The organism is Microvirga puerhi (assembly GCF_020089865.1).
Lineage (GTDB): Bacteria > Pseudomonadota > Alphaproteobacteria > Rhizobiales > Beijerinckiaceae > Microvirga > Microvirga puerhi.
In genome coordinates this window covers 1-55422 of the sequence record NZ_JAIRBM010000017.1, presented here as the reverse complement: position 1 = coordinate 55422, position 55422 = coordinate 1, and the positions used below count along the sequence as shown (strand labels likewise).

The 55422-nt window shown below is 62.8% G+C and carries 58 protein-coding genes (1 of these 58 only partly in view); 30 read left to right on the top strand and 28 right to left on the bottom strand.

Annotation, left to right across the window (positions count from 1 at the left end; genetic code table 11):
* Together ade and K9B37_RS18965 are read right to left on the bottom strand one after the other, a co-directional pair.
* Positions 1-1211, bottom strand: partial view of an adenine deaminase gene (gene ade, locus K9B37_RS18970; protein WP_224315096.1) — the 5' portion only. 502 nt of this gene lie to the left of the window's left edge; only the first 1211 of its 1713 coding nucleotides appear in the window; it begins with the start codon at positions 1209-1211; the stop codon falls past the left edge of the window.
* Between the two features lie 15 nt (positions 1212-1226).
* Complete coding sequence (locus K9B37_RS18965; protein ID WP_224315095.1) at positions 1227-1625, bottom strand: YcbK family protein; 399 nt, start codon at positions 1623-1625, stop codon at positions 1227-1229.
* Positions 1626-2126: 501 nt separating this feature from the next.
* On the opposite strand from K9B37_RS18965, the gene K9B37_RS18960 reads away from it, so the two are divergent.
* Positions 2127-2564 (top strand): DUF4112 domain-containing protein, encoded by a 438-nt coding sequence (locus K9B37_RS18960; RefSeq protein WP_224315094.1) that lies wholly within the window; start codon positions 2127-2129, stop codon positions 2562-2564.
* Between the two features lie 2 nt (positions 2565-2566).
* Positions 2567-2965: a hypothetical protein gene (locus K9B37_RS18955; protein WP_224315093.1), complete on the top strand. Its 399-nt coding sequence runs from the start codon at positions 2567-2569 to the stop codon at positions 2963-2965.
* A gap of 21 nt (positions 2966-2986) precedes the next feature.
* Here K9B37_RS18955 and K9B37_RS18950 read toward each other — a convergent pair whose 3' ends face one another.
* The 6 genes from K9B37_RS18950 to K9B37_RS18925 all read right to left on the bottom strand — a co-directional run bounded on the left by K9B37_RS18950 (position 2987) and on the right by K9B37_RS18925 (position 8059).
* Positions 2987-3808: an ABC transporter ATP-binding protein gene (locus K9B37_RS18950; RefSeq protein WP_255616670.1), complete on the bottom strand. Its 822-nt coding sequence runs from the start codon at positions 3806-3808 to the stop codon at positions 2987-2989.
* A complete protein-coding gene (locus tag K9B37_RS18945; RefSeq protein ID WP_224315092.1) occupies positions 3801-4526 on the bottom strand; it encodes an ABC transporter permease in 726 nt (241 codons plus the stop codon). The genes K9B37_RS18950 and K9B37_RS18945 overlap by 8 nt, the downstream gene beginning before the upstream one ends.
* Complete coding sequence (locus K9B37_RS18940; RefSeq protein WP_369414361.1) at positions 4526-5248, bottom strand: ABC transporter permease; 723 nt, start codon at positions 5246-5248, stop codon at positions 4526-4528. The genes K9B37_RS18945 and K9B37_RS18940 overlap by 1 nt, the downstream gene beginning before the upstream one ends.
* A gap of 70 nt (positions 5249-5318) precedes the next feature.
* Entirely contained in the window at positions 5319-6164 is an 846-nt protein-coding gene (locus K9B37_RS18935) for a transporter substrate-binding domain-containing protein (protein WP_224315091.1), read from the bottom strand.
* 227 nt (positions 6165-6391) lie between these two features.
* Positions 6392-7237 carry a lysine/arginine/ornithine ABC transporter substrate-binding protein gene (locus K9B37_RS18930; RefSeq protein ID WP_224315090.1) on the bottom strand — a complete coding sequence of 282 codons (846 nt, stop codon included), beginning with the start codon at positions 7235-7237 and terminating at the stop codon, positions 6392-6394.
* Between the two features lie 123 nt (positions 7238-7360).
* Positions 7361-8059: a fumarylacetoacetate hydrolase family protein gene (locus K9B37_RS18925; RefSeq protein WP_224315089.1), complete on the bottom strand. Its 699-nt coding sequence runs from the start codon at positions 8057-8059 to the stop codon at positions 7361-7363.
* 132 nt (positions 8060-8191) lie between these two features.
* On the opposite strand from K9B37_RS18925, the gene K9B37_RS18920 reads away from it, so the two are divergent.
* Together K9B37_RS18920 and K9B37_RS18915 are read left to right on the top strand one after the other, a co-directional pair.
* Positions 8192-9658 (top strand): FAD-binding oxidoreductase, encoded by a 1467-nt coding sequence (locus K9B37_RS18920; protein WP_224315088.1) that lies wholly within the window; start codon positions 8192-8194, stop codon positions 9656-9658.
* Positions 9655-10581: a sugar kinase gene (locus K9B37_RS18915; protein WP_224315087.1), complete on the top strand. Its 927-nt coding sequence runs from the start codon at positions 9655-9657 to the stop codon at positions 10579-10581. The genes K9B37_RS18920 and K9B37_RS18915 overlap by 4 nt, the downstream gene beginning before the upstream one ends.
* 54 nt (positions 10582-10635) lie before the next feature.
* Here the strand turns inward: K9B37_RS18915 and K9B37_RS18910 are convergent, their stop codons facing one another.
* On the bottom strand, positions 10636-11448 hold the full coding sequence (locus K9B37_RS18910) for a DUF4142 domain-containing protein (protein WP_224315086.1): 813 nt from the start codon (positions 11446-11448) through the stop codon (positions 10636-10638).
* A 231-nt stretch (positions 11449-11679) separates the two neighbouring features.
* On the opposite strand from K9B37_RS18910, the gene K9B37_RS18905 reads away from it, so the two are divergent.
* Positions 11680-12807: an acyltransferase family protein gene (locus K9B37_RS18905; protein WP_224315085.1), complete on the top strand. Its 1128-nt coding sequence runs from the start codon at positions 11680-11682 to the stop codon at positions 12805-12807.
* Positions 12808-12815: 8 nt separating this feature from the next.
* Here the strand turns inward: K9B37_RS18905 and K9B37_RS18900 are convergent, their stop codons facing one another.
* Together K9B37_RS18900 and mbfA are read right to left on the bottom strand one after the other, a co-directional pair.
* Positions 12816-13745, bottom strand: a complete 930-nt coding sequence (locus tag K9B37_RS18900) for a metallophosphoesterase family protein (protein WP_224315084.1) — start codon at positions 13743-13745, stop codon at positions 12816-12818.
* Positions 13746-13858: 113 nt separating this feature from the next.
* A complete protein-coding gene (gene mbfA / locus K9B37_RS18895; protein WP_224315083.1) occupies positions 13859-14830 on the bottom strand; it encodes an iron exporter MbfA in 972 nt (323 codons plus the stop codon).
* 347 nt (positions 14831-15177) lie between these two features.
* Here mbfA and K9B37_RS18890 point away from each other — a divergent pair, with 347 nt between their 5' ends.
* Positions 15178-15660 carry an NUDIX domain-containing protein gene (locus K9B37_RS18890; RefSeq protein ID WP_224315139.1) on the top strand — a complete coding sequence of 161 codons (483 nt, stop codon included), beginning with the start codon at positions 15178-15180 and terminating at the stop codon, positions 15658-15660.
* A 165-nt stretch (positions 15661-15825) separates the two neighbouring features.
* Positions 15826-16329, top strand: coding sequence for a GNAT family N-acetyltransferase (locus K9B37_RS18885; protein WP_224315082.1), 504 nt, complete (start codon positions 15826-15828; stop codon positions 16327-16329).
* 4 nt (positions 16330-16333) lie between these two features.
* Here the strand turns inward: K9B37_RS18885 and K9B37_RS18880 are convergent, their stop codons facing one another.
* Genes K9B37_RS18880 through K9B37_RS18865 form a run of 4 tightly spaced genes read right to left on the bottom strand, consistent with a single transcriptional unit; the run spans position 16334 to position 23198 of the window.
* Positions 16334-18406, bottom strand: a complete 2073-nt coding sequence (locus K9B37_RS18880; RefSeq protein ID WP_224315081.1) for a hypothetical protein — start codon at positions 18404-18406, stop codon at positions 16334-16336.
* A 28-nt stretch (positions 18407-18434) separates the two neighbouring features.
* Complete coding sequence (locus K9B37_RS18875; RefSeq protein ID WP_224315080.1) at positions 18435-21242, bottom strand: DUF4159 domain-containing protein; 2808 nt, start codon at positions 21240-21242, stop codon at positions 18435-18437.
* 2 nt (positions 21243-21244) lie between these two features.
* A complete protein-coding gene (locus K9B37_RS18870) occupies positions 21245-22171 on the bottom strand; it encodes a DUF58 domain-containing protein (protein WP_224315079.1) in 927 nt (308 codons plus the stop codon).
* Between the two features lie 10 nt (positions 22172-22181).
* Positions 22182-23198, bottom strand: a complete 1017-nt coding sequence (locus K9B37_RS18865) for an AAA family ATPase (protein WP_224315078.1) — start codon at positions 23196-23198, stop codon at positions 22182-22184.
* Positions 23199-23418: 220 nt separating this feature from the next.
* Between K9B37_RS18865 and K9B37_RS18860 the strand changes: the two genes are divergently transcribed.
* The 4 genes from K9B37_RS18860 to K9B37_RS18845 are packed head-to-tail and all read left to right on the top strand — an operon-like array spanning position 23419 to position 26146.
* Positions 23419-24009 carry a DUF1285 domain-containing protein gene (locus K9B37_RS18860; RefSeq protein ID WP_224315077.1) on the top strand — a complete coding sequence of 197 codons (591 nt, stop codon included), beginning with the start codon at positions 23419-23421 and terminating at the stop codon, positions 24007-24009.
* Positions 24010-24015: 6 nt separating this feature from the next.
* The gene (locus K9B37_RS18855) at positions 24016-24654 is read left to right on the top strand and encodes a CoA pyrophosphatase (RefSeq protein ID WP_224315076.1); all 639 of its coding nucleotides are present in this window, start codon (positions 24016-24018) and stop codon (positions 24652-24654) included.
* Positions 24651-24908, top strand: a complete 258-nt coding sequence (locus K9B37_RS18850) for a DUF6111 family protein (protein ID WP_224315075.1) — start codon at positions 24651-24653, stop codon at positions 24906-24908. Before K9B37_RS18855 ends, K9B37_RS18850 begins: the two co-directional genes overlap by 4 nt.
* On the top strand, positions 24905-26146 hold the full coding sequence (locus K9B37_RS18845) for a CCA tRNA nucleotidyltransferase (protein WP_224315074.1): 1242 nt from the start codon (positions 24905-24907) through the stop codon (positions 26144-26146). The genes K9B37_RS18850 and K9B37_RS18845 overlap by 4 nt, the downstream gene beginning before the upstream one ends.
* Positions 26147-26149: 3 nt before the next feature.
* Here K9B37_RS18845 and hemF read toward each other — a convergent pair whose 3' ends face one another.
* Positions 26150-27040 (bottom strand): oxygen-dependent coproporphyrinogen oxidase, encoded by an 891-nt coding sequence (gene hemF / locus K9B37_RS18840; protein WP_224315073.1) that lies wholly within the window; start codon positions 27038-27040, stop codon positions 26150-26152.
* Between the two features lie 142 nt (positions 27041-27182).
* Positions 27183-27677: a tRNA (cytidine(34)-2'-O)-methyltransferase gene (locus tag K9B37_RS18835; RefSeq protein WP_224315072.1), complete on the bottom strand. Its 495-nt coding sequence runs from the start codon at positions 27675-27677 to the stop codon at positions 27183-27185.
* Between the two features lie 95 nt (positions 27678-27772).
* Between K9B37_RS18835 and K9B37_RS18830 the strand changes: the two genes are divergently transcribed.
* The 7 genes from K9B37_RS18830 to K9B37_RS18800 all read left to right on the top strand — a co-directional run bounded on the left by K9B37_RS18830 (position 27773) and on the right by K9B37_RS18800 (position 34896).
* Entirely contained in the window at positions 27773-29620 is a 1848-nt protein-coding gene (locus tag K9B37_RS18830) for an ABC transporter ATP-binding protein (RefSeq protein WP_224315071.1), read from the top strand.
* Between the two features lie 227 nt (positions 29621-29847).
* Complete coding sequence (gene petA, locus K9B37_RS18825; RefSeq protein WP_224315070.1) at positions 29848-30396, top strand: ubiquinol-cytochrome c reductase iron-sulfur subunit; 549 nt, start codon at positions 29848-29850, stop codon at positions 30394-30396.
* Between the two features lie 33 nt (positions 30397-30429).
* Positions 30430-31707: a cytochrome b gene (locus tag K9B37_RS18820; protein ID WP_224315069.1), complete on the top strand. Its 1278-nt coding sequence runs from the start codon at positions 30430-30432 to the stop codon at positions 31705-31707.
* A gap of 23 nt (positions 31708-31730) precedes the next feature.
* On the top strand, positions 31731-32597 hold the full coding sequence (locus tag K9B37_RS18815; RefSeq protein ID WP_224315068.1) for a cytochrome c1: 867 nt from the start codon (positions 31731-31733) through the stop codon (positions 32595-32597).
* A gap of 159 nt (positions 32598-32756) precedes the next feature.
* Positions 32757-33632 (top strand): S-methyl-5'-thioadenosine phosphorylase, encoded by an 876-nt coding sequence (locus K9B37_RS18810; RefSeq protein ID WP_224315067.1) that lies wholly within the window; start codon positions 32757-32759, stop codon positions 33630-33632.
* A gap of 2 nt (positions 33633-33634) precedes the next feature.
* Complete coding sequence (locus K9B37_RS18805; RefSeq protein WP_224315066.1) at positions 33635-34306, top strand: GNAT family N-acetyltransferase; 672 nt, start codon at positions 33635-33637, stop codon at positions 34304-34306.
* Between the two features lie 44 nt (positions 34307-34350).
* Positions 34351-34896 (top strand): adenine phosphoribosyltransferase, encoded by a 546-nt coding sequence (locus K9B37_RS18800; protein WP_224315065.1) that lies wholly within the window; start codon positions 34351-34353, stop codon positions 34894-34896.
* Positions 34897-35057: 161 nt separating this feature from the next.
* On the opposite strand, the gene K9B37_RS18795 is transcribed toward K9B37_RS18800, so the two are convergent.
* Both K9B37_RS18795 and nfi read right to left on the bottom strand, forming a co-directional pair.
* The gene (locus K9B37_RS18795; RefSeq protein WP_224315064.1) at positions 35058-36071 is read right to left on the bottom strand and encodes a MaoC family dehydratase; all 1014 of its coding nucleotides are present in this window, start codon (positions 36069-36071) and stop codon (positions 35058-35060) included.
* 56 nt (positions 36072-36127) lie between these two features.
* A complete protein-coding gene (gene nfi / locus K9B37_RS18790; protein ID WP_224315063.1) occupies positions 36128-36796 on the bottom strand; it encodes a deoxyribonuclease V in 669 nt (222 codons plus the stop codon).
* 215 nt (positions 36797-37011) lie between these two features.
* Here nfi and K9B37_RS18785 point away from each other — a divergent pair, with 215 nt between their 5' ends.
* From K9B37_RS18785 to K9B37_RS18775, 3 genes are read left to right on the top strand one after another with little or no spacing between them, the layout of a single operon-like run.
* Complete coding sequence (locus tag K9B37_RS18785; protein WP_224315062.1) at positions 37012-38091, top strand: PspA/IM30 family protein; 1080 nt, start codon at positions 37012-37014, stop codon at positions 38089-38091.
* A gap of 12 nt (positions 38092-38103) precedes the next feature.
* On the top strand, positions 38104-38760 hold the full coding sequence (locus tag K9B37_RS18780; RefSeq protein WP_224315061.1) for an OB-fold-containig protein: 657 nt from the start codon (positions 38104-38106) through the stop codon (positions 38758-38760).
* Between the two features lie 23 nt (positions 38761-38783).
* Entirely contained in the window at positions 38784-40496 is a 1713-nt protein-coding gene (locus K9B37_RS18775) for a flotillin family protein (protein WP_224315060.1), read from the top strand.
* Between the two features lie 37 nt (positions 40497-40533).
* On the opposite strand, the gene K9B37_RS18770 is transcribed toward K9B37_RS18775, so the two are convergent.
* The 9 genes from K9B37_RS18770 to K9B37_RS18735 form a co-directional block, all read right to left on the bottom strand.
* On the bottom strand, positions 40534-40713 hold the full coding sequence (locus K9B37_RS18770; protein WP_224315059.1) for a hypothetical protein: 180 nt from the start codon (positions 40711-40713) through the stop codon (positions 40534-40536).
* Between the two features lie 71 nt (positions 40714-40784).
* Positions 40785-41882 carry a redox-regulated ATPase YchF gene (ychF, locus tag K9B37_RS18765; protein WP_224315058.1) on the bottom strand — a complete coding sequence of 366 codons (1098 nt, stop codon included), beginning with the start codon at positions 41880-41882 and terminating at the stop codon, positions 40785-40787.
* Between the two features lie 56 nt (positions 41883-41938).
* The gene (gene pth, locus K9B37_RS18760; RefSeq protein WP_224315057.1) at positions 41939-42571 is read right to left on the bottom strand and encodes an aminoacyl-tRNA hydrolase; all 633 of its coding nucleotides are present in this window, start codon (positions 42569-42571) and stop codon (positions 41939-41941) included.
* An 86-nt stretch (positions 42572-42657) separates the two neighbouring features.
* Entirely contained in the window at positions 42658-43278 is a 621-nt protein-coding gene (locus K9B37_RS18755; protein ID WP_224315056.1) for a 50S ribosomal protein L25/general stress protein Ctc, read from the bottom strand.
* Between the two features lie 157 nt (positions 43279-43435).
* Entirely contained in the window at positions 43436-43960 is a 525-nt protein-coding gene (locus K9B37_RS18750; protein ID WP_224315055.1) for a flavin reductase family protein, read from the bottom strand.
* Between the two features lie 3 nt (positions 43961-43963).
* Positions 43964-44086 (bottom strand): hypothetical protein, encoded by a 123-nt coding sequence (locus K9B37_RS24695; RefSeq protein ID WP_255616668.1) that lies wholly within the window; start codon positions 44084-44086, stop codon positions 43964-43966.
* A gap of 134 nt (positions 44087-44220) precedes the next feature.
* Positions 44221-45153, bottom strand: coding sequence for a ribose-phosphate pyrophosphokinase (locus K9B37_RS18745; RefSeq protein ID WP_224315054.1), 933 nt, complete (start codon positions 45151-45153; stop codon positions 44221-44223).
* A 155-nt stretch (positions 45154-45308) separates the two neighbouring features.
* Positions 45309-45824: a hypothetical protein gene (locus K9B37_RS18740; RefSeq protein WP_224315053.1), complete on the bottom strand. Its 516-nt coding sequence runs from the start codon at positions 45822-45824 to the stop codon at positions 45309-45311.
* Between the two features lie 62 nt (positions 45825-45886).
* Entirely contained in the window at positions 45887-47047 is a 1161-nt protein-coding gene (locus tag K9B37_RS18735; protein ID WP_224315052.1) for a benzoate/H(+) symporter BenE family transporter, read from the bottom strand.
* A gap of 111 nt (positions 47048-47158) precedes the next feature.
* Between K9B37_RS18735 and uvrC the strand changes: the two genes are divergently transcribed.
* The 9 genes from uvrC to K9B37_RS18690 all read left to right on the top strand — a co-directional run bounded on the left by uvrC (position 47159) and on the right by K9B37_RS18690 (position 55358).
* Positions 47159-49246 carry an excinuclease ABC subunit UvrC gene (gene uvrC, locus K9B37_RS18730; RefSeq protein WP_224315051.1) on the top strand — a complete coding sequence of 696 codons (2088 nt, stop codon included), beginning with the start codon at positions 47159-47161 and terminating at the stop codon, positions 49244-49246.
* A gap of 117 nt (positions 49247-49363) precedes the next feature.
* Positions 49364-49978, top strand: a complete 615-nt coding sequence (gene pgsA, locus K9B37_RS18725; RefSeq protein WP_439651755.1) for a CDP-diacylglycerol--glycerol-3-phosphate 3-phosphatidyltransferase — start codon at positions 49364-49366, stop codon at positions 49976-49978.
* Positions 49979-49983: 5 nt separating this feature from the next.
* Positions 49984-50235 (top strand): molybdopterin converting factor subunit 1, encoded by a 252-nt coding sequence (gene moaD / locus K9B37_RS18720; RefSeq protein WP_224315050.1) that lies wholly within the window; start codon positions 49984-49986, stop codon positions 50233-50235.
* Positions 50236-50252: 17 nt separating this feature from the next.
* The gene (locus K9B37_RS18715) at positions 50253-50708 is read left to right on the top strand and encodes a molybdenum cofactor biosynthesis protein MoaE (protein ID WP_224315049.1); all 456 of its coding nucleotides are present in this window, start codon (positions 50253-50255) and stop codon (positions 50706-50708) included.
* Positions 50709-51589: 881 nt separating this feature from the next.
* The gene (locus tag K9B37_RS18710; protein ID WP_224315048.1) at positions 51590-52579 is read left to right on the top strand and encodes an extensin-like domain-containing protein; all 990 of its coding nucleotides are present in this window, start codon (positions 51590-51592) and stop codon (positions 52577-52579) included.
* An 80-nt stretch (positions 52580-52659) separates the two neighbouring features.
* A complete protein-coding gene (locus K9B37_RS18705; RefSeq protein WP_224315047.1) occupies positions 52660-53091 on the top strand; it encodes a hypothetical protein in 432 nt (143 codons plus the stop codon).
* Entirely contained in the window at positions 53088-53756 is a 669-nt protein-coding gene (locus tag K9B37_RS18700) for a ribonuclease T2 family protein (protein WP_224315046.1), read from the top strand. The genes K9B37_RS18705 and K9B37_RS18700 overlap by 4 nt, the downstream gene beginning before the upstream one ends.
* An 83-nt stretch (positions 53757-53839) precedes the next feature.
* A complete protein-coding gene (locus K9B37_RS18695; protein ID WP_224315045.1) occupies positions 53840-54688 on the top strand; it encodes a 23S rRNA (adenine(2030)-N(6))-methyltransferase RlmJ in 849 nt (282 codons plus the stop codon).
* 64 nt (positions 54689-54752) lie between these two features.
* Positions 54753-55358, top strand: coding sequence for a glutathione S-transferase (locus K9B37_RS18690; protein WP_224315044.1), 606 nt, complete (start codon positions 54753-54755; stop codon positions 55356-55358).
* The last annotated feature ends 64 nt before the right edge of the window (positions 55359-55422 follow it).

Sequence of the window (55422 nt, the reverse complement as noted above, 5' to 3'; positions counted from 1 at the left end):
TTCTCCGTGATGATCTTTCCGGGAATAACACCGATCACCGAGGTTTCAGTGGCCGTCGCGGGCACTCGAAAATCATGCGCTGAGATCGTGTCGATCTTGACGCTCCCCCGTCCAATGGGTGCCACCGTTTCCCGTTTAGCGAAGAGAGCCTCGTTCACCAGCCGGCCCGCACTGAAAACATCCGATACGGCACAGGTCTCAAGATCGTCGAGGAGGACGATGTCGGCGCGCTTGCCGGGAGTGATCATGCCACGATCGCGAAGACCGAACGCTTGCGCCGCAGTCAGCGATGCCGCGCGGTAGGCGGCGAGAGGCTCGCACCCCAATTGGATCAGAGTTCTGATCATATAGTCGAGATGCCCCTCTTCCGCGATGTCCAGAGGATTACGATCGTCGGTGCAGAGGGCGAGGAACGGCGAAGTCTGCAACGAAAGCAGTGGTGCCAATGCATGAAGGTCTTTGGAAACAGAGCCTTCGCGGATGAGAATGGTCATGCCTTTCCGAATCTTCTCCAACGCTTCCGCTGCAGTCGTGGTCTCGTGATCGGTGCGGATCCCGGCGGAAAGATAGCCATTGAGGTCGAGGCCGCGGACAAGAGGAGCGTGTCCGTCGATGTGTCCGTCGGAGAAAGCTTCGAGCTTGGCAAGGCATTCAGGGTCGACTGACAGAACACCTGGGAAATTCATGAACTCGGCAAGGCCGATCACCTTCGGGTGATGACGGTAGCGAATGAGATCAGAGGCTTCTATGTGCGCTCCAGATGTTTCAAGGTGCGTTGCCGGAACACAGCTCGACAACTGGACGCGCAGATCCAGGATCGTCCGCTCGGCGCAGGTCAAGAAGTAGTCGAATGCTGCCGTTCCTAGCACATTTGCCATTTCATGGGGGTCGCAGATCGCGGTCGTGACGCCGTGAGGCAGGACGCAACGGTCGAACTCGAAAGGCGTGACGAGCGACGACTCGACATGAAGGTGCGTGTCGATGAAGCCCGGAACGGCGATGCGCCCGCGACCATCGATGGTGCGGGCGCCGCGATAGTGACCGTAGGTGCCGACGATAGTATCCCCGCAGACGGCGATGTCGGTCTGTGTAAGTGCTCCCGTCACGAGATCGAGCAGACGGACATCGGCGATGACGAGATCTGCGGCGGCCTTTCCACGTCCTTGTGCGATCCGCGTTGCAATGAGCTGCGCGTCAGACTTCCTCGTCATGCCGTTCCTTGGTCCTTACCAGCTGCGGCGTTCTCCATTGTCAATATGGATGATGCCGTTTCGATAGATCTTAAGACCCCCGACTTCGGGACGCGAGCGCAAATATGCCATGACGCCGCGTATGCGACTATGAACACGAAAGTCGATGGCGCGACAGGCCAGGTGAAGGGAGTGGTCAGCGCCTCCCGCACGCCGGTTCCGTCCTGCAGACCGATGTGTCGACTCGACGCTGACGGATCCGAATTTCGCCGACACGTCCGCAACGACATCCTTCAGAGCGGCCGGAAGGCATCCGGTCGGAGCCTCGGATCTCAGCACGATGGAGCCGAGACCGACGAAGCTGTTGAAGCGGGCGCTTGGGGTGAGAGAGCCGTTCGCCTGGGGGAGGCTCCCCGTTGCAGCCGGCGCCTTCATTTTTTCTGCAGAAGGCAAGCTCGCGTATTGCATTGTCGGCAGGGTCGTTCCTTCACTCTCCGCATGTGCGGCAGACTGAAGTGCTCCGCCGATCACGAGTCCAAGCGCGACGCAGAATCCCCGTCGTCTCGAATGTGGTCCTCGACATTCGGTGCCCATAGGATACTCCCCATGCAAGCCCCCGTTGTGTGCAGGCAATAAGCGAGCGTCAGCCGCATCGCTGCGTCTGCTTGTGATTTTGAGCACGTAACGGCCAGTTGCCGCTGCCAGCTTGGCAAGCTAAGGTTGAAATAGAGGCTGGCAACCCAGCGGACTTGAGTAAATGCCTAACTAAAACCAATGCCCCTGAATCACGTCCTATTATACCGCGATCGAGATCCTGAATCAGCCTTTGTAGCTAGGCCTTAGAGCATCGCCGAGGCCTCCATCTTGCAGGCCGGGACATGCATGCACACATTCTGCGAGGATGCTGCCTAAGGATGGCAGCGAGGAAAGGGAAGGATGTACGCTGCTCGCAGCGCTTTTTTCGAAGCCGTCAAGGTTGCCGGTCCGAGCCGCGAGGACACGATTGCACGCGTCACCATGGTGGCGAAGCTCCTGGACAACGCATTCCTCATTCCGGGACTCAACCGCCGCGTGGGCCTGGATGCCGTTATCGGTCTCGCCCCGGGCATCGGCGACGTGATCTCGGCGGCTTTGGCGGGATACATTGTTTGGGAGGCACGCCGGCTTGGCCTGCCGCGCAGGAAGATCGCCCGTATGATCGGCAATATCGCATTTGACACCGCATTGGGTGCAATTCCTGTCGCGGGGGATCTATTCGACGTCTTCTTCAAGGCCAATCAGCGCAACGTGCGCATCATCCACGATTATCTCGGCCTTGCCAGACGCGGACCGCGCCACATTGATGGCACAGCCGCCCGGATTGATGAGCGCTGACGATGAAGCGGTTCGTCTGGCTGATCGCTCTTATTCTGGTGAGCTTCTGGTCGCTCCTCGCCTGGGGGGCATATGGGCTCATCGATCTTTTCGGCAGTACGGCGGCGCGTCATGCGGATGTGGTCAGCAGCCATCCCGGAACCGTGGAATGGCTGTCTTGGAGCCTCGGAGCTCTGCGCAATCTGGGGCTTGCCGCCATCGTCTTCGTCTGGGCCGTCGTCGCCGTCTTCATCCTGGCCGTTCCAACCACGGTAAGCTTCATTCTCGGCAAAGCCTTCCGACCCGTCGAACCCATGGGTTGGGGCGGAGAAGAATACCCACGGCCGGGCTATCGGGACGTGACACCTCATGAAACGGCCACGGCTCCGGAGGAGGAGCCGCGTCGAATTGAGCGGCACTGACGGCTACGTGAAACTAATGCTCTAGCGATGGCTGGAGATGAACTGCTTGAAGCGCTCCGATTTCGGGGCGCCAAAGACATCGGCGGGAGTTCCTGACTCTTCGACCATGCCCTGGTGCAGGAACATGACGCGGTTGGAGACATCGCGTGCAAAGCCCATCTCATGCGTCACCACGAGCATTGTCCGGCCCTCTTCCGCCAGTGAACGCATCACCCGCAGCACTTCGCCCACCAGTTCGGGATCGAGCGCCGATGTCGGCTCGTCGAAGAGCATGACCTGAGGACGCATGGCAAGCGCGCGGGCGATCGCGGCGCGCTGCTGCTGGCCGCCTGAAAGATGCGACGGATATTGCCCGCGCTTGTCGACGATGCCGACCTTCTCGAGGAGCGCTTCGGCTTCCGCGACGCACTCGCTCCTGGGCCTTTTCTGCACGTGGACCGGAGCCTCGATGACGTTCTCCAGAATGGTCATGTGAGACCAGAGATTGAAGCTCTGAAACACCATGGCGACGCGGGAGCGGATGCGGTCGACTTGTGACTGATCGGCCGGCTCCATGCCCCGTCGCGTCTGTTTCAGGCGGATCGCTTCGCCCCCGATCTTGATTTCGCCGGAATCAGGAACTTCGAGCATGTTAATGCAGCGCAGCATTGTCGACTTGCCGGAGCCCGAGGCTCCGAGAATGGAGATGACATCGCCTTCCTTGGCTTCCAGCGATACGCCCTTCAGAACCTCGAGCGATCCGAAGCTCTTGCGCAGGTTTTGAACTGAAACGGCAGGCGTACTGGAGGACACGGACGAGACTCCATTAGGCAGCGATACGGACGAAAGAGCTGCATTAGACATGAGCGGCCTCCAGTTTCGGCTCGATGGAGGGAGGACGGCGCAGGTGCGGAGAGAGCCACCATTCGATGGCCATGATGATGCGCGTAATGACGAAGTTGAGGATCAGATAGATCGCTCCCGCGACGACGAAGATTTCGACGGCTCGGAACGTCTGCGAGATGAGTTTGGCGGCAAGGCCCGTGACTTCCATCATGGTGATGATCGATGCCAGAGACGTCGCCTTCACCATGAGGATGATTTCGCTGCCATAGGCTGGAAGAGCCTGCCGGACGGCGATGGGAAAGACGATTCGACGAAACAGCAGAAAGCCCGACATCCCGCAGGCGCGAGCAGCCTCGACCTGCTGGTGCGGCACGGCTTGAAGTCCGCCACGGAAAATCTCGCTGGCATAGGCTGCCGTATTGAGGGTGAGCGCGAGGATGGCGCACCAATAGGGTTCGCGGAAGAAGCTCCACAGGCCCCATTCCTGGAGCGTGGGGCGGAACTGTCCAAGGCCGTAATAGATCAGGAAGATCTGGACCAGGAGCGGCGTACCGCGAAACACGAACACATAAGCTCGGGCGATGATATCGAGAATGCGGATGCGGGAGATCCGCATCAGCGCCAGCAGCATCGCGAGGACGGCACCGAACGCCACGGACGTGAAGGCGAGGTTGAGGGTGAGCGGAACGCCAGTGATAAGTTGCAGGAATGTGTCCCGCATGAAGGAGAAATCCATCAGGAAGCCCTCCGCATGCCGCGCATCGAGTGCGTTTCAGCGCGTTGGAACAGATAGGTTGAGACCCACGTGATCACGAGATAGAGCAGGGCCGCCGTGATGTAGAAATCGAAGGGACGGCGAGTAGAGCCTGCGGCGATGTGCGATTGGCGCAGCAGTTCGACCAGTCCCGTCACGGAGATGAGTGCGGACTCCTTGAGTACCAGCTGCCACGTGTTGCCGAGGCCAGGAATCGCATATCGCAGCACCTGCGGGGCGACGATGCGGCGGAACATCAGCCAGCGATGCATGCCGACCGAGCGCGCTGCCTCGAGCTCGCCTCGGCTGACGACCTGATAGGCGCCGCGGAACACTTCTGCCTGATAGGCGCCCGATACGATGCCGATGGCCAGCGCACCGGTCACGAAGGCGGGCACGCCGATGAAGCCTTCCGCGCCGAACAAGCCTCCGATGGCGCTCAGCGCGGCGCTGCCGCCGAAATAGAACAGATAGATGACGAGAAGGTCCGGGATGCCGCGCAGAACGGTGGTATATCCGTCCGCAAGCGTACGGGCTGCCATGTTGCGCGAGAGTTTGGCCCAAGCCACGAAAGTGCCGACCACAGAACCGACGAGAAAGCCGCAGAGTGCTACGGCCAGTGTCATTCCCGTCGCGGTCAGAAGTGCCCATCCCCAACCATTCGGACCAAATCCGATAAGCTCGAAATAGCTCAGTTGCTGCACGCTGGATCGTTCCTGCTGTGCGTCACCCCGAGCGGGGTGACGCTATGAGAGATGTAGGGTGACGATGCGCTTAAGACTGCGGCGACATGTCGACCTTGAACCACTTCTCGGTCAGCTTCTTCACCGTCCCATCGGCAATGGCGGACTGGATCGCTGCATCGAAGCTGTTCTTCAGTTCCGTGTCGCCTTTGCGCAGGCCGACGGCCACGCCGCGGCCGAGAACGCCGCCGGAGACGCCGGCGCCGGCCATGGTCATGTCCTTGAACTCGGGCTGGTCGAGCGTCGCCTTCATAGAGGATTGCGCGGCGAAGATCGCATCCACCCGTCCTGCTGCCAGATCGAGGTCATGCTGCTCGGTGGTCTTGTACTCACGGATGGTGATGACGTCCTTGAGATATTTTTCCAGGAACTGGGAATTTACTGTCGAGCCTTGAACGCCGACCGTCTTTCCTTTCAGAACTGGCTTCCACGCATCGATCACCTTCTGCGCGCCATCGGGGTCCTTGTCGAGATTCAGGCGGCCGCCCGTTCCGTCGAGCTTGGCGATCGGGGAATCCTTCATCGTGGCGAAGCCGTGGAGCCCGGAAGCATAAGGCCGCGAGAAGTCGATGACCTCCAGGCGCTTATCGGTGATGTTCATGCCGGCCATGATGCCATCGTACTTCTTGGCATTGAGCGCCGGAATGATGCCGTCCCAATCCTGCGCCACGATCTCGCACTTCACCTTCATGCGCGCGCACAGGTCGTTGGCGAGGTCGATCTCGAACCCTTCCAGCTTGCCGCCGGCACCGGTGAAGTTCCACGGCGCATAGGCGCCCTCGGTGGCGATCTTCACGGTCTTCTCCTGCGCCATCGCACCGCCCATCGCTAGCGCGGATGCCAGGAGACCAAGGCCGAATACCTTGAACAGTTTCATCGTCGTTCCCTTATCTTTTGTGTTGCTCGAAACTTGATCCGGCGAAGTCGGAACTACCGTTCCGGCAGTCGTCGCTGGCTAAAAGCTAACAGTCAAAAGCCAAGTCAGCGCAAGTCCCAATCCTGCTGAATCGGCGGCCGGGACTGGCGATTTCGGTCGCAGTCGCAGCCTTCTCAAGCAAAAAGCGCGGCTTCATGGCCGCGCTTTCAAATCGTTGCAGAGCCAAATCAGCTCCGGGGAGTCGTGTCGATCTTGAACCACTTCACCGAGAGCTTCTGCACGGTGCCGTCCTTGATGGCAGCCTGGATCGCGTCGTTGAAGCTCTTCTTCAGCTCCGTGTCGCCCTGGCGCAGGCCGACGCCGACGCCGGCACCGAGCAGGCCGCCCGTAATGGACGGTCCGACCAGGGAGTAGTCCTTGAATTCAGGCTTCTCCAGCGTGCCGATAATGGCAGTGGCATCGGCGAGGACTGCGTCGATGCGGCCCGCCGCCAGATCGAGGTCATGGGCCTCGGTGGACTTGTATTCGCGGATCTCGGCCGTGCCCTTCAGGTACTTGTCGGCAAAGTTCGAGTGGATGGTCGAACCCTGCACGCCGATGGTCTTGCCTTTCAGGACAGGCTTGAGGGCCTCGATCGCCTTCTCGGCATCCGCCTGCTGCGTGCCGAGGTTATAGGCCGAACCGGTCCCCGGCATCTTGGCGAGCGGCGAATCCTTCGGCACCAGGAAACCGTTCGGTGAGTTCGCATAAGGACCCGCGAAATCGATCACCTTCTTGCGCTCGTCGGTGATGCTCATGCCGGCCATGATGGCATCGTACTTCTTGGCATTGAGCGCCGGAATGATGCCGTCCCAATCCTGCGCCACGATCTCGCACTTCACCTTCATGCGCGCGCACAGGTCGTTGGCGAGGTCGATCTCGAACCCTTCCAGCTTGCCGCCGGCACCGGTGAAGTTCCACGGCGCATAGGCGCCCTCGGTGGCGATCTTCACGGTCTTCTCCTGCGCCATCGCACCGCCCATCGCTAGCGCAGAGCCGAGAAGAACCAGGCTGACTGTCTTCAAGAACTTCATTTGTGTTCCCTTAGGATTATTGGCTCGCGTGCCAGACGAGCCTTGCTTCTCGCGACCGCGGGGGCCGCGCTGTCACGGAGTAACGGCCAAACGCGTCAAAAAGGCAAGCCGTCTTCCGTCGCACTAGATGACCCGCAGGCGGATCTCCCCGAGGCCCTCGATAGCAGCCGCCATGGTCTGACCTTTCGTCACCGCTCCGACCCCCTCGGGGGTGCCGGAAAAGATGACATCGCCGGGCGCCAGCTCGAAATAGGAGGACAGGTAGGCGATCTGCTCGGAGACGGACCAGATCATGTCGGCAAGATCTGCTTTCTGCTTCACCGTGCCATCGATAGTGAGCGAGATCGCTCCGGACTGCGGATGGCCGATCCGAGACGCTGGAACCAGAGGTCCCACAGGACCGGACAGGTCCGCTCCCTTTCCAAGCTCCCAAGGACGCCTCAACTGCTTGGCCTCGTCCTGGAGATCTCGGCGGGTCATGTCGAGCCCGACGGCATAGCCGTAGACATGGTTCAGGGCATCTTGAACGGGGATGTTGCGCCCGCCCTTCGCAAGGCCCGCGACCAACTCGACCTCGAAATGATAGTTCTCGGTCTTCGGCGGATAAGGATGGTCGACCGTCGCTCCGTCGGGGACGGGCTGTAGGGCGTCGGCGGGTTTCATGAAGAAGAACGGAGGCTCGCGGGTCGGATCACCACCCATTTCGCGGGCATGGGCCGCATAATTGCGGCCGACGCAATAGACCCGGCGCACGGGAAACAGATCGTTCGATCCGGCGATGGGAAGGGCCGGGACGGGCGGGATAGGGATTACATAGGCCATCGAAAGTCCGCGAAGCACGAAAAAAAGGGCGTCGTCCCGGCCTTCCTGTGGGACGTGCCGGTTGCTTCCTTCCTACACCTTGCGGTCGGCATCACAAGACGCAATGACTATGCGCAACCGCGAGGAGGAGGGATGGACATTCACGCTGGCGCGAACAGAGCCTTCATCGAGGGCTTAAAGGATCGGCTCGGTCCAGCCTTCGTCCTGACCGAGGCCGCAGACCTGGATGCCTTCCTTACCGAGACGCGAGGGCTGTATCGCGGGCAGGCGCTGGCCGTGGTTCGCCCGAAGGACCGGGACGAAGTCGCCTTCGTCATGAGAGAATGTGCGGAACACGGCATCCCGGTCGTGCCGCAGGGAGGAAATACGGGCCTCGTGGGCGGCGGCGTGCCGGCGGGGGGCATCGTTCTGTCTCTCACGCGCCTCGACCAGGTTCGCGACCTCGATCCGGTGAATGCGACGATCACGGTGGAGGCGGGCTGTATCCTGAAGGCCGTTCAGGACGCTGCCGACCAAGCGGGATATCTCTTTCCCCTGTCCCTCGCCTCGGAAGGGTCCTGCCGAATCGGCGGCAATCTCGCGACCAATGCCGGAGGCACGGCGGTGCTGCGCTATGGCAACATGCGCGAATTGACCCTCGGCCTCGAAGTGGTTCTCGCCGACGGGCGGGTCTGGAACGGGCTGAAGGGTTTGCGCAAGGACAACACGGGCTACGACCTGAAGGATCTGTTCATCGGCTCGGAAGGGACGCTCGGCATCATCACGGCCGCCGTTCTGAAGCTCTTTCCGAAACTGCAGGTCCGGGTGACGGCGTTTGTCGGCTGCGCGTCGGCGGAGCGGGCCCTGACCCTGTTCCATCAACTGCGCGAGGCTGCAGGCGACCAGCTCACGGCCTTCGAGTATCTCCCTGACTTCGGGCTTGAAATCGTTCTCAAGCACCGTCCGAGTTCTGTCCGTCCCTTGAGTGGGCGTCACCATTCCTATGCGTTGATCGAGCTGTCCTCGCCGCAGCGGGACGCGGATCTCCAGGGGAGGCTCGAAACCATTCTAGGCCAGGCTCTGGAGCAGGATCTTATCGAGGATGCGACTCTCGGGACCAGCGAGGCTCAGAGCCAGGGGCTCTGGAGTCTGCGAGAAAGCCTCTCCGAGGTGCAGCGGCTCGAAGGTGGCTCCATCAAGCACGACGTTGCAGTCCCGGTATCCCGTGTGGCCGAGTTCATTGAAACGGCGACACGCGCCTGCGAGGCCGCAATGCCGGGTATCCGGGTTTGCGCCTTCGGCCATTTCGGAGACGGCAACGTCCATTTCAATCTGTCCCAGCCTGTCGACATGGACAAGAATGCCTTCCTGGCGCAGTGGGAGCGATTCAACCGCATCGTTCACGACATCGTCCACCGCATGGATGGATCGATTGCGGCGGAGCACGGCGTCGGGTTGATCAAGCGCGGCGAACTGTTGCTGTACAAGGATCCGGTGGCGCTCGATTTGATGCACGCACTCAAGAAGACCCTCGACCCTCACAATCTTCTCAACCCGGGGAAAGTGCTGGAGACCGGCGATCCCCTCACGGCCATTTCAAGTCTGACGGTACACTCATGAAAACGATCGATCTTCTGGCCATCGGCGAACCTCTGATGGAATTCGCCGAGGTCCAGCGTGGCGGCGAACGGCTTTATCTGCCCGGTTTCGGGGGGGATGTTTCGAACGCCGCCGTGGCAGCAGCCCGGCAGGGCGCCAAGGCTGCGATCTTCACAGCCCTGGGCGGTGATGCCTTCGGCAAGGACTTCCTGGCTTTGTGGGATCGGGAAGGCATCGACCGCTCATCGGTCATTCTGAGGCAGGATGGCCGGACCGGCGTCTACTTCATCAGCTACGGCGAGGATGGGCACGTCTTCTCCTACGCCCGAGTTGGGTCCGCCGCCAGCCTTGTTCATGCGGGTGAGCTGCCGCTCAAGCAGATCGCTTCGGCGCGGATCCTGCATGCTTCGGGTATCAGTCAGGCTATCTCGACCGATTGCGCCGACGCAGTTTTCGCGGCGATCCGCCATGCCAAGGCGAACGGAACGATCGTCAGTTACGATACGAATCTGCGCCTGCGCCTGTGGCCGCTCGACCGCGCCCGGGCAGTGATCCATGGTGCCGTGGCCCTGTCCGACATCGCCCTGCCGGGTCTCGACGACGCGCAGCAGCTGACAGGCCTCGACCGGCCCGAGGATATTTGCGCCTTCTATCTCGGTCTCGGCTGTCAGGTGGTCGCTCTCACGATGGGCAAGTCCGGCACCATGGTGGCCACGAGCGACCGGCGCGACGTCATCCCGGCCCGACCCGTCAATGCGATCGACGCGACGGGAGCGGGTGATACGTTCGACGGGGCGTTTCTCGCAGAATGGCTGGTGCATGGTGACGCCTTCAAGGCCGCCGCCTATGCCAATGCGGCGGCGGCGCTTTCGACCCTCGGGCAGGGGGCCGTGGGGCCGATGCCGGTGCGGGGCGATGTGGAGACATTTCTGCGTGCCGCATGAAAACGGCGGGTCCAGGGGACCCGCCATTCAATAGGGTAGGGACTCTCTGGGGGATCAGCGCCCGCCGGGCAGGCGGCGTGCATCCGCCAGATGGTTTTCCAGGTGCGGGATGACCGACTGGGCGAAGGTCACAAGCGCCGGGTCGGTGCCCGTCTGGGCATATTGCTCATACACGGCCAGCGTTTCCTGATGAGCTGCCCGCTGATAGCGGCCGTAGAGGCGGTCGAATTGCGGGCCGCTTGTCGAAGCGAGCTGGTTCAGCATCTGGGTCTTTTCGGCATCGAGCTGAACCGGCAGCCGGATCGGCGCTGCTGCCCTGATGGAGCCTGTCGACTGCACATCGGCCGTCCGGCCCGCGACCCCTCCGGTCGCTGCGCCGACGCCCGCGCCTACTGCTGCACCCACCGGGCCGCCGACCAAGGCACCGACACCGGCGCCCGCCAAGCCGCCGCCAACCGCCCCGGCACCCGTGCTGGGGCCAGCGCTCGGGGCACCAGCAACCGCGCCGGTCGTCGCCCCGACACCGGCCCCGACTGCGGCTCCGACCGGACCTCCGACCAGAGCGCCGATACCTGCACCGGCCAGGGTGCCGCCGACAGTGCCGCCCAGCCATTCACCGTTAGCGGCATAAACCGGCTGGCCGCCGTTCAAGGCGGCACTGGTCTGCCCATGGTCAGTGATCATGTTCTGCGCAAAGACGCGCACCCGCGGGTTGCGGGAGCGCTCGAGAGCCATACGGCTGGCGGCAATCTCGAAGGCATCGGATTGCTCGGCCATCATACGGAATGTCTGGCCTGTCATGGGCTGGGCGAGCGCTGGGGCAGATGCAGTCGTCAGCAACGCTGCGAGGACAATATATTTCTTCATAGGATGAGCTCCCAAATTGGAAAGGCAGAACACCCTCGCAAAGCCGCGTGGCTTGCAAAGAAGTGCTGGTGGCTGCTGCAGTCGAACAACGATGTAATGTCTTGCCGGTTCCGGTTTTTCAGGTGGCTGGCCTGGCAATACGCTTTAAACGTGATGAATATTCAAAACTAAGCTTGGCCTATACCTTGCAGGCTTATCGGTAAGGATTGCCGTCATGAGAAGAGGGATGCAGTGACGGCGGCAATGGGCTATGAGCGCACGTTCACGCCCGAGATTGTCTTGTCGAAACTCCTTCATGTCCAAGTCCTGAGAGCGCTTGCCGCCCTGTCCGTTGCCTTCCTCCACGCACAGCACGATGCTGTGGCGCTGGCGGCACGGACCGGCCGGATCTTCATGCCTCTCGACAATCTGCCCTGGATGGCCGGCGTCGACGTTTTCTTCGTGATCTCGGGCTTCATCATGGTTTACGCATCCCGCTCGCTTTTCGGCGGGGCCGGAGGCAAGGGTGCCTTCCTGGCGCGCCGGATCGCGCGCATCGCGCCGCTCTATTGGACCGTCACGACCGTCTACCTCCTGATCGCCCTTGTGGCCCCGGGCCTCCTGAACAGCGATCCGCTCGCGCTCTGGCAGGTGATCGCCTCCTATCTGTTCATCCCCTTCGAACGTCCGGACGGCACCGTCCAGCCGCTTTATTCCCTTGGATGGACACTCAATTACGAGATGTTCTTCTACTTGCTCTTTGCGGCGGTGCTCACCTTGCCGCTTCGGAGGGCTGTCGGCCTTCTGACGCTTGCCCTCGTGCTGATCGTTCTCGCCGGACGCCTGATCGCGCTGCCGCAGCCGCTCGCATTCTGGACTGATCCGATCATTCTCGAATTCGCCTTCGGCCTGAGCCTCGGTTGGCTCTATGTGGAAGGCGTCACGCTGAGCCGACAGACCCGCTGGGTTCTCGTGGCCATCGCCCTCGCGGCTCTCGCGCTGAACCTCATCGGATTGCGGAGCAACCTCAACGAGATGCGGCCCCTGGCCTGGGGCATTCCGGCTGCGCTTCTCGTCGCAGCGGCTGCTTTGAGCAAAACGCACCGGCCGCCCAGCGCCCTGACCCGCTTCGGCGTGCTGACGGGGGACGCCTCTTATGCCATTTACCTCGTCCACCCCTTCGTGATCAGGGGAATAGGTGTGGTCATCGCGCGCAGCGGAATCGACACGATTCTCGGCCCCTGGGGTTTCATTCTCCTGTCGCTGGCTGCGACTTTGGCTGTCAGTCTCCTGGTTCATCGCTTCTTCGAACGGCCCGTGACCGCCTTCATCAGAGCAAGGCTCGACAAGGACGGCGTCCGATCCACCGGGGTGAACTGAAGCCCTTTTTAGGGGCGGTATTCTGCAGCGCCGCCTGCTCCCAGTCGGATCTGGCCGAGAGCCAGCATTCCCATGCCGCCGATCGTGCCCTCAGGCGTCAGGCCACGCAGCTCGGCCGTCAAGAGGAAACCCGTTTCGTCCTGATCGATGGTGAAGAGATGATAGCCGGCCCGATGGGTCAGCGTCCCGCTCCTGGCGGAGGCCGAAGGGGCGCCGATCACCGGCACGGGGCCGCGCGGGCTAGGGAGATGGGCCAGCGATCCGACGTGATTGTGGCCATGAAGAACGAGTTCGGCGCCTGTCCGTCCGATCATGGCCTCGAAGGCTCCGGCATCCGTCAGATTGCGGCCGGGCTGCGCTCCTCCGCGATGGGGGGGGTGGTGAATCAGCACGATCCGGAAGCACGAGCGGTCTTCGCCGAGTTCCTGAAGGATGCACTCTGCCGCCTGCATCTGGCGCGAGCCGACACGTCCGCTGGCCACGAAGGGGAGGGTGGGAATGGCGGAGGAGAGACCAATCAGGGCAATCTGCCCATGGCGGCGGAGATAGGGAAAGACGCCTTCGCGACCATCGACCCCGCGTGTCCAGGGCGAGACCTCCTTCAGCAGGCCTTCGAGGGCGCCGATCACATAGGCGTCATGATTGCCCGGCACGAAGCTGACGTCGTCCGGCGGCCCCAGACTCTCGAGAAAGACGCGGGAAGTCTCCCATTCGCTCGGCAAACCGATGTTGCAGGTATCGCCCGTGCACGCGATATGGTCCGGCGCCTGGGCATGCAGGTCGGTCACGAGGGCCGCGAGCAGCTCCATGTCGTGCGCCGCCGAGCGGCTGCGATGCCAGTTGTACCAGCCTGTAAGGCGCTTGCTCAGGAGCTGCCGCAGCTGAGGACGCGGGAGTGGTCCCACATGGGGATCGGTGAGATGGGCGAGGCGAAACATGGCGGGACCTTATGGCGTCGTGCGCCATTCGCCAATGTAGATCCGGCGATCCCGTCCTCAAACGACGCGATTGCCCGATCAAGAAATTCGGGTGCCGATGATCGCGCAATTCTCTACGCGTTGCCGATGAAGATGCCGGCCAAAAGCACGAGGACACCGCCGACGATCACCTGGAAGGCCGCTCGCAGGAACGGCGTATCCATGTAGCGCGTGCGGATCCATGAGATCGCGACGAGCTCGACGGCGACCACCACCGAGGCGATCGACGTGGCGATCAAGAAGGCGTTGGGCCAGGAATCCGGCACAAGATAGGGGAGGGTATGTCCAAGGCCGCCCACGGCGGTCATGAGGCCGCAGATGAGGCCGCGCAGCACCGGGGAGCCACGGCCGGTGATCTGACCGTCGTCGGACAAGGCCTCGGTCAGGCCCATGCTGATGCCCGCGCCGACCGATGCGGCAAGCCCGACGAGGAAGGTCTCCCAGTTGTTCTGCGTGGCGAAGGCGGCGGCAAAGAGTGGCGCCAAAGTCGAGACCGAACCATCGATAAGGCCCGCAAGTCCCGGCTGCACATATTGTAGGACGATGAGGCGGCGCTGCGCCTCCCGTTCGGCGGCTTCGGCGTTCTCAGTTAGGTGAGCGGCGTGGAGTTCTTCGGCTTTGCGCTCGTGATCGCGTTCGACTTCGGCAAGCTTGGTGAAAAGTTCGCGGACGCTCACGTCGAGAGTCTGCTGGGCTGCCTTTTCGTAGAAGTTTGCCGCCTGCAACTCCATCAACTCGGCCTCGCGACGCATCTTGTCGAGATCGAGTCCGGAATTCCACCAGACGGTGCGGCGCTTCAGGAAGCCGCGCACGTCCTCGCGACGGATCGGTGGCAAATGCTCGCCGAAGCGCTCGCGGTAGAAATCGTAAAGGGAGTTGCGGTGATGGCGCTCTTCCTCCGCCATGTCGTCGAAGATCTCGGCGGAGGAGGGAAAGTCCGTGCGCAGCTTGTCGGCGAAGGTCTGATAAATCCGGGAATCTTCTTCCTCGCTCGCGATGGCGAGGGCGATCACTTCGCGTTCCGTCAGTTCCGAAAGAGTCTTCATTCCGATCCCCTGTTTAGAAATATTCTAAACAGGGTCGGGCTGCTCGCCAAGTCCTATGGATAGGGACTGGCGGAAGATTTTCGGATAGCGATTAGTACTGCGCGCCGGGCATCAGCGTCGAGCGGATCGCGTGGTCGCCAAGATCGAGAGCCGGGGTCCAGGTGAAGCGCGAGGAACGGCCGAGGCGCGACAGGATGAAGGAGAGAAGCATGGGAGCACCTTTTCGTTGGCGCTGTCTTAGACCTGCATGAGAAGCATGTCACATGCTGAAACTATGGTACAGATATGCGTCTAAAGTATAACTCCGTTCATAAAACTGTAAGCTGAGCCGTGATCTACCCATGAAGATGGCCTTCGTGTCCCAGTCGAAGCTCGCCCTGCGCCTCGCGCGGCGGCTTCTCCACACCTATTGGCGCTTCTCGCGGGGGATGACTCTCGGCGTTCGAGCGGCCGTTCTCGATAAAGAGAACCGGGTTTTTCTCATTCGGCATACATACGTTCCCGGCTGGTATCTCCCCGGCGGTGGGGTCGAGACTGGAGAGCCGATCCTTCAGGCCCTGGAGCGGGAGCTTGCGGAGGAGGCCTGCATCGTCATAACCGGCACTCCCAAACTCCACGGGGTCTTCTTCAACCGGCAGGCGTCGCCGCGCGATCACGTAGCGCTCTACGTCGTTCGGGACTTCACCGTCACCGGTCCGAAGATGCCCGATCGCGAGATCGCTGAGGCCGGGTTCTTTCCCATCGATCGGCTGCCGGAGGGAGTCACCAAGTCGACGCGGCGCCGGCTCGCCGAGATCCTCCATGGCGAGACTTTGAGTCTGCACTGGTAGAATACAGTCTACGGAACCGTTTGCGCCTCGGCCCGGACACTGCTATGGGCGAATGACGACGAGGACACGCACCCTTTCATGAACACGACTCGGATCCTGCGACGACGAAACGGCTGACTTCCCGTCACGCCCGCATTGCATCGCCGTTTTTCCGCGAGTCCGTTCATGACCGAACTCTCTCTCATCATCCGCAACGAGCAACCGATTGACTGCGAGGCCATCGAGCGCCTGCACGAGCGCGCTTTCGGCCCTGGCCGTTTCGCCCGCACAGCCTCGCGACTGCGGGAGGGAGTCCCTCATCTGCGCGAACTCTCCTTCACGGCTCTGGTCGGAACCCTTCTCGTCGGTTCTGTGCGACTGACTCCCGTGCAGGCGGGGCATGAACGCGCTTTGATGCTCGGACCACTCACCGTCGAACCGGCTTTTGAAGGGCGCGGAATCGGGGCGGCGCTGATGCAGCGCTCGCTCGATGCAGCACGTGAAAAGGGACACGACCTCGTGCTGCTCGTGGGAGACGAACCCTATTATCGGCGCTTTGGTTTCAAGCGCGTGCCGTTTGGCCATCTTCTGCTTCCTGGGCCGGTGAACCCGGATCGTTTTCTTGCCGTGGAGCTTGCGGAGGGAGCCCTGGCACGTACCAAGGGCGGCGTCAGCCCACTTTCCACCTGATCCGTCAGGTGCGGCGACGTCCTTCGACGATCCAGGCGACGAGCGTCGAGCCCACCAGGAGAACGAGACCGAGGAGCCCCAGCGCGAGCGGGAACACGGACACGCCCCGCACGATGGCGCTCTCACTCGGCCGGATGCCGATCCAATCCCCGCCCGAGAAACGGGAACCTGACCGAACCGCGAGGATGCGCGGCACCACGATGTCCTGATTGCCCTCCGAGGCAACGCGCCGGATCGAGCCGCCGGTTCCCTCTGCGATCGGCCGGAGAGCCTCCGTGTTGCTGAACACGTCCATCAGTTCGCGCGGATTGGCCGGCCCGATACTCACGAAAGCGATGAGATCGCCAGAGCGGACCGTATGAAGCCCGAGTTCGCGACTGGCGACCTGCGCCGTAAAGAGACCGGGCCGGGTTTCGGAGAGAGGAATGCTCGTTTCGGCTCCGCTTGGAGCCTTCAGCGTCACGGGGTCCGCAGTGTCATTCATCGTCTGCCGCTCGATCCTGATCTCGCGGCCCACGGCGCTCGCCCGCAGCGCTTCCTCCTCAAGCGCCGGCTCCTTCATCAACCAGTGGGCGAGACGGCGCAAAAGGTCGAGATGCGGACCACCGCCCTCGTAACCCCGCGCCCAGAGCCAGGCGTGGTCGGAGAGGAGAAGAGCGACCCGCCCCTTGTCCTCGCGCTTCAGCACCAGGAGGGGTAGGTCGTTGGCCCCCGACATCACCGTGCTTCCTGTGCTGACCTGGCTGCCGATGGTTCTCAGCCACTCGCCCCAAGCCGGGGGATTGGTTTCGGAGCCGGGGAGGTCGCGGGTGACCGGGTGGCGGGCGCCGGTGTCGGTGATGTGCGCCCGGTAGGGTTCCTCGACGATGCGCCCGTCCGGCACTCCCGGAATGATCGGCGCGAGGCGCGTCTGTGCGAGGCTGCCGAAACCGGCGAATTCCGGACCGGCCGCGACCAGCACCGCGCCGCCGTCGCGCACGTAGCGCACGATGTTCTCGAAATAGCTGGACGGCAGAACACTCTGGTTAGCGTAGCGGTCGAAGATGATGAGGTCGAATTCCTTGATCTTCTGCTGGAACAGTTCACGCGTCGGAAAGGCGATGAGCGAAAGCTCGTTGATCGGTGTGCCGTCCTGCTTCTCCGGCGGGCGCAGGATGGTGAAATGCACCAGATCCACGTTCGCATCGGATTTGAGCAGGTTGCGCCATGTCCGCTCGCCGGGATTGGGCTCTCCGGAAACGAGGAGCACACGCAGCTTCTCGCGAATGCCTTCGATCGGAACGACCGCGCGATTGTTGGCCAGGGTCAGTTCGTTCGGGAGGCCGTCGACTTCGAGCTCGATGACGTTCGCACCGCCATGCTCGATCCGCACATTGATCGAGAACGGCGCGTCGGTCCTGATGACCTGACGAGCGAATTCCTGACCATCGCGCCGGACGGTGACGGTTGCCGAGCCCGTTCCGCCTCGCTCCATGACGACGGCGCGGATCGTCTGATCCTTGCCGACGATACCGAAGCGCGGGGCTTCCAGAAGCTTGATCTGGCGATCGCGCTCATCGGGGCGCCCTGTCACGAGCACATGCAGGGGGGCCTTGAAGCCGAGGCTTTCGACGTTCGGTGGAATATCGTGCACGACCCCATCCGTCACGAAGATCACCCCGGCGAGACGATCCGGTGGGACATCCGCCAGGCCGTTGGACAGGGCCGCGAAAAGACGCGTCCCGTCATCGCCCGATCCATCCGTCGCCTCGATGTAGCGAGGCTCGACATCGTTCAGCGAGCCGAAGCGTCGTTCGAGCTCAGCCCGGACTTTGTCCGTCATGGCCTGCCGGTCGCCAAGAGTTTGAGACGTGGTGTGGTCGACCACGACAGCCACGATGTCCTTCACCTTTTCCCGCTCTTCCTGGACGAGCGACGGATTGGCGAGAGCGAGCAGAACCAGGGCAAGCGCCAGGGCTCGCAGAAGAGCGACGGGCCCGCGGGAGATGAGGGCCAGAATGCACAGGACGAGCGCGACGGCGCCGACGGCCCAGAGGACCGGCGTTGGGACGAGCGGTGTGAAGTTCAAGGAGAGCAATGCGATGTCCCTAACCTACGCCTCACGCCTATTGCCCCAACCGTTCGAGTAGGGCCGGCACGTGAACCTGATCCGCCTTGTAGTTTCCGGTGAGCGCATACATCACGATGTTGATGCCGCTCCTGAAAGAGAGCTCCCGTTGGCGTTGCTGATCGCTGCCGACGACAGGGAAGAGCGCTTCTCCGCGGGCTCCGACCGCCCAGGCGGCCGCAAGATCGTTGGAGGTGATGATGATCGGAGACACACCATCTCCCGAGCGCGCCGGGCGATTGGCGGTGTCTTCCGTGGGTGGTGGTAGCGCCTCGACCCAGGTCTGGCCCGTTGCATAGCGGCCCGGGAAGTCGTCGAGGATGTAGAAGGTCTTTGTCAGCACATGGTCGGCGGGCACGGGCTCCAGCTCGGGGATGTCGAGGCCGGTGAGCATGCGGCGCAGATACTGCCCCTCTGCGCTGACGGCACCGTCCGGACGGGTGCTGAAGGCGTCCCGGGTATCGAAGATCACTGTCCCGCCGCCCTTCATGAAAGCATCGAGCCGCCGGATGGCAGCGTCGCTCGGAAGCGGGCGCGAGGCGACGATCGGCCAGTAGAGCAGGGGATAGAATGCGAGCTCGTCCCGCGCCGGATCGATCCCGATCGGATCTCCCGGCTGAAAGGCCGTGCGCATGCTCAGCACCTGCGACAGGCCCATCAGGCCAGCCTTGCTCGTCTGGTCGATCTGCTCGTCGCCGGTGATCACGTAGGCGAGGCGCGTGACGAGAGCGGAGGCTTGGGCGTCCTGGCTCAACGGCGCGCGTTCGTTCTGGGCATAGCCGTCCGATGAGAAGCCGGCGAAGAAGATGGCCGCAAGGAGGATCGCTGCGCCCGCGCCGACCCTGCGCATACGACCGAAGAGATTGCCGAGCTGACCACTGAGCCAGAGGGAAGCAAGAGTATCAAGGAGGAGGAGGACGAGCGCGAGGCTGAACAAAGGAGCTCTCAGATCAATCGTCTTCGCTTCGGTGAGTGGAGCGATGCGGGCTTGCAAAGCCGAATAGTCGAGGGGCGCAAGACGGTCGCCGCTCACGAGCGCATTCACCGCGAGGCTGGAATCGACGGGGCCGTAGAAGCCCGGTGGATGCTCCCCGCTTGCGCGATCGGCATAGTTGCGCGCCACGGCCCGGGCGGTCGCCGGCGGTGACGAGAAAACGCCAAAGCCGTCGAGAGTCAGGCGCGGCGCCACGGTTTGGTTCTCGGCATTTCGCGCTTCTGCGGTGGTATCGCCGGGTGAACCTGCGAGGGCGGTAATCCGGCGCAACATATCCACGAAGAGGCCCGAGAGGGGCAGGTTGGACCAGGTCGTATCTGCGGTGACGTGGAAGAGGACGATGAGCCCTTCCCCGCGCTTGTCGGCGGTGACGATGGGCGTACCGTCCGCGAGCGACGCCCAAGTCTTGGCCGGCAGGTCTCCCTCGGGCTCGGCGAGGATCTGGCGGCGAATGCCGATCTCGTCGGGAATCGCCAGTCCGAAGAAGGGGCTCTCGCGGGTGAAGGGCGCAAAGGTCTTAGGCGTGTCCCAGGACAGCGTGCCGCCGAGCGTGCGGCCGCCGCGGCGAAGATGGACCGGAACGAGATCGTCATTGCCGGCGGCAAGGCGCGATCCGGCAAAGCGAAGCAGCAGACCGCCGTGTTCGACGAAGGATGAGACCTTTGCCGAGGCCTCCCTGTCGAGGCCGCCTACATCGGCCAGAACGAGGACGGAAACCTGCTCGTCGATCAACTGATCGATCGCGTCCGTCACGCCACCGTGCCCCTGGCGAATCTCGGCATAGGGAGTAAGCGCCTTCTCGATATAATACACGGGTGAGAGGAGAGGCTGCGCCTGATCGGCCGTTCCCCCGAAGACGAGGCCGACGCGCCGGCGCTTGCCGCGCTCATCAAGTAGCGTCACGGCACCCGCAGAGCTTTCGCCCAGAATCTCGATGCGCGCGATGTCGTTCCTGATCTCGGTCGGGACGTCGAACGTCGCGGTGGTTTCGGTCGCATTGGGCGCGAAGGAAAAGCGCGCATCGGCGAGAGGCAGGTTTTTCAGATCGAGCGCACGCGCGATGCCGCTGTCGCGGCCGTTGGCCTCGGTCCGGACAATCGTCGTCGTCAGCTGGCCGCCCGCATTCGCGGCTTCGGCAACCGCGAGCGCGGGGGACCGCTCCGGTTTGAGGACGATGACCGATCGATCTTTGGTCAAGGATGACAACCCATTGACGAAGTTCTGCCCGTCAACGCCGGCGACGCCATCGCTGATCCAGACGATTTCCGCATCGGGAGCGGCCTCAAGGAAACGGCGAATGGAATCGAGATGAGCCTGACGGTTCGGGAGGTGCGGCAGCGGCTTGAAGGAGCGCAGCCGTTCCAGTGCGGTACCAGGGCTCATCGGTTGCAGATCCTGCGCATCGCCGGCGGTGGCGGCAAGGGCAACGACGCGGCCGTCACGTTCCGCCGCCTCGATACGGCCGGATGCAATGCTCATCCGATCTCGCCAATCGTGCGCAGCGGCAAAGCCGTTGTCGATCAGCATGAGCAGCGGCGCACGACTATTGCTTTCCGTGAGCGGGTTCCAGATGGGACCTGCTGCCGCCAGGATGAGAAGAGTTGCAACAAGCAATCGCAGGAGAAGAAGCCACCAGGGTGTTCGTGCGGGCATCTCCTGCTCGGGACGCAGATCGGTCATTATCCTGAGAGGTGGAAAATCGACCCGCCGCGGCTGCGGTGGCGTGATGCGCAACAGAAGCCAGATCGCCGGCAGTGCGGCGAGCGCGATCAGAACGAGGGGAGCGGCGAAGGTGAGGGGCAATCCCAGCATGGTCACCGCCTTGCGCCGCTGACGCCGCGGGACGCCGCGACGAGCGTGATGAGGCGAAGGGCCGCTTCGCTGGCCGGCCGGTCCGTGCGGTGGATCGTCAGGGTCCATCCTCGGCGGCGAGCCAGATCTTCGAGGCTTGCTCGGTGCAGGGCCATGCGCTCCCGGTAGGCGCTCCCCCACGAGACGGCGTCGCCGATCCGTAGCGAAATCCCATCCTCCAAGTCATGCAGAACGGCCTGACCGGCGAATGGGAAAGTTTCCTCGACGGGATCCGCGATGAGAACCAGATGTCCGCGGCTTCCGCGACTCGAAATCGCTTCGACGGCGACGGCGATTTCGCTCGGCGGGCTCAAGAAGTCTCCGATCAGGATGGCTTCGTCCATCGTCGGAATGGGAGCCTGCGGCGGAAGGTCGTCATCGAGCGAAAAGCGATCGGCAACCATGGTCTCGGCCATGGTCTCGGCAATCCGCGTCGTCGCGCGCGGCGCCATGAGGCCAAGCATGCCGACCCTTTCGCCGCCTTCCACGAAGGCATCCGCCAGCGCGAGGCCGAGGACGATGGCGCGCTCCACCTTGGGCGCTTGAGCCAGATCCGACACATAGGCCATGGAGGCCGAGCGATCGATCCAGAACCAGATATTCTGCGCCGCTTCCCATTCGCGCTCGCGCACGTAGAGCCGATCGTCCCGGCCCGAGCGGCGCCAGTCGATACGCTGGGCGGCCTCGCCGGTGACGAAGGGCCTGAACTGCCAGAAAGTCTCGCCTATCCCGGCGCGTCGGCGTCCATGGATTCCGTGCGAGAGGTTGGCCGCGACGCGTCGCGCCTCCAGCACGAGCCGAGGCATGCGCTGAGCAAGATCAAGCGCCGATTCCGTTGCTTGCCGACCGGGAGAGCGGGCGGCTTCGGGGAGGACCCGAACGCGGGCCATGGTGCCGATCCTAGGCGGCCAGCCGCGCCGTCAGGCGGCCAATGACGCTCTTGATGGTTTCTCCGTCCGCGCGGGCCGAGAAGGTGAGAGCCATGCGATGTTTCAGCACGGGCTCGGCAAGTGCTGCGACGTCGGCGATGGAGGGAGCAACCCGGCCCTCGATGAGCGCGCGGGCACGCACCGCGAGCATGAGCGCTTGGGAGGCGCGGGGGCCGGGACCCCAAAGAAGCTTGTCGGTGACGCCCTCGAAATCCTCGCCGCCGGGCCTTGCCGCGCGGACCAGGTCGAGAATCGCATCGACCACGCTGTTGCCGACGGGCAGTCGACGCACGAGTCGCTGCGCATTCATGAGTGCTTCCGCATCCATCACCCGGACAGGCTTACGCTCTTCCGCGCCGGTGGTTTCGATCAGGATGCGTCGCTCCGCATCGCGGTCCGGATAGCCGACGTCGATTTCAAGAAGAAACCGGTCAAGCTGGGCTTCCGGAAGCGGGTAGGTTCCCTCCTGCTCGATGGGGTTCTGGGTCGCGAGGACATGGAAAGGCTGCGGAAGATCGTGCCGCTCGCCGCCGACGGAAACATGATGCTCCTGCATGGCCTGAAGGAGCGCCGATTGGGTACGGGGGCTCGCCCGGTTGATTTCGTCCGCCATCAGGAGCTGGGTGAAGACCGGTCCCTTGACGAACCGGAAAGAGCGGCGGCGGTCCGCGCCCTCGTCGAGAATCTCCGACCCGAGGATATCCGATGGCATGAGATCCGGCGTGAACTGGATGCGGCGCGCGTCGAGTCCCAGAACGATGCCGAGGGTTTCGACCAGCTTCGTCTTCGCGAGGCCCGGAACGCCGACCAGAAGACCGTGTCCGCCTGCGAGCAGGGTGATCAGCGTTTGATCGACGACGTCTTCCTGGCCGAAGATGACAGAGTGAATCGCCTCGCGGGCCCGTGCCACTGTCTCAAGGGCCGCTTCCGCATTGCGGAGAATCGCGTCGTCGAGAACGGTGGGCGGTTGAGCGATGCTGGCCGTCATGAGCTGTCCTTCCACTCGCTAGCGTCCGCCCCCATGAACACTCTGCCTTCCTTCTGCATCGATAGGCAAGCGCGTCCTGCGGGTCTTTGCGCCGCAGCGCAAAGAAACCCGGTACCAGGAGGAACTGGACGGCATACGCTGTGGCTCTATGCTCTAGGAATTAGCCATCAATCGGCATTCGTCGATCCTTAAGGTGCAAATTCTTGTTCACGCTTGTGTCATGACCGAACCTGTCTCAACGCCCGACAGTGCCTTGTCACGGCTCGCCGCCTCGCTCGAAGCAAACGACAAAAGGAAGGGACCGCCGCCGGTGGAGCGTTGGAATCCTGCTTATTGCGGCGAGATCGACATGCGAATCGCCATCGATGGCAGCTGGCACTATATGGGTACGCCCATCAATCGTCCGGCCTTGGTTCGCCTCTTTTCGACGGTCCTGCGCAAGGATCCGGAGCGTTATGTCCTCGTGACGCCCGTCGAACGGGTCGGAATCATCGTCGAGGATGTGCCTTTTCTGGCTGTCGAGATGGTTGTGGAAGGCAAGGGTGAGGCGCGGCAGATTGCCTTTCGGACCAATGTGGACGATCTCGTTCAGGTCGGAAAAGACCACCCGCTGCGCTTCGAGCAGGACCGGAGCGGCGGCGTGAAGCCTTATCTCCGTGTGCGCGGAGATCTGTGGGCCCGTGTGACGCGGACGCTCGCCCTTGATCTCGTCGCTCTTGGGGAGGAACGGGCGATCGACGGAGAGTTGCAGTTCGGAATTGCAGCCGATGGCATCTTTTTCCCAATCGCACCGGCCGTTGAGGTGAAATGAATTTCCATGAGAACGGTGCCGCTCGATGCTCCCGATTTTCTGACGCTCGCAGAGAAACATCTGCGACCCGAGCCGCCCGCCCTTGGAGATGCTCTCTCCAATCCCCGGGGCGATCATACCCTCGATGACATTCCGCTCGTTCAGCCGTTGAGTCCTAAGGAGGCGGCCGTCCTGGTCCCCGTCGTCATGAGGGAAGAGCCGACCTTGCTTTTTACGGAGCGGGCTTCGAGCCTGCGGCAGCATTCGGGGCAGATCGCCTTCCCAGGCGGCCGAGTCGATCCGACGGACGATTCCGTGCTCGCCGCCGCCTATCGTGAGGCTCAGGAGGAGATCGGCCTCGACAGCCGTTTCATCCATCCGCTCGGTTACCTCGACCCCTATCTGTCCACCACCAATTATCTCGTGATTCCCGTGGTCGCGCGGGTTTCGCCCTCCTATACCCTGGTGCTGAACCCGGACGAGGTCGCGGACACGTTCGAGGTTCCCGTCGCCTTCCTGATGAATCCCGCCCATCACGAGCTTCATTCACGGGAATGGAAGGGCCGGCTGCGCCGGTACTATGCAATGCCCTACGAGGGACGCTACATCTGGGGCGTGACGGCGGGTATTCTGCGAAATCTGTACGAGAGGCTCTACACTTCATGACGCGGGCGTTCATTCAGGAGTTTTTGTTATTTCTCCTGCCTTTTGCCGCCTTCGCCATCTATCTTATCGCCGCTCGCCGCAATCCGTTGGCCTGGTCCTCCTGGAGCGCTCACGTGCCCTGGGTGGGAATTGCCGGTCTCGTCCTGGTGATTGCGTCGCTTATTCTCGGCGGCCTGGTGGCAGAGCGCCACACGGGCGCTTTCGTACCGACGCATATGGAAAACGGCCGTGTCGTGCCGGGGCAGTTCAAGTGAATTCTTCTCTCGATCACGCGTCTCTCCAGTCGCTCGTGGAACGGCCGCGGCTCCGCGCCTTGCTCGGCGCCATGAACCACGATGGCGTAGAGACCCGGATCGTCGGTGGGGCAGTACGAAACGCCTTGCTTGGGCGCCCGGTAACGGAAGTCGACTGTGCCAGCACCGCGCTGCCGGACGTGATTGTCGATTTCGCGAAGAAGGCAGGGTTCAAGCCTGTTCCGACCGGCATTGATCATGGAACGATCACAGTGGTCGTGGAAGGCGAGCCCTTCGAAGTCACGACTTTGCGCGAGGACGTGGAGACCGACGGTCGCTATGCAGTCGTTCGTTTCGGACACGACTTCGAGGCGGATGCGCTCCGTCGCGACTTCACCATCAATGCTCTCTCGCTCAGCGCCGATGGCCGCCTCTATGATTATACCGACGGCTTGGCCGACCTCGCCGCCCGGCGCGTTCGATTTATCGGCGACGCGCATGTCCGGATCCGTGAGGATTATTTGCGGATCCTGCGATTCTTCCGCTTCTATGCCGAATATGCCGAGAACGGACCTGATCCCGAAGGCCTCACGGCGGCGGGGCAGGAGCGGGCAGGGCTCGCCATCCTGTCGCGGGAGCGGATTCGCCATGAAATGCTGAGATTGCTCGCGGCCCGGCGTGCTGTGGATACGGTCAGGATCCTTGCCGAGCACGGCTTCCTGACTTGGATTCTGGATGGCGTTGCTGAATTCGGCCGCTTCGGACGGATCGCCGCAGATGGTGCGCGCCGTAAGATCGAGCGCTTCGCCGCGCTCGCCGTGATGGTCGAGGAGGATGCGGAGCGGTTGCGGGAGCGGCTGCGGCTCTCGAACGACGAACATCGCAGGCTCGCTGGCTATGGAAGGCTCGTCGGAGCCCTCAGGTCGGAGCCGGCGATCCTGGACCAGGTCGCGATCCGCCGCCTCGTGGCGGAGCACGGCGTGGAGACGGTCGACCTCGTCCTGGCGGCGCTTTCGGGAGAGCTCCGTCCGCAGGTCTCCGGGGAAGCCCTGGCGGCGCTGGACGGTTTCCGCAGCGGTGCCGTGCCGCTCCCAGTCTTTCCCCTTCGCGGCGCCGATCTGGTCGAGGAGGGAATCCCGCGAGGGCCTAAGATCGGGGAGATCCTCGCCAGTGCCCGCAGCATCTGGCTCGCGGAAGGATGTCCTGACGATCAGGCTTTCGTACGCAACCTCCTGAAACGCGCCCTCGCCGGGGAATGACCTTCAGGGCCAGCGGACGGTCGGTGGCATCGACGACAGGATCGAATCGATATTGCCGCCCGTCTTGAGGCCGAAGATCGTTCCACGGTCGTAGAGCAGGTTGAATTCGACGTAGCGGCCGCGGCGGACCTGCTGCTCGATGCGGTCCGCCTCCGTCCAGGTGGTGTCGACATTGCGGCGCACGATGTCTGGATAGATCTTGAGGAAGGTCTCGCCCACGTCGCGGGTGAATGCGAAGTCGTCGGCCGGATCCCCCGTCCAGTGATAATCGTAGAAAATCCCACCGATCCCGCGCGGCTCGTTGCGGTGCTTGAGGAAGAAATACTCGTCGCACCAGGCCTTGTATCTGTCGTAGGACACCGCCTGATGGCGGCCGCAGGCCTGCTGCATGGCCTGGTGAAAGGCGATTGTGTCCGGATCGTCCTGAGACCTGCGACGATCCAGGACGGGTGTCAGATCCGCGCCGCCGCCGAACCAGGGCTTCGTGGTGACCACGAAGCGCGTGTTCATGTGAACCGTCGGCACATTCGGGTTCCAGGGATGCGCGATGAGGGAGATGCCCGACGCCCAGAATCGGGGATCCTGGTCTGATCCGGGAATCTGCCCGCGGAATTCCGGTGCGAACTCGCCGTGAACGGTCGAGACGTGCACGCCGACCTTCTCGAAGACCCGGCCCCGCATCATCGACATGACGCCGCCGCCGCCAGAGTGGCCGCTGTGATCCTTGCGCTCCCAGGGCTTGCGCTCGAAACGTCCCGCGGCCGAGGCCTCCGGGGGCAGGGGAGACGTCACCTCGTCCTCGATGGCCTCGAAGGCGGCACAAATCCGGTCGCGTAGGGCGGCGAACCAGACGGGTGCTTCCTCTTGCAGACTTTGGACGGCGGTATCGGTCATGGGAGGATCCTCGATAAAACGAGCAACAGCCTCATCCTGAGAAGCAAAGCATCTCGAAGGATGATCCAGTGCACTCTGGATGCGCCCTCATCCTGAGACGGACCTGACGGTCCCCCTCAGGATGAGGGCTGATGGGTTCGGCTTAAGTCTGTAGAATAGTGGTTTCTGGAAAGGAACCCGTCTGCCGCAGCGCCTCTCCCAGGATCATCGCCGCCGTTACGGCCACGTTCAGGGAGCGCAGGCCGGCGAGCATGGGAATCACGACGCGCGCATCCGCCGCGGCATGGACTTCGTCCGGCACGCCGGCCGATTCCCTGCCGACGAGAACGATATCGTCGTGCCTGAAGGCGAAATCCGCGTAAGGCATCGCGCCTTTCGTGGTGGCGAGGATCAGGCGGGGACCACCCTCGGGGGTCTTGCTTTCCTGGCGCCAGGTCTCGAAACTGTTCCATGAGACGTGGCGTGTAATCGCCGCGCGCTCGAGATAATCCATTCCCGAGCGGCGAAGATTCCTGTCGGAGACGTCGAAGCCTGCCGGCTCGATGATCTCGACCGGAACACCGAGGCAGGCGGCAAGCCGCAGCATGGTGCCGGTGTTCTGCGGGATGTCCGGCTGATAAAGAGCAAGGCGGGGCATGGATGGCCTCATCGGCGAAAGCGGGCGTCGCCGTCAAGTGAACGCTTCGCGCCCGTTCAGCCGAGCATGGCTGCAGGCCTAGATCGAGGATCACGATGTTCCGGTGGTTTGAAAAGCGGATCGACCCTTTCTCGCCGTTCGACGAGACCGAGACGCCGCCCAACACGGTTGGGGCCTTCTCCTGGTATTACATCAAGCCGGTTCGAGCCTGGCTGGTCATTCTCTTCTTCGCATCCCTGGTCGTCGGGGTCTTCGAGGCCTCGCTCTACGTCATCCTCGGATGGGTCGTCGATCTCATGGCGAGTTCGACCCCGGATAAGCTCTGGGCCGAGCACGGAACGCCGCTGCTCCTCGTGGGCGGCGCCATCCTGTTCATACGGCCTGTTCTCCATTTCATGCACGAGACCATCACGAATCAGGCCCTGGTGCCGCAGAGCACCAATATGATCCGCTGGCGGACGCATGTGTACACGCTCGGTCATGCGCTGGGCTATTTCCAGGCCGATTTCGCGGGCCGCCTCGCCAACCGCATCACCCAGGCGGGTTCGGCGATCCGCGAGATCGCCGTGACGGTCCTGGACACGCTTCTCTATGTGGCGATCTTCGCCTTCACGGCGCTTGGCCTGTTCTCCAAGGTCAGCCCCTGGCTCGCCCTGCCCATGGGCCTCTGGATCGTCGGCTATATTTTGCTTCTGCGGTATTTCGTGCCGCGCGCGAAGGCCCGCTCCCTCGTGGTGGCCGATGCCCGCTCGAGCCTCGTGGGGCGCGTCGTCGACAGCTACACCAACATCCTGACCGTCAAGCTCTTCGCCCGGGCGGCCGAGGAGCGATCCGCAGTCCATCGGGCGCTTGCTGCCCATACAGAGGCCTTCCTCAGCTCGTTTCGCCTCATCACCGGCGTGACAGGATGCCTCGCCATCATGAACAGCGCATTGCTCGTGGCGACCGGGGCGCTGTCCATCGCCCTCTGGACCCATGGTCTCATGACAAGCGGCGAGGCGGCGACTGGCCTTTCCCTCGTGATGCGCATTCTCGCCATGTCCGGCTGGGTCATGCAGACCATCCGGGGCGTCTTCGAGAACATCGGCATCGTTCAGGAAAGCATGGAAACCATCGCCCGGCCCCACGGCATCGTCGACACACCGAAGGCGCAGAAGCTCGAGGTCACGGCCGGCGAGATCCGCTTCGAGCACGTCTCTTTCCATTACGGGCGCGAGGACGGGGTCATCGAGGACCTGAACCTCACGATTCGTCCCGGCGAAAAGGTCGGCCTCGTCGGCACGAGCGGGGCCGGCAAGACAACGATCACCTCTCTGCTGCTGCGTCTTCATGACCTGGAGGCGGGTCGAATCCTCATCGACGGGCAGAACATTGCCGATGTAAGCCAGGACAGCCTGCGGGCGGCAATCGCCATGGTGACCCAGGACACGTCCCTGCTGCACCGGTCGATCCGGGAGAACATCGCCTATGGGCGCCCGGGCGCCAAGGAGAGCGAGATCGAGCAGGCGGCTCGCCTGGCCCATGCCCAGGATTTCATCATGGAGCTGGAGGACCATCGGGGCCGGAAAGGATATGATGCCCATGTGGGCGAGCGAGGGGTGAAGCTCTCGGGCGGTCAGCGTCAGCGCATCGCCATCGCCCGAGTCATCCTGAAGGATGCGCCGATTCTGGTGCTCGACGAGGCGACTTCGGCCCTGGATTCGGAGGTCGAGGCAGCGATTCAGGAGGCTTTGTCGACTCTCATGGAGGGCAAGACGGTCGTCGCGATCGCCCACCGGCTGTCCACCATCGCGGCCCTCGACCGGCTCATCGTCATCGATCGGGGCCGGATCGTGGAGCAGGGGACCCACGCCGAGCTTCTGCGGCGGGAAGGCCTCTATGCGCGGCTCTGGCATCGCCAGTCCGGGGGCTTTCTCGGAGCGGAAGAAACGGCGGAGATCTGACCTGAACGGATTGGAACAAGTCCAATCCAACTATGGACAGGCGGGCTTGGCCGTGCCAAAGAGCGCTTCGCGCGGCGACGCCCAGTCGCATTGCGCGCGCGTTGGCGCGTATGCTTGTTCAACCTGGCAGCGTGCCGGATGCTTGGATGCCGGAGGGCAACCCGAAGGCCTAGCCAAGCCATCGCAGATGCGCGGTTCTCGTTTTTGGACGTATGCTGGAGAGCCAAGTGGCCGAGACCACCTCTACCGTCGTCGAGCCGTCACGGCGCGATTTCCTCTTCATCGCTACAGGTGCGGCCGCTGCCGTCGGTGGCGCGACCCTGGTATGGCCTTTCATCCAGTCGATGACCCCGGATGCCGCAACGGTTGCCGCCGGCGCGCCGGTCGAAGTCGATCTGACACCGATCGCCGAAGGGCAGATCGTGAAGGTCTTCTGGCGCGGCAAGCTGATCTTCATCCGCAATCGCACGGCCGCAGAGGTCAAGGCGGCCGAGGACGTGAACCTCGCCAGCCTGCGCGATCCGCAGCCTGATTCCGCCCGCGTCAAGCCGGGCCATACGCAGTGGCTCATCGTTTACGGCAACTGCACCCATCTCGGCTGCGTGCCGCTCGGGCATCAGGGTCCTTACGAGGGCTGGTTCTGCCCGTGCCACGGCTCGATTTTCGACACCTCCGGCCGCGTTCGCGGCGGTCCGGCTCCGATCAATCTGCCGATCCCGCCCTACACCTTCACGTCCGATACGAAGATCGTCATCGGTCAGGAAGCTACGGCGTAACCCTTCGCGACGGCCATTCGATCAGGCGACACCATGAGCCAGCACTCAACTACCTATGTTCCCAAAAGCGCTTTCGCCAAATGGTTCGAGAGCCGCTTGCCCATCGCGGGTCTCGTCCATTCCTCGTTCATTGCGTTCCCGGTTCCGCGGAACCTGAACTATTTCTGGACCTTCGGCGCCATCCTCGCCTTCATGCTCGTGTCGCAGATCGTGACCGGCGTGTTCCTGGCGATGTACTACACGCCGAATGCCTCCCTGGCGTTCCAGTCCGTCGAGCACATCATGCGCGACGTGAATTACGGCTGGCTTCTGCGCTATCTGCACGCCAACGGCGCCTCGATGTTCTTCATCGCGGTTTACATCCACATCTTCCGCGGCCTCTACTACGGATCCTACAAGGCTCCCCGTGAGATCCTCTGGATCCTCGGCGTCGTCATCTACGGCTTGATGATGGCTACCGCCTTCATGGGCTACGTGCTTCCCTGGGGCCAGATGAGCTTCTGGGGCGCGACCGTGATCACCAACATCCTGGCGGCGATCCCGGTGGTCGGCGACACGATCCAGAGCCTGCTCTGGGGCGGCTATTCGGTCGGCAATCCGACCCTGAACCGCTTCTTCTCGATCCACTATCTGCTGCCTTTCATGATCGTCGGTGTGGTCATCCTTCACATCTGGGCGCTGCACGTTCCGGGCCAGAACAACCCGACCGGCGTGCCGATCAAGTCCGGCAAGGACGCGGTTCCGTTCACGCCCTACGCGACGATCAAGGACATCTTCGCCACCGTCGTGTTCATGATCTTCTTCGCGTGGTTCGTGTTCTACATCCCGAACTTCCTCGGGCATGCCGACAACTACGTTCCGGCAAATCCGGCCGTGACGCCCACGCATATCGTGCCTGAGTGGTACTTCCTGCCGTTCTACGCGATCCTGCGCGCCATTCCGGACAAGCTCGGCGGCGTCATCGCCATGTTCGCCGCGATCGCGGTCCTGGCCTTCCTGCCGTGGCTCGACACCTCGAAGGTCCGTTCGACGAACTACCGTCCGCTCTACAAGCAGTTCTTCTGGATCCTTGTCGCGGATACGCTGCTCCTCGGCTGGCTCGGCGCCAAGCCGCCGGAGGGCTGGTACGTCGTCGTCTCGCAGATTGCGACCGCCTACTACTTCATCCACTTCCTCGTCATCCTGCCGGTGCTCGGCTTCATCGAGCGTCCTCTTCCGCTGCCGAACTCGATCCTCGACTCGGTGATGGGTGTGAAGGGTGGTGCGGGCCTGCCGAGCGGCGCCAAGGCCGAACCGCAGGCCAAGGGCTGATGCGAGCGCTGGGGAATAATATCATGATGAAGCGTACTCTTCTCATCGCCGCAGCCCTTCTCGGCCTGTCGGCTCCCGCCATCGCTGCCGAGGAGACTCCCGTCCCGCCGCAGCTGAAGTGGACCTTCCACGGTCCGTTCGGCACCTTCGACCGGGCCCAGCTGCAGCGCGGCTTCAAGATCTACCGGGAGGTCTGCTCCTCCTGCCACAGCCTGAGCTACGTGGCGTTCCGCAACCTGTCCCAGCCGGGCGGACCGGAATTCTCCGAGGCACAGGTCAAGGCGCTCGCCGCCGAGTATAAGGTCCAGGACGGACCGAACGACGCGGGCGACATGTTCGAGCGTCCCGCCCGTCCGGCCGACCACTTCCCGGCACCTTTCCCGAACGAGAACGCGGCTGCGGCCGCGAACGGTGGCAAGGCGCCGCCGGATCTGTCCCTGATGGCCAAGGCCCGCACCTATGAGCGCGGCTTCCCCTGGTTCATCTTTGACATGTTCACCCAGTTCGCTGAGACGGGTCCCGACTATGTCCACGCGATCCTGACGGGCTACGAGGAGCCTCCGGCCGGCTTCCAGGTGCCGACGGGCGGCCATTTCAACGAGTACTATCCCGGTCATGTCATCGCCATGCCGAAGCCTCTGAGCGACGGGCAGGTGGAATATCCGAAGGATGCCAACGGCCAGCCGCAGGCTCCGGAGACCGTGGAGCAGTATTCCCGCGACGTGACGGCCTTCCTCATGTGGACGGCCGAGCCGCACCTCGAGGCGCGCAAGCGCATAGGCTTCCAGGCGATCCTGTTCCTGATCGTGTTGTCCGGGCTTCTCTACTTCACCAAGAAGAAGATCTGGGCACGGGTCGGACACAGCGACCTGACGACACACCAAGCCTAAGGCGACGAAAAGGCCCCTCTCGGGGCCTTTTTCTTTGGGACGGGAAAGCGCTCCGGATGGCTCGGATGCGCCAATCGGTTCACCATTCAGGCGATTCTGCTTGTTGCGGTTGGGGCCATCGCGCCGGACAATGGTTGGATGCTCTCAAGGGGGATGGTGATGGCGAAGGCTGTGCTTGGCATCATCGGTGGATCGGGCGTCTATGAGCTGCCGGGAATCTCGGATCTGCGGGAGGAGCAGCTGTCGTCGCCCTGGGGCGAGCCCTCCGACATCCTGCGACGCGGGCGTATCGGGACGACCGAGGTCGTCTTCCTGCCGCGCCACGGGAGAGGCCATCGCTATTCTCCGTCGGACATCAATTATCGAGCCAATATCGATATCCTCAAGCGCGCGGGCGTGACCGATCTCATTTCGGTGTCGGCTTGCGGTGCGTTCAAGCCCGAGCTCTTTCCCGGCTCGTTCGTGCTGGTCGATCAGTTCGTCGATCGCACGAACAAGCGGGAAACCTCGTTCTTCGGTCGCGGCTGCGTCGCCCATGTGCCGATGGCCCACCCCGTGGGCCCGCTCCTTCAGCGACGTATCGCGGATGCGGCGACCGAGGAGGGCATCTTCTTCAGGCTCGGCGGAACTTACGTGTGCATCGAGGGGCCGCAGTTTTCCACTTACGCGGAATCGCTTACCTACAAGGGATTGGGCTACGACGTGATCGGCATGACCGCCATGCCGGAGGCCAAGCTCGCCCGGGAGGCGGAGATCACCTATGCAACCATCGCGATGGTGACCGATTTCGATTGCTGGCATCCCGAGCATGACGATGTCGACGTGGCGGCCGTCGTTGCAGTCGCAAAGGACAACGCGTCGCGCGTCGCGAAATTGATCGCACGGATTGCACGGGATTTCCCGGCCGAGCACGAGCTTTGTCCCGCGCGCTCCGACCGTGCCCTCGATGGCGCCATCATGACAGCACCTTCGGCGCGCGATCCGGCTCTCCTGAAAAAGCTCGATGCGGTGGCGGGACGAGTGCTGGTGAGCTGACCATGACGACCTTTCGCGACAACGCATCAGGTGTCGACCCGGCCGTCGTGCGGAAGTGGGTCGAAGGCTGGACCTTCTCCCGTGGTACATCCCGACCCGTGCCCATGCCAGGCTGCCTTCGCATCGAGGTCGGATTGCCCGACCAGGCCCGGCGCTTCGTGTTCCCGCAGCTCGATCCGGCGGCCATCCGCACTGTCGCTGAACGGGAGGGCGAGCCTTACACCTTCATCAAGGTCTGCGCCCCGGCGGAGAAAGTGGCGCCGCTGCTTCCTGCCCGATGGACGCTCACGGACCCAGGTTTCATGATGACGAAGGCGCTCAGAATGCACCGTGAGCCCCCACCAGCACCGCCCGGATACCGGATCAGCCTCCGGATAGAGGGGGCGGTCACCTTTGTGGAAGTGTTCGATGGCGATGGCATAGAGGCGGCCCGTGGGCGCGTGGCGCTCAACGCGCCCTTTGCCATCATCGACCGGATCGCAACGGCTCCCGAGCATCGCCGGCGCGGACTTGGAACCGTTGTCATGGCAACGCTTGAGGCAAAAGCTGTCGCCGCGGGTGCCGAAATGGGAATTCTGGTTGCCACACCGAACGGCTTCGGCTTGTACTCCACACTCGATTGGACGTTGTATTCGCCCTATACCTCCGCGGTGATCCTTCCCGCGGCGGCGTGATATCTCGTCTTTCCGCATTCGCCGTTTCCGAGCAGGCTTCACCCATGGACCAGCGCTTTTTGACCGACCTGAAAGCCGCCATCCGCTCCATTCCGGATTATCCCAAGCCCGGGATCATCTTTCGCGACATCACGACACTGCTCGGCGATGCGCGCGCGTTTCGGCGGGCCGTGGATGAATTGGTTCATCCCTTTGCGGGCGGACGGATCGACAAGGTTGCGGGAATCGAGGCGCGCGGCTTCATCCTCGGCGGTGCCGTCGCTCATCAGCTCTCGTCCGGCTTCGTGCCGATCCGCAAGAAGGGGAAGCTCCCGCACGAGACGGTGCGTATCGCTTATTCATTGGAATACGGCGTCGACGAGATGGAGATCCACACGGATGCCATCGGGCAGAACGACCGGGTGGTGATCGTGGACGATCTCATCGCCACCGGCGGCACGGCGGTTGCTGCGACGCAGCTTCTGCGCCAGATGGGAGCCAACATCGTTGCAGCCTGCTTCGTGATCGACCTGCCGGATCTCGGCGGCGCCTCGAAGCTGCGCGATCTCGGCGTCGATGTCCGAAGCCTCGTCAGCTTCGAAGGGCATTGAGCGCAAACGCTGTCCTTCCGGGACAGCTCGCAGAGCTGGGCCCGGAACCTATAATCGCCGACGATGCCCAGCAAGGCAGAGCGGCCGCCGTAGTTTTTACTCTGATCAGATCGTGGTTATAGGTTCCGGGCTCGCCTGCGGCGCCCCGGAATGACAGCTTCTCAACGCTCCGACCGGCGCTCCCAGAACACGGCGCCGTCGAAGGAAAACACCTCCTCGCCATATTGGTTGATACCGCTGTTGTGATGAGAGGCGATGCCCCAGCCGGGCCTCGTGGCAGAGGCTCGGGTTCCCGTCACGGTCGAGCGATAGGTGATGGTGTCGCCCGCATAGATGGGTTTCAGCCATTTCAGATTCTTGAAGCCGGGAGAGGGGCCGAGACGTGCCGGGCGCTCGCCGCGAGCGAGAGCGTCAGCACGGATCCGGTCGCGATGCGCCGCCATCAGCTTCATCCAGACGGCAGCCGTCTGCCAGCCTGAGGCGCAGAGATCGCCGAACAGGCTCACTTTGGCGGCTTCGGGATCGACGTGGAAGCGTTGGGGATCGTAGGCCTTGGCGAAGGGGATGATGTTCTCTGCCGTGAAGGTGAATCGGCCCAGAACATCGGTCTGGTTCACCACTAGGTCTTCCAGATAGGGATTGGCGGAGATCGGCGCGAGCGCGATCTCCGGGGCAGGCGAGGGCGGCTGTGCCGGTGGAAGCGGGCGCGTTCCGTTCACCGCGAGCCCCGTTTCTTTAAGTCCGAACATGATGCAGTTCTTCTGGATCATGACGGCTTCGTCATTCTGGTTGAGCACATCGAACTGAAAATTGACGAAGCCGATCTCGGGCCTGCTCTTCGATACCCGGCTCCCGGTGACCGTCATGCGTGAGCGCAGGTTGTCTCCCGGGCGGACGGGCCTGGCCCATTTCAATTCATCGATGCCCGGTGATCCCATCGACGTCGAATCGAGGAGAACCTCGTCGGCGAGCAGCTTCATGTTGAGGGCACAGGTGTGCCAGCCCGAGGCGATCAGGGTGCCGACAAAGGTGTCCTTAGCCGCAACCTCATCGATATGGAAAGGCTGAGGATCGTATTCCCGAGCGAAGGTGATGATCTCTTCCTTCGTCACGGTGATGGGGCCCAGGATCCGGGTCGATCCTGGCGTGAAGTCTTCAAAGGCGATACGGGGCATCTGGCTGCCGTCTGCTGGGGACGAGGCCTGTCGCGGCCTTGTCCGGACTTTCGGGGTCAGGAGCTGAACTGTCCGGCCGCGTTGTGCGCCATGCGGATCGGCTCGGGCAAGCGATATTTCGGCGAGCAGGCGAGGACCAGGGCTGCGGCGGTTGCAATATCGGCCAGATGCCCGGGTGAGATGAACATGGGATTCCTGGCCGTGCGCGTTCTGAGCGCAACGCCGATGGTTTCGCCCTTGTCGACGAGGGGCGCCATGGCCCCCTTCTCCTCGGCCAGATCCTTGTAGCGCCCACACAGCAGGGTCTTGCCGCAGCCGATGGTCGGCCGGTCGAGCCACAAGCCCATATGGCTGGCGATCCCGATGCGGCGAGGATGAGCGATTCCCATTCCGTCGAAAAGGAACACGTCCGGCACGCTCTTCAGCTTCTCGAAAGCCTCCTCCAGCACAGGACCTTCGCGAAAGCTCAGGAGACCGGGAATATAAGGAAAGGGGGTAGGGCGCTGCGCTAGCACCGTTTCTACCGGCAGAAACCCTGGATAGGTCATGACGACCACAGCCGCCTGGGATTGCTCGTTCTTCACGCTGACATCGACGCCGGCAATCAGCCCGATCGCCTCGATATCGATCGGGCGGTTCGAGACGACCTCCGTTCGGAGTTCCTTCTGAAGGGCAATGGCTTCGGCCGGGGTGAGATTCCAGGGGTGACGGTGATGAAGTTGCATGGTGCGGGACGGTTTGCCTGAAGCTCAACGCTTCAGGCTTCTAAATGGTCCCGCGATCCCCAGCACGTGAAACGAAGGAACTAGGAAAATCGACGCAAGTGCCCTTGAAGTGACTAAATAGGTCACTTATAGTTTGGGTTATGAAGCCTAGGCATTCCATCCCGTCGTCTACGCTCCGCTATCTCCTCTATATGAGGGCAGCAGATCAGGAAGCCGTGGCGGAAACGCTTGCGCAATACCGCTCCATGATGGCCCTGCTTGAGGACGTCGCAGACCGCGAAGGGATCAAATCCGACGTGGTGCGGCTTCAGAAGCTCGCCTACGAGCAGATCAGGCTGGAGACACAGCTTCCCGCGCAATTGGTCCTGCTCGGCATCCGGGATTTCGCCGCCCGGCGCAGCTCCGGCGAGGATTTCCCGGGTATCCCGCTCGACGAGAAGCTCTATTCGATCAAGGGGCCTGCAACCCTCACACTGTCGACAGTTCGAGGCCGGGTGAGCCTGCACTACGACGTGGCTGGCTATGGCGAAGGCTGGAGCGGCTCCGCGCCAGCCAGGCTCGTCCCTACTGACGCGGGCTTCGAGATCATCGTCGGCGTCAATCCCTTCATTCGTCCAGCAGAGGAGAAATCGATGGCTTACGAAGGCATTCTGTCCCGTATCGGTCGGCTGGTTGCGGGCCTCACACATGCAGCGGTCGAGAGGGCTGAGCAGAGGGACCCGGTCGCAGTGGTCGAGCAGGCTATCCGGGAGATTGATCGGGAAGCGGAGGAGGCGCGGGCAGCTCTCGGTAAGCACACCGCCGAGCAGCATCGCCTCGAAAGCCGCATGCGGGAACTTGATGTGGAATTGTCGTCCCTTTCGGACAAGATCGCGACTGCCCTGCAGGGAGGTCGTGAGGATCTGGCGAAGGCGGGGATCGAACGGCAGATCGATATCGAGGCCCAGATCACGGCCCTGCGCGTCGCTATGGTGGATGTGAACGAGCGGATTCAGGAAGCCCAGGGGGCCGTTCAAGCGGTGATCGCAGCGCGTCGCGAGGGCGAGGCTCGCCTTGCGGAACTGAAGCGCTCGCTGGCACGGGACCAAGCGACGGCCAATACGGGAAGCGGAACGTCCCGCGCCGCCTTGTCTGAGGACAAAGCCTTGCGTTCGCTGGAGGCGATCTCGCGTGTCACCGGCGTTCCCGCATCCGGCAATCCCCATGCCTCTCAGATGAACGAACTGGAACGGCTGCATCGGGACAAAACCGTCGAGGAGCGGCTTGCTGCCTTCAAGGCAAAAACCAGGGAATAGCCGGAGCGCTCGATGGAAGCCCTTCTTTCGGCAAGCTATCAGCCGTTCACGATTGCCGGTCTGATCATGATCGGTCTCGTCGTGATCGAGACCGTGTCGTTGATCATCGGCGTTTCGGCCAGCCTTTTCATCGAGCAGGGTCTCGATCTGGATGCCTATGGCGGGCATCATGCCGATGTAGGTGCCGTGGGATTCTTCGGGGGACTTTTGGGCTGGCTCAATGCAGGCCGTGTTCCGGTCCTCATTTTCATCATCACGTGGCTGGCGGCGTTCGCGGCATCCGGCTTCATCATCCAGACACTCGCCATCAGCATTATGGCGCCTCTGCCGGTTCTCGCCGCGAGCGGAGGCGCGTTCTTTCTCGCGGGTCCCACGACGCGCTACGCGACACGTCTCGTGTCCGCCATCGTTCCGCGCGACGAGACCTATGTGGTGTCGAACGAGGATCTCGTCGGCCGTACTGCTGAAGTCACCGTCGGGCCGCTCGATCAGGGGCCGGCCGGGCGCGTCAAAGTTCAAGATGCACACGGGAATCTGCATTTCCCACTGGCGAAGGCTGCCGACGGTCACGTCCCCATTCCAGCCGGCGCTCAAGTCCTTCTTGTGGATCGACGCGGTCCGATCTTCCTGGCCATTTCTGCCCCCGAAGACCTCAGAACAAGCAACTAAAGACAACCTTCCGGAGAATCTCCATGCTCAACGGCATCATCATTCCGGTCATTCTCGGCCTTGTTGCCATCGTTGGCATCGGCCTTGTGATCGGCATCCTCTACAAGCGCTCAACACGCGACCAGGCCTACGTCCGCACGGGCCTCGGTGGCAAGAAGGTCGTGCTCGACGGCGGCTCGATCGTGCTGCCGGTCTTTCACTCCATGGCTTGGGTCAATCTCAACACGCTTCGCCTCGAGGTTCGCCGCGGCGAAGGGGACGCCCTCATCACACGGGACAGGATGCGTGTGGATATCGGCGCCGAATTCTACGTGCGCGTTCGGCCGGAAGCCGATTCGATTGCTCTCGCCGCTCAGACACTGGGTGACCGCACGAACAACGCCGATGCCCTGCGCCAGCTCATCGAGGCGAAGTTCGTCGATGCCCTGAGGTCGGTGGCGGCGACGATGTCGCTGAACGATCTTCAGGAAAAGCGCACCGAGTTCGTGAAGGCCGTGCAGGAGACGGTTGCGGCCGATCTCACGTCGAACGGCCTCGAACTTGAAAGCGTTTCTCTGACACGCCTCGACCAGACCGACATCAAGCATTTCAATCCGAACAACAGCTTCGACGCCGAGGGCTTGGCGACGCTCACGAAGATCACGGAGCAGCGCAAGAAAGAGCGCAACGAAGTCGTGCGGGACACGGAGGTCGCCATCGCCGAGAAAGACCGCGAGGCGCTCCAGCGCAAGCTCGAGATTGATCGCGCCTCGAAGGAAGCGGAACTCGCCCAGCAGCGCGACATCGCCAACGCCACGGCGAAGACGCGCGCTGAGCAGGCCGAAAAGGAGGCCGCTGCGCGGCAAGCGGAAGAAACTGCGAGGATCGCATCCGAACTCGCCATTGCGGAGCGCGAAGCCGAGGCCAAGCGGATCAAGGAAAGCGCCAATATCGTTGCTAGCCGCGCCGTCCAGCAATCCGAGCTGGAGGCGAAGCGCGATGTTCAGATCGTGGCGCAGGAGAGCGCCATCGCAGTCGCCAACAAGAGCCGGGAGGAGTCGGAGGCGAAAGCCGCCGCCAAGGCAGCCGAAGCCCTCGCGGTTGCGGCAGACGAAAAGGTCGCCACGGCCCGGGAGGTCGAGATTGCGGAGCGTCAGAAGCGCATCGCCGTCATTGCTGCGCAACAGGAAGCAGAGACCGAAGCCACGAATGTCGTCGTCGCTGCTCAGGCCGAGAAGGATGCGGCCGAGAACAGGGCAGGAGCCATCAAGACCATCGCTCTCGCCAATGCCGATGCCGCCAAGATCGAAGCCGAGGCCATCCGCGAGAAAGGCGCAGCACAGGCCGAGGCAGAGGCGGCGATGACCGAGGCACGCAACAAGCTGTCACCCACGCTCATCGCGTTCGAACTTACGCGCGAGCGCATCCGCATCATCCCGGCGGCTCTCGCCGAGGCTGTGAAGCCGATCGAGAAGATCAAGGACATCCGGATCTTCGATACCGGCGGCCTCGTCAACGGCAAGGCGAATGCCGATGGAGTTGGAATCGGCCTTGGGGACGGATTGGCTGGTCAGCTGCTGGCACTTCAAGCCAACAAGCCGATCGTGAACACCATCCTCGCAGAGGCCGGATTTTCCGGTGGCGGAAACGCCCTCGATACACTTCTCGGATCTGTCACCGAGCCCATCAAGGTCGAGGGAAGGACTGAGGAAGCAGCACGTGCGGCCGCTCCTAGCGCGTTAGATAAGTCGGTCTAGATGCCCAGCACCGTTGTGGCGCGCTGCGCCACAACTCTCAGCGGTGCCGTTTCTCCTGCCAGTGCGTCTCATGGTGGCCCGAGAACAGGGAATGAAAGGCGCTGAACAGGAAGCCGCAAGCGACCAGAAGGGCGAGGATGAGTTCCGCCGAGCCGATGCTCGGCGAGACGACGGCGCCACCGACCGTGTAGGCGATCTCTTCAAGGGAATCCTGCATGGCTGGTCCTCCGTGCAGGATAAACGCAGGAGATGTCTGAACGGAGGACGAAGCCTCCGTTCACGAAAGCGTCAGTTGGCGAACCGGAAATGCAGGACGTCGCCGTCCTGGACCGTGTATTCCTTGCCTTCCAGGCGCAGCTTGCCCGCATCGCGCGCGCCGGACTCTCCCTTGAGAGTGACATAGTCCGGATAGGCGATGGTCTCGGCGCGGATGAAGCCCTTCTCGAAATCCGTGTGGATGACGCCGGCCGCCTGCGGAGCACGGGTGCCTGTGGTGATCGTCCAGGCGCGGGCCTCCTTGGGACCGACCGTGAAATACGTGATGAGGCCGAGAAGCTCGTAGCCGGCCCGGATGACCCTGTTCAGGCCGGGCTCGGCGAGGCCGATAGCGTCGAGATAGTCCTTTTGCTCCTCGGGGGCGAGGACAGCGATCTCGCTCTCGATCTTTGCGGAGACGACGACCGCCTTGGCGCCTTCCTCCTTGGCACGCTCGAACACCTTGGCGGAGAAGGCGTTGCCGTGGTCGGCGGAGGCTTCCTCGACATTGCAGACATAGAGAACGGGCTTGGAGGAGAGGAGGCCGAGCATCTGGAACAGGCGCTCTTCTTCCGGCTTGCGTTCCACCAGACGCGCTGGCTTGCCTTCCCGCAAGAGCACGAGGGCGCGGTTCACGAGGTCCAGGGTTTCCTTGGCTTCCTTGTCGTTGCCCTTGGCCTTCTTCTCGAGTGCTGTCACACGCTTCTCGAGGCTATCGAGGTCGGCCAGCATCAGCTCGGTCTCGATGGTCTCGATATCGGCGACCGGTTCGATCTTGCCTTCCACATGGGTGATGTCGGTGTCCTCGAAGCAGCGCACCACATGGGCAATGGCGTCCACCTCGCGGATATTGGCCAGGAACTGGTTGCCGAGGCCTTCGCCCTTGGAGGCACCACGGACGAGACCGGCGATATCCACGAAGGTCAGCCTTGTCGGAATAATCTGGGCCGAGCCGGCGATCCCGGCGAGCTTTTCAAGGCGATCGTCAGGCACCGCCACGTCGCCGACATTCGGCTCGATGGTGCAGAACGGATAGTTCGCCGCCTGGGCGGCCGCCGTCTGGGTCAGCGCGTTGAAAAGGGTCGACTTGCCGACATTCGGCAGTCCGACGATGCCCATCTTGAAGCCCATGGCCCCACTCCTTGCCCGTGGCCGGCATAGCCGGCGTCACTGTTCCTTGGCCGGCTTCAGCCGGCGCTACTTTTGTCCTTGCCCGCCTGTTCGCCGGGCCGTTTCACGTCCGTCCACCCTCTCGCCTCCATGGCGAGGTGGATCTTATTCTGGAAGCTTCCGTCCTCACCCTTGGCGAGGAGGGCCGCGTTGTCGGCGATCGCCCGGGTCAGATCCTCGACCCAGGGTTCCTCCGCCTTGGCGAAATCGCCGAGCACATGAGGCTGGACCAGCGGCTTGTGACCAGGGTGTCCGATGCCGATCCGCACGCGCCGGTAATCGTTGCCGCAATGGGCGGTGATCGACCGAAGACCATTATGCCCAGCATTGCCGCCGCCGACCTTTACCCGAACCTTCGCGGGCGGCAGATCGAGCTCGTCGTAGAACACCGTCACGTCCGAGAGCGGGATCTTGAAGAAGCGCTGAGCCTCGGCGACGGCCCGGCCCGACTCGTTCATATAAGTCTGTGGCTTGAGGATCAGAACCCGCTCGCCACCGATCACGGCCTCTGCCGTTTCTGCCTGGAAGCGCCTGCGCCAGGGCGAGGCGCCGTTGACGCGAGCGATCTCGTCCATGGCCATGAACCCGACATTGTGCCGGTTCCGGGCGTAGCGGGATCCAGGGTTGCCGAGGCCGACAAAGAGGCGCATCGCAGATCAACCTCATAAGAAACGCCCCGGCCTTGCGGTCGGAGCGTCGAAGCCTTTCGATGGGCAAGACGCCCGGGAAAGAACAATCAGGCCTTGGGAGCCTCGCCCTCGGCGGCTGCCGGAGCTGCTTCCTCTTCCTTCATGCCCGACGGAGCCACGACGGTGACCAAGGTCACGTTCTCGGCCGAGGTCGACTTGGCGCCCTTCGGCAGCTGGATGTCGCTGAGGTGGACCGAGGAGCCGATATCGAGGCTAGCGACGGACGCTTCGATGTAGTCCGGGATCGCATCGGACGGGACGAGAAGTTCCACCGAGTGCTCGACGATCTGCAGCGTACCGCCGCGCTTCACGCCCGGGCTCTTCTCCTGGCCGACCACGTGAACCGGCACCACCACCTTGATTGCCTGGCCCTTGGCAAGACGCAGGAAGTCGACGTGGACGGGGAAGTCCCGCACCGGGTCGAGCTGGTAGTCGCGCGGAATGGCGCGGGTCTTCTTGCCGTCCACGTCGATCTCGAAGATCGTGGTGAGGAAGTGGCCAGCGAAGATCAGCTGCTTGGTCTGGTTGAAGTCGAGGGCAATCGCCTCGGCAGCCTGTCCGGCTCCGTAGATGACGGCGGGTACTTGGCCTTGGCGACGAACGGCCCGGGCGGCCCCCTTGCCGGCCCGGTCGCGCGCCACGGCCTTGATCTGCTTGATATCGCTCATGGTCGTGGTCCTTTGAAATGGGTGTAAAAACCGAAGGCCGCCAAGGGTCTGAAACCTTGTGGCGGCCATCAGGTCGGCGCCCGTGCCTCCAAGGGTGTCGAGCGGGCGCGAGGCGGCTTATAGAGAAAACGGCTTGGAAATGCAATGCGGCGCCGACTCACGCCTCGGCCTTGAAGGTCCGCCCGAGATCGTCGCCAGTGCCTACGTAGTGTCGGAAGACGTAGAGAAGGGGCTGCCAGCGACTGACATCCACGTGGTTGCTCTCGGGAATCGTGATGTCGGCGTGGGCGTGGACCCGGATCACCTGGGTTTCGACGATGGCGAAGGCGTGGGGTGAATCGATTTCCCATCGCTCCCCGCCGGGAGCGTGGGCCGCGACGACCCGTGCCTCCAGCTGGAGCGGGCATTCGGCGATCCGTGGAGGCCTGACGAGGTCGGAGGGCAGGGGAGTAAGCCCAGCGGCTTCGAATTTTCGGGGCTCGTGATGGTAGCCGGCAGCTGTCTTGTATTCAGGAACGGGATTACGTCCGGTGGTGCGGGCCAATCGCTCGACCTTTTCCCATAGGATTGCCTGCGCAAGATTGATCACGCACTCACCTTCGCGGACTGCATTCTCGCTCCCCTGGCCGCCTGTCGACAGGCCGAGTACGACCCGGTCGCCGAGGGCCCAGGCGGAAGACATGGGCTAGATGTTGGGAGTGCCGTCCGGGTTCAGGGTCGTGATGAGGGCGACCGGAGTGCCGAAGTAGAGAACGGACGGGTTGATCACCCGGTGGGCAGGAATAGTTTTCGTCGGGTGTGTATCCATCTGTGCGGCCTCGCGTGGTTCCAAAGCGAGGCAGGGCTACCAGATGGGATCTTCAAGGTCCGGCATGAATGCTTCGGCCACCGCCGAAGTGTCGGCATGACCGGCCGCTTTGAAACGGCCGGCCCTTGTCTAATTCAGTCGAACAGGCTCGACACCGAGCTTTCGGTCGCCGTCCGGCCGATGGCCTCGCCCATGAGCTGGGCGATCGGCACGACACGGATGTTGTGGGCGACCTTCACGGCTTCGGTCGGCATGATCGAGTCCGTGATGACGAGTTCCTTCAGCTTCGAATTGGCGATGCGGGAGACCGCTCCGCCGGAGAGCACGCCGTGGGTGATGTAGGCGTAGACCTCCTTGGCGCCGTTGGCCAGGAGCGCATCGGCCGCGTTCACCAGGGTGCCGCCGGAATCCACGATGTCGTCGAGCAGGATGCAGGAGCGGCCGCTGACATCGCCGATGATATTCATCACCTCCGATTCGCCAGGACGCTCGCGGCGCTTGTCGACGATTGCGAGGGGCGCATCGATGCGCTTGGCGAGCGCGCGGGCGCGCACCACGCCACCTACGTCGGGCGACACCACCATGCGATCGCCCCCGTCGAGGCGCTCCTTCACGTCGCGGGCCATGAGGGGGGCCGCAAACAGGTTGTCCGTCGGGATGTCGAAGAAGCCCTGGATCTGACCGGCATGGAGATCGAGGGTCAGGACGCGGTCGGCGCCTGCATGGGTGATGAGATTCGACACCAGCTTGGCGGAAATCGGCGTGCGTGGGCCGGGTTTGCGGTCCTGGCGGGCGTAGCCGAAATACGGAATCACCGCTGTGATGCGGCGCGCCGAGGAGCGTCGCAGAGCGTCGATGATGATCAGCAGTTCCATCAGATGGTCGTTCGCTGGGAACGACGTCGACTGGATCACGAACACGTCTTCGCCGCGTACGTTTTCCTGGATTTCGACGAACACTTCCATGTCGGCGAAGCGCTTCACCTGGCATTTGGCGAGCGGAACGTTGAGATAGGCGGAGATAGCCTCTGCAAGCGGACGGTTGGAATTTCCCGCGACGAGCTTCATGGACGCATCTTTGGCTCTTAGAGTGACCTGAGGAGCCTCCCGCGTGACGTTGTTGCCCTTATGCGGCAAGGCGCTTGGGTCTTAGCAGCGATAAGAAAACGTCACAATACGCGCATGGCCGCAGTCTGGCGCTTTTCTGAGTTGTTCAGCACGCGTTACTGCGCCGCAACAGCCTCACTGTCCACATTCGCCGCGGTCTGGATGGGAGTCGCCGAGCCGGCGGCACTCAGGAATTCGGCGATCTCATCCATGCTGGCGTTGGCGAGCTTGGCGAGCGTTTCCTTGTCCGAAGCGGAGATGGTCTTGCCTGCGACCTTGCCGGGGCTCGTTCCGGTCAGGCGCTTGGCACGGCGCTGTTCCGAATCGAACACATCCCACACATAGGCAACCTTGGTCTCGCCGTTGACGGTCTCGGTGGAAAGGTAGCCGCGGACCCGATAGCGGGCCTGGGCCGCGGAACCGACAAGCTCGACCTTCCGGTCGGCAGCAGCGGTCGTCAGCTCGTTAATCAAAGCGGTCCGGACGGGCGGGGGAGCGCCATCGATGCTTTCCAGTGCGATCGGCACGCCTTCCGGCGAACCATTCGAGGAGAACGAGTCGGTCTGGCAGGCGCCGAGCAGAACAGTGACGGCCAAGGCAGCCATCCGTCCGGTCTGTATGATCCGAGCCATGAACCCTCCGTTCTCCGTTGGCGGTAACAGAGTATTAAGCTTAACGGGCCGCTTCGTCCAGATCAGTGCCGCTTGCGGATCCTGAGCGCCGCCTCGTCGAGGGCCAAAGTGACGAGGCCGGCGGCCAATCCCCAGAAGGCGGAGCCGATCCCGAACAGCGAGAGGCCGGAGGCCGTGACCGCGAATGTGAGCACGGCCGGAAAGCGCTTGAATTCATCGGAGAGCGCAGAACTCAGGGCGCCCGTGAAGGCTCCCATCAGGGCCAGGCCGGCGACCGTCTTGATCAGCTCAGGCGGCAGCGCCGCGATCAAGGTGATGAGCCCACCGCTGAAGAGAGCAATGAGCACATAGCAGAGGGCGTAGAAGGGTCCGACGAGCCAGCGTTTCTCAGGATCCGGGTGAGTATCCGGTCCGGTGCAGATGGCGGCCGAAATCGCCGCCAAATTGCTCGTATGGGCTCCGAACGGCGCGCTAATCACCGACGCGAGGCCTGTCACCGCAAGGATCGGGCGGGAGGGAGGTGTGTAGCCGGAGGCGCGCAGCACGGCGAAGCCCGGGAGGTTCTGCGATGCCATCGTTACAAGGAAGAGCGGCAGGCCAAGCCCGATTAGCACGGTTGGATCGAAAGCCGGGAGGATGAAGACGAGAGAGGAAAAGCCGATCTCGGAGGCAGGCAGGTGTGCCGATCCGTTGCCGAAAGCCAGTCCCAGCCCAACGAACAGCACGGCCAGGACGGCCATGGCAGGGTTGAACAGCCGGACGATCAGGAAGATCGCCACGAGGGGCAGCACTAGCTGCGGCGCGCCCTGTGCGCTTTCGAATACGGCCATCACGAAGCGGACGAGCACGCCGGCCAGCATCGCCGCTGCGATGGCGGTTGGGATCTTCTCGATCAGACGTCCGAACGGCTTAAAGGCGGCGGCCAGGACGATCAGCGCACCGGCCATCAGGAAGGCACCCACGGCCGCATGGATCGAGATCCCGCTCGAGGCGGCGATCAGCGCCGCCCCCGGCGTCGACCAGGCGCCGATGATGGGCATGCGGTAGCGAATGCTCAGAAAGCCGCTCGCCACCGCCGTGCTGAGGCAAAGGGCGGCCACCCAGGAGGTCGTCTGCGCCGCATCGGCACCCACTGCGTGAGCCGCGGCGATGATGATGGCGATCGTGCTGCCGAACCCGACGAGGGCTGCGACGACGGCGGAGGAGAGAATCGACAGGCGCATGGTCCGATTCCGATGGCTGCGACGGGGCTTAGCGGTTTAATGCGGCTGGAATGTTCTTGCCAGCCCACCCGGGCTCTTCCCTCTGGAATCGCGACTCCTTAAATCTCTCTCATGAGTCGCAATACCTATAACGACGTCCCCCCCGACATTCTGGACAACGAGGACGAGGAGGATACCGTCCCGGTCGAAAGCGGGTCGGACGTCGAGTTCGACCTGGAGGCGCATCCCGGGTCGGTCCAGCGCGGGACCGACGTCATCCGCCGCTTCTGGACGACCTTGCCCAATGCGCCCGGCGTGTATCGGATGCTCGATACCAAGGGCGACGTCCTCTACGTCGGCAAGGCGAAGAGCCTGAAGGCGCGCGTCGGATCCTATGCCCGCGGCCAAGCTCATTCGAACCGCATCGCCCGCATGATCGGCGAGACGGCGTCGATGGAATTCGTCACCACGGCAACGGAAACCGAGGCCCTGCTGCTTGAAGCCAATCTCATCAAGCAGCTCAGGCCCCGCTACAACGTGCTGATGCGGGACGACAAGTCGCTCCCCTACATTCTTCTGACGGGGGATCACGACGCGCCGCAACTCGTCAAGCATCGTGGCGCACGCAAGCGGAAGGGCGATTATTATGGTCCCTTCGCAAGTGTCTGGGCCGTGAATCGGACCATCAACGCGCTGCAGCGCGCCTTCCTGCTGCGCTCATGCAATGACAGCTATTACGAGAACCGCACGCGGCCCTGTCTATTGTTCCAAATCAAGCGCTGCTCCGGTCCCTGCACGGGGGAAGTATCCAAGGAAGAATATGCGGAACTCGCGAACGAGGCGCGCGCCTTCCTTTCCGGCAAATCCAATGCCGTGAAGGCCCGCATCACGGCAGAAATGCAGGAGGCGGCGGAAACCCTCGAATTCGAGCGCGCCGCCCGCTGCCGCGACCGCCTGGCAGCGCTCTCGGCGATCCAGGGCGTGCAGGGCATCAATACGCAATCGGTCGAGGAGGCGGACGTCTTCGCTCTGGACGAGCAGGCGGGTCAGTTCTGCGTCGAAGTCTTCTTCTTCCGCAACTGGCAGAACTGGGGCAATCGCGCCTATTTTCCGAAGGCCGACAAGTCCATGAGCCCGGAGGAGGTCCTGTCCTCCTTCATCGCGCAGTTCTACGACGACAAGCCGGCACCGCGCCTGATCCTCCTGTCGCACGAGATCGAGGATGCCGAGCTCATGGCGGCGGCGCTCTCGACCCGCGCGGAAGCGAAGGTCGAAATCCACGCGCCACAGCGCGGCGAGCGTCGCCAGCTCATCGAATACGTACAGCGCAACGCCAAGGAGGCGCTCGGGCGGCGTCTCGCCGATACATCCTCGCAGCAGAAGCTTCTCGTATCCCTGTCTCAGGCCTTCGGTTTGGCGAAGGCCCCGCGCCGCGTCGAGGTTTACGACAATTCGCACATCATGGGCACCAACGCGGTCGGCGCCATGATCGTGGCGGGGGCGGGCGGCTTCATGAAGCAGCACTACCGCACCTTCAACATGAAGTCCGAGGACCTCAAGCCGGGCGACGATTACGGCATGATGCGCGAGATGCTGCAGCGGAGATTTGCGCGCCTCGTGAAGGAGGAGCCGCGGATTCCGTCTTCCTTTACAGGGGGAGGCGCGAGCGCCATCCTTTCCGAGTCGGGTACAGCCACCCCCACCCCCACCTCTTCCCCACAAGGGGAAGGAGAGTATGACGCTGACGACGACAGCTTCCCGGCCTGGCCGGATCTCATCCTCATCGATGGCGGCAAGGGGCAGCTCGAAGCCGCCCGCCAGGCGCTCGCCGAGGTCGGAGTCGGCGAAGAGGACGTCGCCGTCGTCGGCATCGCCAAGGGGCGGGACCGGGACGCCGGCCGCGAAACCTTCTTCAAGCCGGGCCAGCCACCCTTCAAGATGCCGCCGCGCGATCCGGCCCTCTACTTCGTGCAGCGCCTTCGCGACGAGGCTCACCGCTTCGCCATCGGGGCGCATCGGGCCAAGCGCAAGCGGGAAATGGTCAAGAACCCGCTCGACGAAATCGCCGGCATCGGCCCGACCCGCAAGCGGGCGCTCCTGCATCATTTCGGAACGGTCAAGGCCATCCAGCGGGCGGCGCTCGAAGACCTCATGAAGGCGCCGGGCGTCAATGCCGCAACGGCACGCGCCGTCTACGACTTCTTCCATGACAGGGGCTAGGCTGTATCCCGGTTCACGATCTCTCGATGCCTTCGGCAAAAAGGCCAGGGCCCGGCGATGTCGGGTGGGGAAGCATCGCCAAACGGTGGAAGTCCGGTTGACGGACCGGCCTTCGGCATGCTTCCTGCCTCAGTTATGAGCTCTGCCTCTCCCATGCGCCGGTCGAAGGCTTTCAACCTCGCCAACATGCTGACCTATGGCCGGCTCGTGGCCGTGCCCGCGGTGGTCGGCCTTCTGTTCTGGCCGGAGGACCACTGGTCCCGCTGGGCGGCGCTTCTGATCTTCGCTTTGGCTGGCATCACCGATTATCTCGACGGCTACGTGGCGCGAACTTATGCCCAGCAATCCGCCCTCGGGCGAATGCTCGATCCCATCGCTGACAAGTTGCTCGTCGCCGCCTGCCTTCTGATGCTGGTGGCCGACAAGACGATCCAGAGCTGGTCGCTCTGGGCCGCCATCGTCATCCTGTGCCGCGAGATCCTGGTGTCTGGTCTCCGGGAATTCCTGGCGGAACTCAAGGTCGGCGTTCCAGTGAGCCGCGTCGCCAAGTGGAAGACGACGGCACAGATCGTCTCTGTCGGGTTCCTGATCGCGGGCCCTGCCGGCGAGACGGTCCTGCCGGGAACCGTCCTGATCGGAACGATCCTGTTGTGGGTCTCGGCGATTCTGACGATCTATACCGGATGGGACTATCTCAAGACCGGCATCCATCACATGATGGACGAAGGGTGAGGTCCATGAAGCTCGTCTACTTCGCCTGGGTGCGTGAGCGCATCGGCCGGCCGGACGAGGACGTGGACATCCCGGGTGGGATCGCGACCGTCGCCGATCTGGTCCGCTGGCTCAAGACCCGCGGCGTGGAATACGAATACGCGTTCGAGAACGAGCAAGTGGTGCGCGCCGCCATCGACCATGTTCACGTCAAGCCGGACCATGTCATTGCGGGCGCAAGGGAGATCGCCTTCTTCCCTCCGATGACCGGGGGCTGAGGCGTTAAGGATCGGCCGTGAACGCCACCATCCGGATCCAAACCGAACCGTTCGATGCCGCGCGCGAAACGGATCTTATGACCGCAGGGCGTGCCGACGTGGGTGCGGTGGTTGCTTTCACCGGCCTTTGCCGGGACGAGGGGGGGAAGCTTTCCTCCCTTGAGCTCGAGCATTATCCAGGCATGGCGGAGGCCGAACTTACGAGGATCGCTGCGCGTGCCGAGGAGCGTTGGCCGCTTCTCGGCCTGACCGTCATTCATCGCTTCGGCATGATCTCTCCCGGCGAAGGGATCGTGCTGGTTCTGGCAGCCTCCGCCCATCGCGAAGCGGCCTTCGAGGCAGCTTCCTTTCTGATGGACTACCTGAAGACCCGCGCGCCGTTCTGGAAGCGCGAACACCTGAAGGACGGGACCGTCGGCGCCTGGGTCGAGGCCAAGGTGCAAGATGACGCCGCGGCCGAGCGATGGGCATAGTACTGCGTCCCGTCGCAACCCTTCCTCCCCCAGCTCCCGAAGACTTGGCTTGACGGCTCATCGCCGGAGGCGGACCATCATGCCGATGGGATCGACGGAGGTGCTTTATGTGGTACGTCGCTGTCGCCTTGACTTTCCTGATGGCCGGAGGACCTGGCCTTGCCCAAGAGCCGAGCCTGACTCAGGTTCAGGCGCCTGAACACAATCCGGTCGACTGCTATTGCAGGGCCGCCGGCAAGATGTTCCCTCTGGGCGAAAAGGTCTGTCTGAGAACTGCGGAAGGGCCGCGGCTTGCCCAATGCCAAATGGTTCTGAACGTCACGTCCTGGGCGTTCAGCGAAACGCCCTGCCTGGACTCATGAAAAACGCTGCCGGAGGGCTTCCGGCAGCGCGTTTCGAAACTCTTTGATCTGTCGAGCAGTGCTTCCGATCAGAACACCCCGACGACTATGGCACAGATAAAAACGAGGGAAACACAGACCGCTGCGATATTGAGCTTGGAGGCCTTATCCAAATTCGATGTCAGGTTCATGGGGGTCCCCTGTCTAAATGGATAGGTACGTTAACAAAGCTTTAAGCGCGTGAAAAGCGGGTCTTACAATGGAAATCCGCGAGGGGAGAGATCATAACTGGTATATCAGTTATTAAGACTTTGTTTTGTCGCGGAAATCTTCCCTTAGGTTAGATTTGAAAAAAGTTGCTGACCCTTTAGGGCGGGAATATGTTCATAGTAAATCCCGAGTAAGTTAGATTTTTTCCTGAGATTTCATAGGAAAAACCGCTTTTCCCACGTTGCGTTGCACAATTCTTATGAAACGACTTGAGAACTTCTGTTCGTATTGTTGACGCTCTGTTTACGGTTGCCCCAGTAGCCTAGACATATGCGTCGTGGGTTAGTTGCGTTTTTTGCCCTATCGCTGGTTGGGCTTGGTCTTACAGGATGCGGTCTGTTCAGGTTTGAGCAGCGCGAGCCTTGGCGTGCCCAGGCCGAGGAGGCCTGCCTGTCGCAGCGGCTCGTCCAGCCCTCCGCCTATATGGCCCTGTCGTCGAAGATCGACGGGCCCGGCGTTTGCGGCATGGATCACCCGTTCAAGGTCTCGGCTTTCACCAATGGCTCGGTCGGCCTGAAATCCAAGGTGACCTTGGCCTGTCCGATCATTCCGCAGATTGACAGTTGGCTCGACGAGATCGTGAAGCCCGCGGCAACGCTGTATTTCGGCGTCCCGGTCGTGGATCTGAAGGCCGGCTCCTACTCCTGCCGGCCGCGTAACAACCAGCGCGGCGCCAAGGTCTCCGAACATGCCTTCGGGAATGCGCTTGACGTCATGGCCTTCGTTCTCGCGGACGGGCGTGAGATTGCGGTCGCGAAGGGCTGGAAGGGAGATCCTGTGGAGCAGGACTTCCTGCGTGAGGTCTTCGTCGGCGCATGCCGCTATTTCAGCACGGTCCTCGGTCCCGGCTCGGACGTATTCCACTACGATCATCTCCACATCGACCTTGCCCGGCATGACCCCCGCGGCACGCGGCGCATCTGCAAGCCGATCATCAAGTTCGCCGCGCGAATCGATCCCGAGCGCAGCCGCTTCGCCCAGCAGAACCCGCCCCCGACCGCCGATCTTGCACCCATCGACATGGAGCAGGACATTGCGGAAGGGGAATATGCGGCAGGTGCAGGACCTGCGCCGATGACGCCGATGCCTGCGTCCCGCCCGGAGCTGGCGGCAGGGGGATACGCGGCCGATCTGCCTGTCACCACATATTCTCCGCAGGCTCCGCCGCCGCGTACGATCAACCAGACCGCCATTCCTCCCGCCTATCGCCCGGCGGTGCCGGGAGAGCCACTCGTGCTGAACAACTCCGGAATCTACTAAACCGGCAAGCGGAGCCTTGACGATCCACATATGCGCTTACATGGTCCTCATGAGATCATAGGATCTGTTGGAGCATCGCGATGAAGTGGCTGGCGGCTTTGGTTTCCTGTGTATTGTTGAGCGTCCCGGCGCTGGCCCGTGAGATAACCCCGGCCGAACGGCGGGACCACTCCTACAGCGCATCTCTCCCGGCCTGCGAGGATCCTTTTGTCCTCGGGCAGATCTCTTCGGATTTCTCGACCCGCGAAAGCCGTTTCTGGTCCTCGTCTCTGCAGATCGTTGCGTTCGAGAGGCTGGCTGAGACCTCTTGGCGTCCCTGGGGGCTCGACTACATTCCGCGGCGCTACTGCACGGGGACCGTGATCGTGTCGGACGGCTACAAGCGCAAGATCAATTACTCCGTGCGCGAGAAGCTCGGATTCATCGGCATCGGCTGGGGCACGGAATGGTGCGTGGTCGGCCTTGACCGGAATTACGCCTACGCACCTCTGTGCAAGCAGGCGCAGCCGTGATCCTCGCACGGTGCCTCGTCATCGCGGGCGCCTGGCTTTTCACAGCGGTTTCGGCTTTCGCCCAGCCCATGCAGGAGGCGCGCGGAGCGCCTACCGGGGCCTTCGACTTCTATGTCCTTGCCCTGTCCTGGTCTCCTGGCTTCTGCGAAGTGAGTGCGCGCGGAAGCGAGCGCAAGCAATGCGAGGAGGGCAACCGCCTCGGCTTCGTGGTTCACGGTCTCTGGCCGCAATCCGACCAGGGATATCCGACCTTCTGCGAACCACAGGGGCGGTTCGTTCCGCGCATGGTCATTGATCAGTTGGTCGACCTTTATCCCACCTCCAACCTCGCTCGATACCAGTGGCGCAAGCATGGAACCTGCTCGGGCGTCAGCCCGAGCGAATACTTCGCCCTGGTGCGTAAGGCCCGCGACCGGATCCAGATCCCCGACAGTCTCACCGCATCCTCGACCGAGACCCATGTCATGCCGATCGAGATCGAGCGGGCCTTCGCGAGCGCCAATCCGGGATTGCGTCCGGATATGATGTCCGTGTCCTGTGGCCGGCGGGTGTTCCAGGAGATCAAGATCTGCCTGGACAAGGATCTGCGCGGCTTCCGCCAATGTCCCCAGGTCAACCAGGACGGGTGCCGCGCCGGCGAGATTGCTGTTCCGCCTCCGCGATAGTCGGGCGGCGGTTCGAGGCGACGTTTTACCTCCCTGTCATCACGATGGTTTCCCACGCGCCTTGAAAGTGCTTTAGATCCCTCATGAACTATCGTCATGCCTTCCACGCCGGCAACTTCGCCGACGTCATGAAGCACGCGCTGCTGGTGCGGATCCTGCTGTATCTCCAGCGCAAGGAGACGCCGCTGCGCGTCATCGACACCCATGCCGGGATCGGCCTTTACGATCTGGCCGGGGATGAGGCTGGCCGGACCGGTGAATGGGTCGATGGGATCGGTCGACTCGACGAGGCGTTCTCGCCGGAAGTCGAAGCAATCCTGGAACCCTATCGGCAGGTCGTCGCGGGCATCCGCACCCGGCATGGACCGAGCATCTATCCGGGCTCGCCCGGCATCCTGCGCGAATTGCTGCGCTGGCAGGATCGGGGCGTCTTCGTGGAGCTTCACCCTGCAGATTATGGCACCCTGAACGAGACCTTTAACACGGTCGCCAACCTGAAGGTCATGCATCTCGACGGTTGGACGGCGCTCCATGCCCTGATTCCGCCGAAGGAGAAGCGCGGTCTCGTTCTCATCGATCCGCCCTACGAGCAGCCAAACGAGCTGGAGCGGCTAGGCACCGAGATCCTGACGGCTCTCGGAAAATGGGAAACGGGCGTCTATGCAGGCTGGTATCCGATCAAGTCGCTGGCGCCGGTGGATGCGCTGATGAAGCGGCTCGATGCGGAAAGCCCGCGTCCCGGTCTCCGGCTTGAATTGCTGGTCGACGATCCGCGCGAGCCGGCCCGACTCAACGGGAGCGGACTTGTCGTCTTCAATCCGCCCTGGACGTTGCGGGAAGAGGCCGAGATCCTGCTTCCGGCCCTCGCTGAGCGTCTGTCGCAGGGCAGCTATGCGGGCTATCGTTGTGAGGCATTCGGGCCGGCGGCGTGAAATCCGTTGCGGCGGCGGCTGGTGAACGGCATGAAGGCAAGGTCCCTTTCCATAGGTCTCGCTCATGCTCACTCTTCGTACGTCACCTGCCTCTCCGTTCGGCCGCAAGGTCAAGATCGCCGCATCGCTGCTGGGTCTGTCCGATCAGATTGAACTTGTCGCCGCGGACACGATGAACCCGGAGGATTCGCTCCGTCAGCAGAACCCGCTCGGCAAGATTCCGATCTTGATCCTGGAGAACGGGGAGAAGCTCTACGATTCACGCGTCATCATCGAATATCTGGACCATCTCGCGGGCGGCGGAAAACTCTATCCTACGGGAGTTGATCGCTTCCTGGCCCTACGCCAGCAGGCGCTTGCGGACGGCATCATGGATGCGGCGCTGCTCCAGGTCTATGAGGGACGGTACCGGACAGAGGACCGGCAAGAGCCGAAATGGCTGGAGCTGCAGTCCGGCAAGGTTCAGCGCGGGCTCGACCATGCCGAGGCGCATCTCTCGACGCCTTCGCCGCAGCTGCATGTCGGCCACATCGCGCTGGCCTGCGCTCTCGGCTATCTCGACCTGCGGATGGGCGGACGGTGGCGCGAAAGCTATCCGAAGCTCGTTGCATGGCTTGCCGATTTCGAGGCACGCGTGCCTACCTATGCCAAGACGCGCGTTGCGGCATGACGGCATGAAAAAGGCCCGGTGTTTCCACCGGGCCTCTGTCGTTCGCGTGAGCGCGAACAGTCTT

Excerpts from the sequence above, each read along its gene's own strand:
- K9B37_RS18965 (WP_224315095.1), bottom strand. The coding sequence starts at position 1,625 with ATGAAGGCGCCGGCTGCAACGGGGAGCCTCCCCCAGGCGAACGGCTCT.
- K9B37_RS18960 (WP_224315094.1), top strand. The coding sequence starts at position 2,127 with ATGTACGCTGCTCGCAGCGCTTTTTTCGAAGCCGTCAAGGTTGCCGGT.
- K9B37_RS18955 (WP_224315093.1), top strand. The coding sequence starts at position 2,567 with ATGAAGCGGTTCGTCTGGCTGATCGCTCTTATTCTGGTGAGCTTCTGG.
- K9B37_RS18950 (WP_255616670.1), bottom strand. The coding sequence starts at position 3,808 with ATGTCTAATGCAGCTCTTTCGTCCGTATCGCTGCCTAATGGAGTCTCG.
- K9B37_RS18945 (WP_224315092.1), bottom strand. The coding sequence starts at position 4,526 with ATGGATTTCTCCTTCATGCGGGACACATTCCTGCAACTTATCACTGGC.
- K9B37_RS18935 (WP_224315091.1), bottom strand. The coding sequence starts at position 6,164 with ATGAAACTGTTCAAGGTATTCGGCCTTGGTCTCCTGGCATCCGCGCTA.
- K9B37_RS18930 (WP_224315090.1), bottom strand. The coding sequence starts at position 7,237 with ATGAAGTTCTTGAAGACAGTCAGCCTGGTTCTTCTCGGCTCTGCGCTA.
- K9B37_RS18925 (WP_224315089.1), bottom strand. The coding sequence starts at position 8,059 with ATGGCCTATGTAATCCCTATCCCGCCCGTCCCGGCCCTTCCCATCGCC.
- K9B37_RS18920 (WP_224315088.1), top strand. The coding sequence starts at position 8,192 with ATGGACATTCACGCTGGCGCGAACAGAGCCTTCATCGAGGGCTTAAAG.
- K9B37_RS18915 (WP_224315087.1), top strand. The coding sequence starts at position 9,655 with ATGAAAACGATCGATCTTCTGGCCATCGGCGAACCTCTGATGGAATTC.
- K9B37_RS18910 (WP_224315086.1), bottom strand. The coding sequence starts at position 11,448 with ATGAAGAAATATATTGTCCTCGCAGCGTTGCTGACGACTGCATCTGCC.
- K9B37_RS18900 (WP_224315084.1), bottom strand. The coding sequence starts at position 13,745 with ATGTTTCGCCTCGCCCATCTCACCGATCCCCATGTGGGACCACTCCCG.
- mbfA (WP_224315083.1), bottom strand. The coding sequence starts at position 14,830 with ATGAAGACTCTTTCGGAACTGACGGAACGCGAAGTGATCGCCCTCGCC.
- K9B37_RS18890 (WP_224315139.1), top strand. The coding sequence starts at position 15,178 with ATGGCCTTCGTGTCCCAGTCGAAGCTCGCCCTGCGCCTCGCGCGGCGG.
- K9B37_RS18885 (WP_224315082.1), top strand. The coding sequence starts at position 15,826 with ATGACCGAACTCTCTCTCATCATCCGCAACGAGCAACCGATTGACTGC.
- K9B37_RS18875 (WP_224315080.1), bottom strand. The coding sequence starts at position 21,242 with ATGCTGGGATTGCCCCTCACCTTCGCCGCTCCCCTCGTTCTGATCGCG.
- K9B37_RS18870 (WP_224315079.1), bottom strand. The coding sequence starts at position 22,171 with ATGGCCCGCGTTCGGGTCCTCCCCGAAGCCGCCCGCTCTCCCGGTCGG.
- K9B37_RS18865 (WP_224315078.1), bottom strand. The coding sequence starts at position 23,198 with ATGACGGCCAGCATCGCTCAACCGCCCACCGTTCTCGACGACGCGATT.
- K9B37_RS18860 (WP_224315077.1), top strand. The coding sequence starts at position 23,419 with ATGACCGAACCTGTCTCAACGCCCGACAGTGCCTTGTCACGGCTCGCC.
- K9B37_RS18855 (WP_224315076.1), top strand. The coding sequence starts at position 24,016 with ATGAGAACGGTGCCGCTCGATGCTCCCGATTTTCTGACGCTCGCAGAG.
- K9B37_RS18850 (WP_224315075.1), top strand. The coding sequence starts at position 24,651 with ATGACGCGGGCGTTCATTCAGGAGTTTTTGTTATTTCTCCTGCCTTTT.
- hemF (WP_224315073.1), bottom strand. The coding sequence starts at position 27,040 with ATGACCGATACCGCCGTCCAAAGTCTGCAAGAGGAAGCACCCGTCTGG.
- K9B37_RS18835 (WP_224315072.1), bottom strand. The coding sequence starts at position 27,677 with ATGCCCCGCCTTGCTCTTTATCAGCCGGACATCCCGCAGAACACCGGC.
- K9B37_RS18830 (WP_224315071.1), top strand. The coding sequence starts at position 27,773 with ATGTTCCGGTGGTTTGAAAAGCGGATCGACCCTTTCTCGCCGTTCGAC.
- K9B37_RS18820 (WP_224315069.1), top strand. The coding sequence starts at position 30,430 with ATGAGCCAGCACTCAACTACCTATGTTCCCAAAAGCGCTTTCGCCAAA.
- K9B37_RS18815 (WP_224315068.1), top strand. The coding sequence starts at position 31,731 with ATGATGAAGCGTACTCTTCTCATCGCCGCAGCCCTTCTCGGCCTGTCG.
- K9B37_RS18810 (WP_224315067.1), top strand. The coding sequence starts at position 32,757 with ATGGCGAAGGCTGTGCTTGGCATCATCGGTGGATCGGGCGTCTATGAG.
- K9B37_RS18805 (WP_224315066.1), top strand. The coding sequence starts at position 33,635 with ATGACGACCTTTCGCGACAACGCATCAGGTGTCGACCCGGCCGTCGTG.
- K9B37_RS18800 (WP_224315065.1), top strand. The coding sequence starts at position 34,351 with ATGGACCAGCGCTTTTTGACCGACCTGAAAGCCGCCATCCGCTCCATT.
- K9B37_RS18795 (WP_224315064.1), bottom strand. The coding sequence starts at position 36,071 with ATGCCCCGTATCGCCTTTGAAGACTTCACGCCAGGATCGACCCGGATC.
- nfi (WP_224315063.1), bottom strand. The coding sequence starts at position 36,796 with ATGCAACTTCATCACCGTCACCCCTGGAATCTCACCCCGGCCGAAGCC.
- K9B37_RS18780 (WP_224315061.1), top strand. The coding sequence starts at position 38,104 with ATGGAAGCCCTTCTTTCGGCAAGCTATCAGCCGTTCACGATTGCCGGT.
- K9B37_RS18775 (WP_224315060.1), top strand. The coding sequence starts at position 38,784 with ATGCTCAACGGCATCATCATTCCGGTCATTCTCGGCCTTGTTGCCATC.
- K9B37_RS18770 (WP_224315059.1), bottom strand. The coding sequence starts at position 40,713 with ATGCAGGATTCCCTTGAAGAGATCGCCTACACGGTCGGTGGCGCCGTC.
- ychF (WP_224315058.1), bottom strand. The coding sequence starts at position 41,882 with ATGGGCTTCAAGATGGGCATCGTCGGACTGCCGAATGTCGGCAAGTCG.
- pth (WP_224315057.1), bottom strand. The coding sequence starts at position 42,571 with ATGCGCCTCTTTGTCGGCCTCGGCAACCCTGGATCCCGCTACGCCCGG.
- K9B37_RS18755 (WP_224315056.1), bottom strand. The coding sequence starts at position 43,278 with ATGAGCGATATCAAGCAGATCAAGGCCGTGGCGCGCGACCGGGCCGGC.
- K9B37_RS18750 (WP_224315055.1), bottom strand. The coding sequence starts at position 43,960 with ATGTCTTCCGCCTGGGCCCTCGGCGACCGGGTCGTACTCGGCCTGTCG.
- K9B37_RS24695 (WP_255616668.1), bottom strand. The coding sequence starts at position 44,086 with ATGGATACACACCCGACGAAAACTATTCCTGCCCACCGGGTGATCAAC.
- K9B37_RS18745 (WP_224315054.1), bottom strand. The coding sequence starts at position 45,153 with ATGAAGCTCGTCGCGGGAAATTCCAACCGTCCGCTTGCAGAGGCTATC.
- K9B37_RS18740 (WP_224315053.1), bottom strand. The coding sequence starts at position 45,824 with ATGGCTCGGATCATACAGACCGGACGGATGGCTGCCTTGGCCGTCACT.
- K9B37_RS18735 (WP_224315052.1), bottom strand. The coding sequence starts at position 47,047 with ATGCGCCTGTCGATTCTCTCCTCCGCCGTCGTCGCAGCCCTCGTCGGG.
- uvrC (WP_224315051.1), top strand. The coding sequence starts at position 47,159 with ATGAGTCGCAATACCTATAACGACGTCCCCCCCGACATTCTGGACAAC.
- pgsA (WP_439651755.1), top strand. The coding sequence starts at position 49,364 with ATGCTTCCTGCCTCAGTTATGAGCTCTGCCTCTCCCATGCGCCGGTCG.
- moaD (WP_224315050.1), top strand. The coding sequence starts at position 49,984 with ATGAAGCTCGTCTACTTCGCCTGGGTGCGTGAGCGCATCGGCCGGCCG.
- K9B37_RS18710 (WP_224315048.1), top strand. The coding sequence starts at position 51,590 with ATGCGTCGTGGGTTAGTTGCGTTTTTTGCCCTATCGCTGGTTGGGCTT.
- K9B37_RS18705 (WP_224315047.1), top strand. The coding sequence starts at position 52,660 with ATGAAGTGGCTGGCGGCTTTGGTTTCCTGTGTATTGTTGAGCGTCCCG.
- K9B37_RS18695 (WP_224315045.1), top strand. The coding sequence starts at position 53,840 with ATGAACTATCGTCATGCCTTCCACGCCGGCAACTTCGCCGACGTCATG.
- K9B37_RS18690 (WP_224315044.1), top strand. The coding sequence starts at position 54,753 with ATGCTCACTCTTCGTACGTCACCTGCCTCTCCGTTCGGCCGCAAGGTC.